The organism is Serratia sp. A07 (genome assembly GCF_058725505.1).
On sequence record NZ_JBZXDO010000017.1, the window covers coordinates 1 to 54,817 of the forward strand.

Consider the following 54,817-nt stretch of genomic DNA (forward strand, 5'->3'; position numbering starts at 1 on the left):
GGGCTCTATGAGTCCGAACTTAGAGCGCCCCTCTGGGGCGTAGTCAAAGCCGCCTTCTATGAAGGCGGATTTTTACTGGCTGCGGGAGAGCGGATCACCAATGATAGCTGATGCCCATATCGAGCTTGTCCGACGCATCGACGCCGGCCGCGTGCTGCGAAAGGTTATTGAATTCATAGTTAATGAACACCTGCATATTGCCGTTGAGCAACCAGGTGACCCCCAACTCCTCATAGTTCAATAAGTCCGTGTTCCGGCCTGCCCGGGCCTGTATCAAGCGGGTATAGCCGATGTTGGGTTGAATATGGTCCGTCAGCCGATATTTGGCGAGCGCTTCATAACTTGACGCCGAGCCGCGGTTAGCGGTTTGTTGCGGGCTGATGGCGTTGTCGCTTTGGGTGAACACGGCCGCAAGATAGATTTTTTTCGACGCATAGAGAACCCCTTCGGCCAGCGTGTCGATGCGCCGGCGATAACCGGCGGCGTGTTGCTGCCGCTGCGTGGTTTGAGACGCCGAGGCGGCGGCGATGAGGCTGAGCGCCGGCGTCAGCGCATAACGGAACGAGGCGCCGAATCCGTTGCCGTTTTGTTTGCCCGGCGCTTGCCGTTCGTCGCCGTCTTTGAACTGGTATTGCAGCGCGAGGGCGGCGCGCCGCTGAAACAGGCTGAAAGTTTGGCGGTAGGTGAGCAGGTTATGCGCCCGGCCGCGCATAAAGTTGTCGATGTAGTTGTAGGCCATCTCTCTAAACAGCGGAGAGCGATCGGTCAGGGCGGTCACATCATAAAGCACGCCCCAGTTGCGGCCGATATCGAGGCTGCCCAGGGCGGCGTTTTGCACGCCGATATAGGCGAGCCGGGTGCTGTTGCGCGTCGCGTCGGCGAAGCTGACGGTATATTCCCAGTGGGCGTAGGCCTGCCAGCGCGGTGCGATCTTTTTTTTGCCTATCAGGCCGAAATAGAGGTAGCTGCGGTCGCCGTCGTCGCGTTCGTTTTGGCCGCTGTAGCGTCTGGCGATAATCGTGCCGTAGAAATTCAGGCTGTTTTGCTGCGATCCCGTCAACGACACGGCGGAGGCGCCGCGCGGCAACAAGGCCAGCAGGGGGAAAAGCATGCCCGCCGAAAAATAACGAGGATTGCGTTTTATCATGATGGCACCGTCCCTGTGCGCGGCAAGCCTGTGAGCTTGCCGCCCCGGCGAAGCTTAAGCGTGCGTTTCGCGTTTAAAGTAGCTGACGATCCCCTGAGCGATCGCCGTGGCAATTTTATTTCTGAAGGCGGGGGTGCCGAGCAGCTTTTCTTCCTCAGGGTTGGTGATGAAAGAGGTTTCCACCAAGACGGAAGGAATATACGGGGACTTTAAGACCACGAAGGCCGCCTGTTCGGTATTTTTGGCATGCAGATGATGGATGGGCGCAATATGTTGAATCAGGTGCGAGCCCAGCGCCAGGCTTTCTTTGATCGTTTCCGTCTGCTCCAAATCAAACAGTATCTTCTGCAAATAGCGGTCTTTCTTGATGACGTTAGGGCCGGCGAGATCGTCCGCCGCGTTTTCACTGTTCGATAAGTATTTCGCCATCGCGCTGCTGGCGCCTCTATTGGAAAGCGCAAAGACCGACGCGCCGCAGGCGCTGGGGCAGGTAAAGCCGTCGGCGTGGATGGACATGAAAAGATCCGCGCCATGCCGGTGCGCGATCTCCACCCGATCGTAAAGCGGAATAAAAACGTCGCTGTCGCGCGTCAGGCGGGCATCGATGCCGTGTCGATCGAGCTGTGCACGCACATTTCTGGCGATCTCCAGAACGACATGTTTTTCCAGCGAACCGGTGTGGCCAATGGCACCGGAGTCGATGCCGCCATGACCGGGATCCAACATCACCAGGAATCTTTTTCGCGCCCCGTGAGGGCCGTTCTGCTTTTTGGGGCGTGGCAGGCCGTGGGCGTGAGCCAGCGGGGAAACGGCGCCGTTCAGCGCCAGGGCCGCCAACCCTGCCAACATCATTCTGCGGCGAGATAACCGGGTGTTCAAAAGGTCCGTCTTAGCCATAAGGGTAACCAGCATAAAAGGAAAGGGTGTTTTTGTTATAACATAACAATTCCATGCGTCGGCGGGGTTGTCTGTTAGCGGCTGTTACTTTTAATGTCATTCCTTAAATTCACTGGCTTTTTATACTGCATTTATTTTGTTTATTGAATGTTCGTATTGCTATTCATTTGTTTTGTATTTGTTAATTCTTATTTTGACACACTATTTAATCTAATATTTCAAATGAGATTTATTCTCCTCTTTAATTGATATGTTATAACGTAATTACTAAAACGGATAAAAAACGGGGTCTTTGCCGCCGGCATGAAGCCACTCACGTTTTTGGAGCGTTAACATGACTTTTAAACACCAGGAAAAAGAGACATTAAATATATTCGCCGTTCTCGCCGTCTCGTTAAGCACGGTTATCGCCATGCTCGACAGTACCATCGCCAATGTGGCACTGCCGGTGATCGCCAAAGATTTCGGCGTTTCCGAATCGGCCTCCATCATGATTATTAATGCCTACCAGTTTGCCGTCGTCGCCTCTTTGATGCCCTTCGCGGCGCTGGGCCGCGCGGTGGGCAATAAAAAGATCTTTATAGCCGGGGTGGTGCTGTTCGCTTTTTCATCCTTGGGCTGCGCGCTTTCCGCGACGCTGTCGATGCTGACGGCATTCCGGGTGATACAGGGCTTCGGTGCGGCGGCGGTGCTCAGCGTCAATGCGGCGCTGATCAAGGAGATATACCCGGAAAGGCTGCTGGGGCGCGGCCTGGGCATAAACGTAATGGTGGTGTCGGTTTCCGCCGCCGCCGGGCCCTCCATCGCCTCGGCGATACTTTCTCAAACGAGCTGGAACTGGCTGTTTACCATCAATGTTCCCATCGCCTGCCTGTCGCTGTTGCTGAGCCTGATCTTCCTGGCCCCCCGCGAGCGGCGCAGCGTTGGATTCGACAGCGGGGGGGCCCTGTTGGTGTTTGTGCTGTTCATCGCTTTCTCGCTCAGCACCATGAGCATGACCACCCACCATCTGCCGGCGGCGGCGCTGAGCTTTGCGGTATTCGCTGGGCTGGCCGGGTTGCTGTATATCAATCAGAAAAGAAAGGCCAACGCCGCGCTGATCCCGATCGCGATGCTGCATAACCCGACGCTGTCATTGTCTTTGCTGATGTCGATGCTGTCCTACAGCACCCAGCTTTTGGCTTTTGTATCGCTGCCTTTCTATTTCCACAATGTCCTGCAAAGAAACGTGGTGGACATCGGTCTGTTGCTGACCGCCTGGCCGCTGGCCACCATGGCGTCTTCGCTGATTTCCGGCGATTTGGCCAAGAAGTACGATCCCAATCTTGTTGCCCTCTCGGGCCTTGCCTGTCTGCTGGCAGGCATGCTGCTGATGGCCAATCTGCCCAGCGATCCGTCGAATGGGGCGATCGTATGGCGCGTGGCGCTGTGCGGCATCGGTTTTGGCCTGTTTCAATCACCGAACAACCTGCTGATCATGACGTCGGTCTCCCATGAAAACAGCAGCATCGCCAGCGGCCTGTTGGGCAGTTCTCGGCTGATTGGGCAAATCGTCGGTTCGGCGTTAGTGGCGATTTTCTTCAATATGCGGGGCGCGCAAGCAACGAATATCAGTTTATTGGCGGGGGCGGCATTCTCGTTCCTTTCTCTGGTCGTGAGCTATATGCGCTTCAAGTCCGCCGTTACGTTAAAAACCAGCAAATAGAAGCACGAGGTTTCCCATGCGATTTATCCCATTAGTGCCGTTGGTTATCGGGATGGCGGCGTTTTCCCTTGCCGGCTGCACGACCTACCACGACGTGGCGTTGCAACAAAAAGAGACGGGGCTCAATAGCCAATATTACCTGCTGCAGCCGCCGGTCTATGTCGGCGACCAGTTGAAATATGGTCTGAAGGACGGCAGCGGCGGCGAGCTGACGGTGGCGAAGGTTGAACCGAAAGACTTGGTTGCCGACAGCGGAAAAATCATTCCTCTGTCGCAGCTCTCTTTCCTGCAACGAAAAGACCTTTCCACAGGAAAAACCGCCGCGTTGGTCGGCGGCGGCGCGGTCGCCACCACGGCAATCGTGTTTGTGGCCGGGATCACCATCATGGCCGCCGGCATCGCCGCGTCGGCCTAAAGCAGCCCATCGACGCACGCCGCCGAGCGTGCGCACAGGAGGCACCATGTGCGTCACAGTGAAATTTATCGCCACCGCTCTGCTGGCAATATTCGCCTTGCCGACGGCGCCTTACGCCACCGCCGGCCAGCCGGCGGCGGCCGAACCGCCACAAAGCGTGGCGGCGCAAACGCTGCCCGGCAGCTATCCGCGGATCGTCATCACCGGCAACTGCCCCTTCGGCGTGATCCTGGCGAACGAGGCGGCCTACCGGCACGTCGTCGGCGTGGGGCCCTGGGCGTTCATGCATGCCGATAGGCATGTATTGGAGGACATGAAGCCTGACATCGGCAGGATCACCTCCGCCTTTATCAATAAGGACTACCGGGTCAACATGGAATCGTTAATGAATCTACGGCCCGACATTATTTATTACTACGGCAAAAGCCAGGACGATCGGCTGGAAAGGGCGGGCGTGATGACCGTCGATCTGGATGCCGGCGGGAAGACAAAATACCAGCCGATGGCCACCCAGGTGTATTGGGAAAACACTTTCGCCGACACGCTCGGCCTGCCGCGCACGCACAAATTCAAAGACGCCTGGGAAAAGACCCTGAAGCAGATCCGCCCCTATGCCGCAGCCATCCATGCGCAGCACGTCAGGGCGTTGTATCTCGAAGAAAGTGACGGCAGGCAGCTGAAGGTGAGTGGCCCGCATACCTACGGCGACACCTACCTGAAAATGGCCGGCATGGACAACGTCGCCGGGGATTTGCCGGTGAAAGGGGATGCCGGCAGGTACATCACCGTTTCGATGGAGCAGATCATGGCCTGGGACCCGGATGTGATTTTCGTGGTGTTCGGCAGCGCCAAAGCGCTGCTGCACGGGGGGATCCCCGGCCAGGCCTGGGAAACGCTCAGGGCGGTAAAAAACGGCAAGGTTTTCTCGACGCCGGTGGGCATTCATAACTGGGGGGGCCTGTCGGCGGAAACATCGCTGCTGCCGCTGTTTATGATCAACCGCTATGCCCCTGAAGACATTAGCGACAAGACGCTGCGGGAGGTGACGCGCCGCTATTATCAGACGATGTTCTCCTATGCGATCCCGGACCGGTTGCTGGATGAGGTGCTGGCACAGCGCTAGTGCCACGGTTGAATAGCATTCATTAATGGGGGGAGCTTGGGGATGCCGGGCAGAGGAAAATATGTGGCGATCCTGGCGGGGCTGTTTTTGGCCTTGTGTGTGGCCGCCGTCGCATCACTGTTTGCCGGCCGCTACGCCTTGTCGGCCCACGATGTGATGCAGATTTTGTGGCAGGGGAACATGCCGGGGGAAAACCCGACCCGCTATTCGGTGATTTTTAACCTGCGTGCGCCGCGGGTGGTGGCGGTGATGCTGGTGGGCGGTGGGTTGGCGGTCGCCGGCGCGACCTTTCAGGCGGTGCTGAAAAACGCGTTAGCCAGCCCGGACGTGCTGGGCACGTCTTCTGCCTCCGCCTTTGGCGCCGCGCTGGGCATTTTATTGAGTCTGCCTTTTGCCCTGAGTGCCATGCTGTCGTTTCTTTTCGGCGTGGTGAGCCTGCTGCTGGTGTTCGGCATCTGCCGCCTGAAACGTCGGCAGGATGCACTGACGACGATCCTGTCCGGCATGATTATCGCGTCGTTGTTTATCGCGTTTGTCTCGGTCATAAAATATGTCGCCGATCCGCAGGATACCTTGCCGGCGATCGTCTTCTGGCTGATGGGCAGCTTCGCTTCGGTGGCGAAAGCGCAGGTCTATTGGCTAATCCCGCTGTTTGCGGCGTGTTACCTGACAATCTATCGGCTCAGGTGGAAAATGAACATTCTCTCGCTGGGGGACGACGAGGCGCGCATTGCCGGCCTGAATCCGACCCGGTTGAAGATCCTGCTGCTGATCGCCGCCTCCCTGCTGGTTTCCGCCTCGGTGAGTTTGGCCGGCGTGGTGGGATGGGTCGGCTTGGTGATCCCGCATCTGGTGAGAAGCGTGCTGGGGTATAACCACGGCCGCCTGATCCCGGTCTCGGCGCTGAGCGGGGCGTTGTTTTTGCTGGTGATAGACAATATCGCCAGAGGCGCCACCTACGCAGAAATCCCGATCGGCATCCTGACCGCGCTGATCGGTGCGCCGCTTTTCGCCACGCTTTTTATTATGGGCAATCGATATGATCACCGCTAGCCGACTATCCTTTGGTTTCAAAGGGCGGGAGCCCATTTTCGACAACGTCAGCTTCGAGCTTAAGCGCGGCGAGATCCTCAGCGTGCTGGGCCCGAACGGCGCCGGCAAAACCACGCTGCTGAGAAATATTGCGGGCCTGTGTCGGCCCAGCGCCGGCTGGTGCGAGATCGGCCGCGTCGATAATCGAGAGGCGCGCCTGGCCTATGTGCCGCAGGCGAAGGCGCCACATTTTTCCTATGGCGTACTCGATTTTGTCACTTTCGGCTGCGTTCGTCAGGCCGGACTGTTTGCCCGGCCGGGAAAGCACGATTTCGCCAGGGCGCAGGCGGTGCTGCAATCCCTGGAAATCGGCCCGTTGGCGCAGAAAAGCATCGATCAGATCAGCGGCGGTGAACTGCAGATGTGTTATTTCGCCAAGGCGCTGATGGCAGATCCTGACGTCATGATCCTTGATGAGCCGGAGTCGAACCTGGATTTTTACAATCAGGCAAAAATGATCGAGATGCTCTGGCGCCTCGCCAAAGAGCGGCAGATGACGATCGTGCTGAATACGCATTTCCTCAATTACGCCGAACGCATCTCCGACAAGTGTTTACTGATGACAAAACGGCAGTCGTTGTTTGGCGTTAAAAGCGCTGTGCTGCGGGAAGATATCCTGGAGCGCTATTTCCGGGTGCCGGTAAGAAAGTGCCACTATCAACACCAGGGCGCCGGCGAAGAAACCTTTATTATCGCTCTGCGCAATCTCGCCTGAGTTTCGGCTGCAAAGATTGCTTGAGGGATATCCCTCATTGCGGCCCCGCCGGCGGTTATTTAAGCTGAAAGGGCAACGTAACGGTGAATATGGAGATAATCATGACTGATTCAGTGTCCAACGATCGTAATCCCACCCCGGATGTGGCGGAAGACAACGCGTTCTTCCCATCGCCTTACTCCCTCAGCCAGTACACCTCGTCCAAAACCGACTTCGCGGGCGCCAGCTACCCGAACGCCTATCGCGGCGGCAAGTGGAAGGTGCTGATGATCGCCTCGCAGGAGCGCTACCTGCTGATGCAAAACGGCAAGTTCTTCTCCACCGGCAACCACCCGGTCGAGATGCTGTTGCCGATGTATCACCTGGATCTGGCCGGTTTCGAGATCGACATCGCCACGCCGTCCGGCGATCCGGTGAAGCTGGAGATGTGGGCGTTCCCGCAGGAAGACGAAGCGGTCAAGGCCACCTATGAGAAGTACCGCAGCCAACTCAAGCAGCCGAAAAAGCTGACGGAGGTGGTGAAGGATCTGGATGGCGGCAACTACCTCGGCGTTTTCATCCCCGGCGGCCACGGCGTGCTGAATGATATTCCGTTCAGCGAAGAGGTGAAAAAGACCCTGCACTGGGCGCACGACAACGATCGCTACGTGATTTCGCTGTGCCACGGGCCGGCGGGCCTGCTGGCGGCGGGCATCGGCGAGCGCAAAGAGGATTTCCTCTATCGCGGCTATGAGATGTGCGTGTTCCCGGACTCGCTCGATACCGGCGCCAACATCGACATCGGCTACATCCCCGGCCCGATGCCCTGGCTGGTGGGCGAACGCCTGCGCGAGCGGGGCGTCAAGATCGTCAACGGCGACATCACCGGCAAGGTGCATAAAGATCGGCGCCTGCTGACCGGCGACAGCCCGCTGGCCTCCAACAACCTCGGCAAGCTGGCGGCGGAGACGCTGTTGGCCGACGTCGCCGCGCGATGAGCGACGAGATCGCGCAGCGCGCTTTCCAGACGGCGCTGGCGATGGACCACGAGCGAACCCTGTCCGCCATTCAGGGGCGAGTTCGCGCCTTTGCCGCGCCGTTCGGCTTCGATCGCTTTGTGCTGTTTTCCGCTTCCGCCGCGGCGGAGGCGGGGATCGAACATATCTATTGGGTCGAGGGCGACTGGTTCGGCGACGGCGAGGCCGTCGATGCGTTGACCTACGTGCGGCACTGCCCGGTGACCCGGCACATGCTGCGGGTCAGCGAGCCGTTTTTCTGGACCAAGACCCGGGCGCAGCAGGGTGAACGCTACCGGATTGTGCGCACGCCGCGCGGCGCGGGCCTGCACGGCGTGCAGATCCCGGTGTTCGGCCCGGCCGGTTTGGAGGGCGCCGTCAGCCTGGGGGGCGAGCGCATCGACGCTTCGCCGCCGGTGCGGCTGGCGCTGTCGCTGGTGGGTACGGCGGCCTTTCAGGCGGCGCGGCGGCTGTTCGCACCGGCGGCCGGCGAGGGAGAGGGCCGGCTGTCGGCGCGCGAGCGCGAGGTGCTGAGCTGGACCGCCATCGGCCGGCGGCAGGCGGATATCGCTGCGATGCTCGGCCTGTCTGAACGCACGGTGGAAAACCACCTGCGCCGCATTCGCCAACGCCTTGGCGCCGCCACCACCGCGCAGGCGATCGGCGTGGCGATCCGCCTGGGGGAGATCGCCCCCGAGCGCCGTTAGCCCGCCGCCATTTGCCGCAGCAACCATTCGCGCAGCGCAATGATATCGGGGCGCTGCGCGGTTTCTTCGGTGGTCACCAGGTAATAGTTGGCGCCGGGTAACGACATCTCGAACGGCGCGGCCAGCACGCCGCGCTGCAACAAATCGCGCGCCAGCAGCCGGCTGGCGATCACCACCCCCTGGCCCGCCACCGCCGCCTGCAGCGCATGCGTCTCGTCGCTGAAGGTCAGCCCGGCTTCCACGTTCAACCCTTCCGGCCCGTAGCGCCGCCGCCAGTTTTCCCAGGTCGGCGCGTCGGCGGGCACCTGCCGATGCTCCACGTGAAACAGCGTCACCCGCTGCAAATCCTCGATGCGCTCCAGCGCCAGCGCCGGGCTGGCCACCACGATAAAGCGATCCTCATGCAGCAGGGTGCAGTGCAGATCGCTTTCCGGCGTTTCGCGGTAGCGAATGGCGACGTCCACGGTGCGCTGGTTGAGATCGACCCGCTCGACGCTGGTGTGCAGACGCAGATCGATGGCGGGAAACTCCGCCTTGAAATCCGCCAGGCGCGGCACCAGCCAGTGGGTGAGAAAATTGGAGGTGGTGGTGACGGTCAGTGCCGGCGGCTGTTGGGCGCGGGTGATTTGGGCGACGGACTGCTCCAGCGCGGCAAAGGCGCGCTGGGTGCCGGCATACAGGATCTCGCCGGTCTCGGTCAGGCTGACGCCCTGCGCGCTGCGCTCGCACACCCGGCATTCCAGCACCGACTCCAGCAGCTTGATCTGGTGGCTGACCGCCGTCGCGCTGACGCCCAGCTCCTCGGCGGCTAGCTTGAAGCTGCGGCAGCCGGCCACGGCGTGGAAGGCGCGCAGCGCGCCCAGCGGCGGCAAACGGGGTTTTCTCATGGCTGAGTTATTCTCATCTAAGGCTGAAAACTATGAGTTTGTCTGACCGATTATACAAGAGATAGGCTACTGACATGTGAACAGGGGAATGAATTAATTTCATCATTTCCATCATGTCGGAGTTAACGATGAGCCTTTATATCAACAACGGCGCCCTGGGCGCCATGGAACACACGGGAACGGCGGCGAGCGGTCTGGCGCTCAGCGTGCCGGTCGCGGCGGGCGCCTTGCTGCTGAAGACCGAAAGCCTGCTGGGCATCGGCGCAACGCTGATGCTGCTAACGGCATTGGCGCTGGCGTTTCTCGGCGGCGCCGCGCTGGCCCGCTGGCAGCCGCTGCGGAAGCGGCCTGCGCTGGCTATGCTCCGCTACGGCTTTTTGCTGGCGGCGGCGGGATGGCTATTGACGCTGCTGATGCTGTTCGGTGGCCATGATTGGCCGGCCCTGCTGGCGGGCATCGCCCTCGGCGGCCTGGGGCAGGGCGTGGCCTACCGCACGGCGGTGGGGGAGAAAGCGGCGTTCGCCGTGGCGTGCCGGCTGGCGACGGTGGTGAGCATCGTGGCCGTGGTGGTTGCCGCGTTGCTGATTCAAACCTACGCCGCGCCGGGCGCGAGAGGAGGCTGTTTCGCGCTGGCGTTGCTGGTCGATCTGGCGCTGTTGGGGGCGTTGATGGCGCGGGTTGCGGAGCGGGATGGGGCCTGAGCCGTCGCGCTGAAGGTAAACAACCCGCCGGTAAACCCGGCGGGCTTCGCTTAGGCGGCCGCGAGCTCTTGCGGTATAACGGTTTGCAAGCCGACGAGCTGAATGGCCGGCTGCTCCAGCGTGATGCCGAAGTCGCCTTGCGCCCAATTGTAGATATTGACGACGTGCTGATTGAGCGCGCTTTCGCCCTGCATGAATATCGACAGATCCTGCGTATGGGTTTGCGCGTTGTAGTTCAGCGAGAAGCTGCTGTTTGAGCCTTCGGCGCCGAAGGCCAGCAGGTGGTTATCGATAGACAGGGAAGAGGCCTGTAAAAAGCCCAGCTCGAAGCTGTCGTCGATGTAGATATTGTGGGTCTGCTTTACGGGAATATTCAGCAGGCTGTTGGGGAAGGGCACATCGTTGGACAGCATGCTCAGGTTCACGCCGAGATAATCCTGCGGCGCGCTCCCACCCGGCGCAGTGGTATAGCCGTGCTCGAAGCGAATCTCGCTGGAGCCTTTGCCCAGGTTGACCTCCAGACCGTTGGCCGGCGTCAGCACCCGATCGTTAAAGGTGACGTTATCCTTAAAGTCCGTCAGCTTCACCGCCTCGATGTTGTACAGCCCGTCCTTAAAGCCATACAGCCCGATGCCGTTTTTCTCGATCACCCCGCGCCCGCCATAGCTGCCCTGGGCGTCAAACTTCAGGTTTACCCCGTGCGACAGGCTGGAATAATCGACCGTATCATGGCCGCTGCCGCCGTCGATGACCGTCCAGCCGTAGTTGCCGGCGTTGTTTTGCCAGCCGCGTGGCACGCTTATGGTGTCGTCGCCGCTACCGGTGTTAACGGCGATATTGCCGAACGCCAGCGTGAAATCGTCGTCATACAGCGTACCGACGCGGTACAGATTCGGCGTGGACAGCACGTCGGCAATGTCGTTGAAAATCGCCGAGCCGATATCCAGCTTGCCGGGAATGAGGCTGCCGCCGCCGGTCACGCTGCTGCCGTAGGATTCGGTGTAGAAATCACGCGCCGCTTCGGCGGCGAGGCGGATGGTCTCGTGGCCAATGCCGAGGGTGGTCAAATAGGTGGGTACTTCGCCCGCCAGCAGCGTTTCAACCACGTAGCTGAGGTTTTTCATCTGCATGGAGACCTGCGCCGCCGCAATCAAATCGTAGGTGCCGCTTTCGACCTTAAAAGGCGAGGTGTCGTTGGTGGCCACCCATTCGGTAAAGAACGAGGTGTCGCCTAAATAAGAGAACAGCGTGGTGCCGGCCCAGGGCGAATAGTTGGGGGCGCCGGTCGAGGAGGCATCGGTGAACACCTCGGACGCCGCCGCTCCCGCGTCGATCAGGCCGACCTCGTGAATGTCCGGCACTTTGGCGCTGGTGGGCGGGGCATCCGGCAGCGGCGCGTTGGGATCGCTGCTCAGATCGACGCCAAACAGCGTCTTGGCGAAGTTCTTGGCGATGTTGTCGGAGGCATTCTGGATGCGCGTTTCCCAGTCATCGGGCACATGCCCGGTGCGCAGCTCATACTGCAGCTTGGTTTGGTCGCGAATGTAATGGGCAAACGCCCCCTGATTCGAGTTCACGCCATAGGCGCCTTTGATCCAGGTATACACCGCGATATCCACGCCCTGAATAGGTTGGTTGGCATGGTTGGGATCGGTGAGCGCATCGACGGATGCGGCATACACGGCCGGCCAGTCGCCGGCTTTGGCGGCCTCCCAAATCGCTTGCAGTTTTTCTCGGTCGGTAATGACGTAAGCCATATAAACACTCCTTGTTGCTGAGAGATTGCTGTGAAATTCAACATGATGAATGGAAGCGCGCGATGGAATAAACCGAAACCCGTACAGCCAGAAACGCGCATGCCGCAAGCCGCAGCGAACGATGGGCGGCAGGCGCCCATACGAAAGGATAGACGCAACTTATCGAGTGCGAATAATTCGCTTATCGATTGTTTTTACATGATTATTGCTGTAAATCTGCGGGTTAACCTGCGTATTGGCGCCAGGGAGGGATTTCCGTCATCTTTGTTAGGAATCTTCTTAGATAAAAGAGTGGGTTTCGCTGGGGGAGGTTGGCTAAGCGTTGGCGTTATGGCAGTGGTTGTGGTTGCCGCTTTGCGGATTTACACCGACGGCAACGCAGGGGGGCGCTCCAACGCTGCTGGGGTGTGGAATGGGGTGAGGAAATGCCGGAGTGGGGACTCTGGCGGTCGGTTTTGTGCCAGGAGCGGACGTATAAACTGCTTGTACTAATTATTAGGTAATAAATTGCAGTCTCTTCCCCGCTTCTACATATTCAGAAAGATCATTCGAAACATCTAGTTGATGTAGATAATTAGTGTTTGAAAGGTGCCAGGAATGACGGAAGAATAGGCCTATATTGCTGAGTTTAAATGGGTTGAGGGGCAAAAAGTGGGCTCGCCTGAAACAGTAAAGAAAATCGTTATGCTGGCCATTTTGGCTAGTCTTACTGCGGGTTGCGCACCGTTACATCCTTCCGGCTGTCATAAGACCACGGCAACGGGTAGTTGCAGTTCAGGACGTTGGGATGATCAGGATGAATGGGGCGTGCAAGCGAGGGCAATCAGGGCGGCAATAAATGCTGAACTTGATGAGCCGCAAAACTGGAAGGGGAAAAAATGCAGGTTGCATATTGAATTTGCTCAGGATGGCACGGCTTTAAACGTATCAACCAGCAATGGCAATATAGCCTATTGCGAAGCGATAAAGTCAGCAGCCCATAAAGCCAAATTTCCAGCCTTCAACAATCCAGAAGTCTATAGAGATTTTCAAAAATCGGGCTTCGATATGCGCGGTTAGCCCGATAATAGCCCTTTCAGTACCCGCTACTCGCTCAAAGCAGGCCCAATGACCACGTAGCCTGTCCGTTGCGTGCCAGAAACGGACATTGATGATGTGAAGATATATAGTGGTAGATTGCCTATCGATAGTTGATATTACCCGAGATTGTCTCCGAAAATTATGATTAACGGATTGCTGATCAGTCGGATCCTAGCAAAAGACTCATATCAAAACCAGTTATCCGAAAACCAAACTCTTTATATAATTTTAAAGCCCTTTGATTGTCCGGTGATACTCTGAGTTCCACCTCATATGCGCCCTGTTGAGTCAGCTCATTCAGGAATGCACGGATATAATCCCGACCCATTCCCTTACCCTGAAATTCTGGGAGAAGCATTATATCTGACAAAAAGGCTGAGTTATCTTCCAGGCTGAACCACAGATATCCCGCAGCCTGACTGTCATGTTCATAAGTTCTAAAATGGTTATTTTGAGTATTGATACCCGCTGGCAAGGCTGCTTTAAATGATTTAGACGCCTCTATCTGGGCTTTTTTACGACTGTACCGATGATTTGCCATCAGGTCTTCAACATAGTCATTTAAAGAGAGGCTCCCCCAGAGGTCAAACTCGTCGTCATGCATGGGCCTATAAATTGATTTGGGGATTTTTGACTGTTTTGTTTTCAATTTACTGTCTCATTCTTAATAGCAACGTAACGCATACTTAGTACTACTCTACCGAATTATCCGCCGATTCAGCATGATAAAATTGTATCATATAGCGTTGTCCACGGAACGTAATTTTGCTGACGCCGAAGTCTGCATTTCGCTCATAGCGGACTATCGTTCGCCTGACTAAATAAGCCTCAGTGCGATGAAACAAATACCGAGGCAGGCTGCGCGGGCGGAATGGCGAAGTGATGCTGCATACGCTTTATCTCCTCTGCCGGTGGCAGGCCAAACAGACGCTTGAATTCGCGGTTAAATTGCGATGGGCTTTCATAGCCAACGGCGTAACTCGCGGCGGCGGCGGTGATTTGTTGGCGCACCATCAGCATCCGTGCCTGGTGCAGGCGTACCGATTTCACATACTGCATTGGTGGCATCTGCGTTATCGCCTTGAAATGGCTATGAAAGGTCGGCACGCTCATGCCGGCCCTCATCGCCAGCTGCGTCAGCGTTAACGGCTCCGCGTAAGCGGCATGGATATGCTGCAACGCTTTACCGATTTTGCCAAACTGGCCCTGCAAGGCCAGCGCGGCACGCATTGCGTTGCCCTGTGCGCCTGTCAGCACGCGAAAATAAAGCTCACGCACCCGCGCCGGGCCGAGGATTGCCGCCTCAAGCGGGTTAGCCAGGACTTCAAGTAAGCGAAGTACGGCCATTTTTACCACGCCGTCCATGGGGCTCGACATCATGCTTTGCGGCGCGACGGGAGGATGCGGGGCGCCATGCTGTTCAATCTGCAGCATCAGTTCCGCGGCAAGCTGAAAATCCAGATGCATATAAATCGCCAGCAGCGGATGTGCTGCCGACGCGTCGGTTTCCATCACAAATGGCACCGGCACCGAAACCGCCAGGTAGTGCTGCTCATCATATAAATAGGTCTGTTGACCGAAATAGCCGCGTTTGCTGCCCTGGCAGACGAACACGATCCCCGGATCGTAAAGCACCGGCGTTCTGGCAAGCGGGCGATCGGAGCGCAAAATTCGCACATCAGGCAGGGCAGTGAGGTTGTATCCCTCTTGCATCGCAAGTCTATTCATCATGGCAATCATGTCGGACATCCCACCACCTCATAAAATCAGGCAAGAAAAAGAGAAGATACGGCCTAAAAATGCGGCAGAACAGAGAATACCATGCAACCTTCTTGGTTCATGGGAGTTCTTTTTATGGCATCTGCAAAAACGATTTTAATCACCGGCGTCAGCAGTGGCTTTGGCCAGGCGCTGGCGCGGGAAGCCCTCGCCGTAGGGCATCGGGTTGTAGGGACGGTGCGCAACAGCGGAGCACTGCAGGCTTTCGGCGCGCTCGATACGCAGCGCGCTTTTGGCTATCTGCTTGATGTCACGGACGTTGAGCGTATTGATGAGGTGGTTGGAAAGATTGAGTCCGCCGTCGGTCCGATAGATGTGCTGGTGAACAATGCCGGTTACGGCCACGAAGGCATTCTGGAAGAGTCCCCGCTTGCAGAGCTGCGCCGCCAGTTTGACGTCAATGTGTTTGGCGCGGTGGCGATGATCAAAGCCGTGCTGCCGGGCATGCGCCAGCGCCGTCGCGGCCACATTATCAATATCACCTCAATGGGCAGCTTCATTACCTTGCCCGGTATCAGCTATTACTGCGGCAGCAAATTTGCACTGGAAGGGATATCAGAAACCTTAAGTAAAGAGCTTGCCCCGTTCAACATAAAGGTGACCGCAGTGGCGCCCGGCTCGTTTCGGACGGACTGGGCCGGGCGTTCAATGGTACGCAGCCCTCGCTGTCTCCCGGACTATGACGCGTTATTTGAACCTGTTCGTCAGGCGCGTCAGGAAAAAAGCGGCAAGCAACTGGGCGATCCCGTGAAGGCGGCTCACGCCATGCTGGCATTGATCGAGAGCCGGAATCCACCCACGCATCTGTTGTTAGGCAGTGACGCATTAAGTTTGGTGCGGCAAAAGCTCGAGGCGTTAGGCAAGGAAATTGAACAGTGGGAGAAACTTACCCGTTCAACGGATGGCTGAACGGTTTCGGGTAGGGAGAGTGCAGGGGATCATCGATGATGACCGCCCAACAGCAAAAAGCCCGCTCAGGTTTCCCTGAGCGGGCTTCTCTAAATATGGCTCCTCTGACTGGACTCGAACCAGTGACATACGGATTAACAGTCCGCCGTTCTACCGACTGAACTACAGAGGAATCGTTTGAACGGGGCGAATAATAGCGAGGCGCCGTCGGCATGTCAAAGGCGGATTACACATTCTGTGACTGTTTGCTTACAGAATGCGCAACCCGTTAAGTTTTTTGGCAGATTTAGCTCTCGGGCGCCCGCTGCAGGCGCAGCTGATAGCGGTAAACGCCGGCGGTGAGCAGGTAATCCCGGTGCACGCTCGGGCTCCAGGAATCGTCGCCGCCCACCCCCATGTGGAAGCCGTCCAGATGCAGCCAGGTGCCTGCTTCCGGCTGCAGCAGATGCTGGTGGCTGCAGGCCATCAGCTGTTGCAGGCCGTAGCGGCTGAGCGAGAAGTGGAAGCGGCCGTCGATGCGCCAGCCGCCGTAGCGCAGGCTGCGGGTGTCGCAGCGCAGGCCGTTCTCGCCGGGGAAAATATACGGCGTGTGCAGATCCTCCAGTGGCAGGCGCCAGCGCCCGTGCTGCGCGGCCAGGCGGCGATCCGGGTAGTTCTCGTGCGGGCCCAGGCCCAGCCATTCCGCCTGCGGTTGCACCGTCGCCAGTTGGCAGTGCAGGCCGATGCGCGCCGGCGGCGGCAGAGTATCGGCCACCTCGACCTCCACGCTCACGTTCACCGCGCCCAGCGCATCGAACAGCCACTGTTTGCGGCTAAGCAGCAAAATCTGTCCGTCCACGCCGAACTGGTGTTCGCTCACCACCCGCACGCCGTTTTGCAGCGCATCGGCCTGCAGCCGCGTGCAGCGTTCCTCCAGCCGGTACAGGCCCGCCAGCTTCCAGCGTTCGGCCCAGGCGTTGGGATCGATATGGTCCGCCTCGCTGACGCCGATGTCGTTATCGATCGGCGCGCGCGCAAAGCCGTCGCGCAGCGGCGTCAGCAGCTGCGGCTGCTCATTCTGCCACCACTGCGTCAGGTGGCCGCTGCTGCGCTCGAAGCGCCAGCGCTGGTCGCTGTGGGTGAGGGTCAGCCCCTGATCGTCTTCAATCAGCGTGGGCGGCACGCCCTGCGGCGGCGGCGGCGCGGGATGTAGCGCGCGCGGCACCCGCCACTGATCCCAGGCGCAGCGGTGGTGCGCTTCGGACCAGTCGGTGGCCTGCGGCTGCACCACCTCCACGTTCAGCCACAGCTCGCCGGGCTGGTGCAGCATCGGCAGGCGATCGAGCAGGGTGAAGCTAGCGCTGCCCTGCGGCGGCAGCGCCAGATCGAAGCTGCCGCTGGCGCGCTCCACGCCGTCCAGCTCCAGCCGCCAGTTGAGCTGCTCGTTGTCGGTGTGGCGGAACAGGTAATCGCTGGTGACGGTCAGCGTCAGCGCGGCGGCGTCGAAGGTGAAGCGGAACAGCTGCTGCGCCCGCTGCGCTTCGAACAGCGCCGGGTGCGGGGTGCGATCCGCGAACACCAGCCCGTTCAGGCAGAACTGGCGATCGTTGGGGGTATCGCCGAAGTCGCCGCCGTAGGCCCAGTACTCTTCGCCCTGGGCGTCGCGCCTGATCAGCGCCTGATCGACCCAGTCCCAGACAAAGCCGCCCTGCAGGCGCGGATAGTGGTGGAACGCGCGCCAGTAACGCTCAAAGCCGCCGAAGCTGTTGCCCATCGCATGGGCGTATTCGCACAGGATCAGCGGCCGCTGTTCCTCCGGCAGGCCGATCCACTTGCCGATCGCCCATTTGGGCACCGCCGGGAACGGCTGATCCTGATCCACTCTGGCATACATCGGGCAGATGATGTCGGTAGCGGCGGTGTCGGCGCCCCCGCCTTCATATTGCACCGGGCGGGTCGGATCCTGGCTTTTCACCCAGCGGTACAGCGCGTCGTGGTTCACGCCGTGGCCGGACTCGTTGCCCAGCGACCAGATAATGATGCAAGGGTGGTTGCGATCGCGCTGCACCATGCGGGTGACGCGCTCGCTCATCGCCGGCAGCCACAGCGGATCGTCAGCCAGGCGGTTCATCGGCTGCATGCCGTGGGTCTCGATATTGGCTTCGTCCACCACGTACAGCCCATAGCGGTCACACAGCCGATACCACAGCGGGTGGTTGGGATAGTGCGAGCAGCGCACCGCGTTGAAGTTGTGCTGCTTCATCAGCAGGATGTCGTGGCGCATCGTCGCCTCGTCCATCACCTGGCCGTGGCGCGGATGATGCTCGTGGCGGTTAACGCCGCGGATCAGCAGCGGCTGCCCGTTGAGCTTCAGCAACCCGCCGCTGATTTCTACCTGGCGGAAGCCGACGTCATAGGCCTCCACCTCGATAATCTCCCCCTCAGGTGAGAGCAGGGCGACGGTGGCGCGATACAGCGCGGGCGTTTCGGCGCTCCACAGCGCCGGGCGTTCTACCGGCAGGCGCAGCGTGACGCGATCGTTATAGGCGCCGCGCTCGTCCACGATCTCGCTGCCGAGCGGCTGGGTGCGTTCGGCCACCCGTGCGCCATCGCGCCACAGCTGAACCTGCACCTGCAGCGGGCCGGGCCGGCTGGCGCGCGCCGTCACCACCAGTTCGCCGCGGGTAAAGCGGTCATGCAGCGGCGTGGTGATGCGCACATCGCTCAGGTGCGCGGCGGGTTTGTGCAGCAGGCTGACGTCGCGGAAGATGCCGCTCATACGCCACATGTCCTGATCTTCGAGATAGCTGCCGTCGCACCAGCGCAGCACCATCACCGCCAGCCGGTTTTCTCCCGGCTGCAGCCACGGGCTGAGATCGAACTCCGCCGGCAGGCGGCTGTCCTGCGAATAGCCCACCCAGTGGCCGTTGCACCACAAATAGAATGCCGAGTTGACGCCGTCGAAGATGACGCGCGTCTGGCCGGCGGCCAGCCAGGCCGGATCGACGCTGAAGGTGCGCGAGTAGCAGCCGGTTGGGTTGTCTTCCGGCACGCGCGGCGGATCGACCGGGAACGGGTAGCGCACGTTGGTATAGATCGGCGCATCGTAGCCGGCGAGCTGCCAGTTGCCCGGCACTGCCAGCGGGGCGGCGTCCGGCAGATCCTGCTGCAGCCAGCCTTCCGGCGCCGCCTCTGGGCGCGGGAAATAGCTGAAGCGCCACTCGCCGTTCAGCGACTTGCGGCTGGCGCTGGGGGCATCGTCGCGCGCGTCTTCCACCGTGCGCCAGCTGGCGAACGGCGGGTGGGCGTCCAGCCGGCGGGAGTGGGTGCAGGCCGGGGTTTGCCAGTCACGGCGGGCGAGGATCTCGGTCAGGGAAGCAAGGGGCGCAGCGGGCATCGGCGATCGTCCAGTCGGCTAGGTGATGTTCACCAAGATGCTGACCGGCGCATAAAAAGTAAAGCGGTTACACGCAACCTTGCAAGGGCGATCAAATAACCGTTAATGCGGTTCGCCGGCGCGGTAGATCCGCTGTGGGCGGCCGACCTTGCCGTAAATGATCTCGGCGCGCAGCTGCTGCGCGGCGGTGCAAAACTCCAGATAACGGCGCGCGGTGGTGCGGCTGAGCCCCATTTTTTGCGCAACGCTTTCAGCGGTGTGGCGCGCGGCGGGTTCGGCAAACAGCGCGCGGACCTTGCCCAGCGTCAGCTCGTCGATGCCGGCGGGCAGCGCCGCCTGCTGTTCGCCGCGGGCGTAGGTGTTGAACATCTCGTCGATGCGGCGCTGGTTGAGGCGCGCTTTGTCCTTCAGCGCTTCGCGGCGCTGGCTGAAGCGCTGCAGGGTCTGGCTCAGCCGGTCATAGGCCAGCGGTTTGATCAGGTAGTCGAACACGCCGTAACGCAACGCCTCGGCCACGGTGGCCATGTCGCTGGCGGCGGTGATGAACACGATGCCGCCGCGATACCCGCTCAGCGTCAGTTCGCGCAGCAGGGTGATGCCCTGGCCGTCGGGCAGAAAGTTGTCCAGCAGGATCAGGTCCGGCTTGAAGCGCTCGGTCATGGCGCGCGCCTGCGCCAGGGTGCCGGCCAGCCAAATCTGGCGGCAGCCGCCGTTCTGGCGGATAAACTCCGCGTGCATTTCCGCCAGCGGCGTTTCGTCTTCAACGATCAGGATGTTCAGCCATTCCATAATGAAACCTACTATTGCAATCAAGATGCTAAATGAATGTAAGTAAATTGCGGCGCTAAATAAAGATTATCTCAATAATAAACACCATAAGATTAATTAAGCAAATAAAGAACATTAAATATCTTATTAACCGGAATCGGTTTGTGAAATAGGTCAATAATCGGCGTTTTTTTTCTGTTTACCATTGATTTATCGAACGCGAGACGGCGTTTATCTTCATGGTTTTTAAGGTTTTAATTACCCTTGTTGATGTTAATTAAAATGCCTTTTTGTATTTAATTTGTTGTTTGCCAGTTAACCCAGAGAGCGTGTTATGTTAGGCGATGCCGTATTTAATCGGGTAAAGCGATCGGATCATAAAGCGATTTCGGAAATAAGCGCCTTCTTGCGCAGTAACGATCTGAATATCGACACCACGGTTGAAATATTTATTACCGTTACCCAGCACGACAAATTGGTCGCCTGCGGCGGCATCGCCGACAATATTATCAAATGCGTCGCCATCAGCCCGCTGATGCGCGGCGAAGGGTTGGCGCTGGCGCTGGCGACCGAGCTGGTGAACCTGGCCTACGAGCGCCACCACACTCAGCTGTTTATCTACACCAAGGTGCAGAACGAGCCGCTGTTCCGCCAATGCGGTTTCTACCCGATCGCCACCGTGCCGGGCATCGTGGTGCTGATGGAAAACAGCCCGTGCCGCCTGAAGCGCTACGCCGCCCAGCTGGCGAGCCAGCGCCGGCCGGGCGACACCATCGGCAGCATCGTGATGAACGCCAACCCCTTCACCCGCGGGCATCAGTATCTGGTGCGTCAGGCGGCCAAACGCTGCGACTGGCTGCACCTGTTTCTGGTGAAGGAAAACACCTCGCGCTTCAGCTATGAAGACCGCCGCCGGCTGGTGCTGGCCGGCACCGCCGATATCCCCAACCTCACGGTACACGAAGGCTCGCAGTACGTGATCTCGCGCGCCACCTTCCCCTGTTACTTCATCAAGGATCAGGGCGTGGCCGACGACTGTTACACCGAAATCGATCTGAAGATCTTCCGCCAGTATCTGGCGCCCGCGCTGGGCATTACCCACCGCTTCGTCGGCAACGAGCCGTTCTGCGCGGTGACCGCGAAATACAACCGCGACATGCGCTACTGGCTGGAAACGCCGGCGCTGCCCAGTCCGCCGATCGCGCTGGTGGAAATCGAGCGTTTGCAATATCAGGGCACGGCGATCTCCGCCTCCTGGGTGCGCAAGCTGCTGGCGGCGGGGGACTTCCACGCCGCCGCGCCGCTGGTGCCGCCGGACACCCTGTACTACCTGCAGGATCTGCAAACGCAGCGCCGGGCCAAGGCGGCCCCGCATCCTTTTGAGTCCGCACAATCAGGTGAATGATGAAAATTATCCGAGAAGCAATGGCCGGCACGCTGGAATCCAGCGATGTCATGGTGCGCATCGCGCCCGCCGAGGGGCCGCAGCACGATCTGTTGATCGCCAGCAGCGTGGAAAAACAGTTCGGCGCGGCGATCCGCCACACCCTGCTGGAGGTGCTGCAGCGCTATGAGGTGGAGCCGGTGCAGGTGATCGTCGACGACAAGGGGGCGCTGGACTGCGTGCTGCGCGCCCGGCTGGAAACCGCGCTGATGCGCGCCTGCGAGGGCGGCCAGCTGCCGTGGGAGGCGAAAGATGAAAACGCTGAATAAAACCCGGCTGCGCCGCAGCATGTTGTTCGTCCCCGGCGCCAACGCGGCGATGGTCAGCAACGCCTTTATCTACCAGGCCGATGCGCTGATGTTCGATCTGGAAGACTCGGTGATCCTGCGTGAAAAAGACGCGGCGCGCCGGCTGGTGTACCACGCGCTGCAGCACCCGCTGTACCAGGAGGTGGAAACCATCGTGCGCGTCAATGCGCTCGACTCCGCCTACGGCCTGGCAGACCTGCAGGCGGTGGTGCGCGGCGGCGCGGACATCGTGCGCCTGCCGAAGACCGACAGCGCGCAGGACGTTGTCGACATGGAGCGCGAGATTGCCGCCATCGAAGCGGCCTGCGGCCGGCCGGTCGGCAGCACCGGGCTGCTGGCGGCAATCGAATCGGCGCAGGGCATCACCAATGCGGTGGCGATCGCGCATGCTTCGCCGCGGCTTATCGGCATCGCGCTGGGGGCGGAAGACTACGTGCGCAACCTGCGCACCGAACGCTCGCCGGAGGGCATCGAGCTGCTGTTCGCTCGTTGTTCGCTGCTGCAGGCGGCGCGCGCCGCCGGCATTCAGGCGTTCGACACCGTCTATTCCGACGCCAATAACGAGGCCGGCTTCCTGCAGGAAGCGGCGCTGATCAAACAGCTCGGCTTCGACGGCAAATCGCTGATCAACCCGCGCCAGATTGAACTGCTGCACAACCTGTACGCGCCGACCGCCAAAGAGGTGGCGCACGCGCAGCGGGTGGTGGACGCCGCCGAAGCGGCGGAGCGGGAAGGGCGCGGCGTGGTGTCGCTCAACGGAAAAATGGTCGACAGCCCGGTGATTGAACGCGCCCGGCTGGTGCTGGAGCGCGCCGCGCTGTCCGGCTTACGGGAAGAACCGGCGCAGCACGGGGAGGAAGCATGATGAACCGCCAACAACGATTGATGACCTTCGCCAACCCGACGGATCTGCCGGGCTATCAGGACGTGTCCAAAGCCAATCTGCAGGCGCGCAAACCGCGCGATCTCAAGCTGTGCGACTCCTTGCAGGAAGCGGTGCGCCGCAGCGGGCTGCAGGACGGCATGACCATTTCCTTCCACCATGCGTTTCGCGGTGGCGATTTGACCCTCAACCAGGTGATGGAGACGCTGGCGGCGATGGGGTTCCGCAACCTGACGCTGGCGTCCAGCTCGCTGACCGACTGCCATGCGCCGCTGGTTGAGCATATCCGCCACGGTGTGGTGAGCCGCATTTACACCTCCGGGCTGCGCGGCCCGCTGGCGGACGCGGTTTCGCGCGGCCTGCTGGCGGAGCCGGTGCAAATTCACTCGCACGGCGGCCGGGTCAACCTGATCGAATCCGGCGAGCTGAAGATAGACGTGGCCTTCCTCGGCGTGCCGGCCTGCGATGAGTTCGGCAACGCCAACGGTTACAGCGGTGAAGCCTGCTGCGGCTCGCTCGGCTATGCGCGGGTGGACGCCGAGGCGGCGGGCACCGTGGTGCTGCTGACCGAGCAGCTGGTGCCGTATCCGCATCATCCCGCCAGCCTGGCACAGGATCGGGTGGATCTGATCGTGCAGCTGGAGCGAGTGGGCGACGCCGACAAGATCGGCGCTGACGCCACGCGCATGACCTCGAACCCGCGCGAGCTGCTGATCGCCCGCCGCGCCGCCGAGGTGATCGCCGGTTCCGGCTACTTCACCGAAGGCTTCTCGCTGCAAACCGGCACCGGCGGCGCTTCGCTGGCGGTGACCCGGTTCCTGGAGGACAAGATGCGCGCCCGCGGCATTCGCGCCGCGTTCGCCCTCGGCGGCATCACCTCGACCATGGTGGATCTGCACGAGAAAGGGCTGATCGGCAAGCTGCTGGACGTGCAGAGCTTTGATCGGGCGGCGGCGACTTCGCTGGCGCGCAACCCGCGCCATATCGAAATCAGCGCTAACCAGTACGCCAACTTCAGCTCCAAGGGCGCCTCTGTTGATCGGCTCGACGTGGTGGTGCTGAGCGCGCTGGAAATCGACACCGGCTTCAACGTTAACGTGCTGACCGGCTCCGACGGCGTGCTGCGCGGCGCGTCCGGTGGCCACTGCGACACCGCCGCCGCCGCGCGGCTGGCGATCATCGTTGCGCCGTTGGTGCGCGGGCGCATCCCGACGCTGGTGGAGCAGGTGACTACCTGCGTCACGCCGGGCTCCAGCATCGACATTCTGGTGACCGACCACGGCATCGCCGTCAACCCGGCGCGGCCGGAGCTGGCGCAGCGTCTGCGGGAGGCCGGCCTCGAGGTGGTGAGCATCGACTGGCTGCGCGCCCGTGCGCTGCAGCTGACCGGCGAACCGCAGCCGATCGCCTTTACCGACAAGGTGGTGGCGGTGGTGCGCTACCGCGACGGCTCGGTGATCGACGTGGTGCATCAGGTGGCGGAGTAAGCGATGGCCGCCGTCGATCCCCAACTGGCCGCCGAACGCGCGGTCAGCCTGCCGGAGTTGCTCACCAGCCGCGAATGCCGCCAGGCGCGGCAGCAGGCGTGGCTGGCGCAGCACGAGTGCACGCTGCTGGTGCTGACGCTGGTGGTGCCCGGCCCCGTGAAGGACAGCGCGCTGACGCGCGGCATCTTCAACCTGGGGTGGGCGGCGCTGCTGCGACTGTGCGCCGAACAGGGTTGGCCCAGCCCGCAGGCCGAGGCGCTGGCGCTCTCCACCGGCTGCGAAGGGTTTGTCGCGCTGCGCGCCGATGCCCAGCGGGTGAAGGACTGCGCCATGCAGCTGGAGGTGAGCCGCCCGATCGGCCGGCTGTGGGATATCGACGTGCTGGATACGCAGGGGCGCATTTTGTCGCGCCGCGACATCGGCCTGCCGGAACGGCGCTGCCTGCTGTGCGGCCAACCGGCCAAGATCTGCGCCCGCCAGCGGCGGCACAGCAGCGAGCAGCTGCTGCATGAAATGGAAAGGATGTTCAACGATGCGATCTCTGCCGATTAACCTGCCCACCCACCGTGCCGAACCGGCCTGCGATTTCGCCCGCGCCGCTTTCCGCGCGCTGCTGGTGGAAGTCAACCTCACGCCCAAGCCGGGGCTGGTGGATCGCCATAACACCGGCGCCCACCGCGACATGGATCTCGGGCACTTCTATCGCAGCGCCCGCGCCATCGGCGTGTGGCTGCCGCGCTTTATCCAACGCGGGCGCGAGGACGCCGCTTTGCCGGCAGAGCAGCAGCTGGCGCGGCTGCGGCCGCTCGGCCTGGCCTGCGAAAACCAGATGTTTCGCGCCACCGGCGGCATTAACACTCACAAGGGCAGCGTGTTCTCGCTCGGATTGCTGTGCACCGCCTTCGGCCGCCTGCAGCAGCAGGGCCGCGCCATCGGCGCCGAAGCGCTGTGCGCCGAGGTGGCGGCGATGTGCCGGGGGCTGGTGGATCGCGAGCTGCGGCGCAACAACGCAGGGCAGACCGCCGGCCAGCGGCTGTTCGCCGCGCACGGGCTGAGCGGCGCACGCGGCGAGGCGGAGGCCGGTTTCCGGCTGGTCATTGACGGCGCGCTGCCGCTGTATCGGCAACGGCTGGCCGCCGATGGCGACGAACAGCGGGCGCTGCTGGACAGCCTGCTGTGGCTGATGGCCCACAACGACGACACCAACGTCGCCTCGCGCGGCGGCCTGCACGGGCTGCGCTGGCTGCGGCGCCGGGCGGCATTGCTGCTGGCGCAGGGCGGCTCGGCGGGGGAGGCGGGTCTGGCGCGCCTGCGGCGCTTCGATGCCGACTGCATCGCCCGCAACCTCAGCCCCGGCGGCAGCGCCGACCTGTTGATAGTGACCTGGCTGCTGGCGCAGCTGGGTGCCCAAGAATAATAACCAAGCCTTCAGGAGAGTCCCTATGTCCCAAACCCAGGAAAAGATCTGGAAAGCGATAGCGCCGCTGGCGGTGCTCGCGATCCTGTTATTGATACCGGTGCCCGACGGCATGCCGCCGCAGGCCTGGCACTACTTCGCCATCTTCGTGGCGATGATCGTCGGCATGATTCTGGAGCCGATCCCGGCCACCGCCATCAGCTTTATCGCAGTGACCGTCAGCGTGCTGAGCGCCAACTGGGTGCTGTTCGGCGCGCAGGAGCTGGCGGAGCCGGGCTTCAAGGCCGGTAAAGAGGCGCTGAAATGGGGGCTGGCGGGCTTCTCCAGCACCACCGTCTGGCTGGTGTTCGGCGCCTTTATCTTCGCGCTGGGCTACGAGGCCACCGGGCTGGGGCGGCGCATCGCGCTGTTCCTGGTGAAGTTCATGGGCAAGCGCACGCTGACGCTGGGCTATGCGGTGGTGATCATCGATATCCTGCTGGCGCCGTTCACGCCGTCCAACACCGCGCGCACCGGCGGCACGGTATTCCCGGTGGTGAAAAACCTGCCGCCGCTGTTCGATTCCTTCCCCAACGATCCCTCTTCACGCCGCATCGGCGGTTACCTGATGTGGATGATGGTGGTCGGTACCAGCATCAGCTCCTCGATGTTCGTCACCGGCGCCGCGCCGAACGTGCTGGGCATCGAGTTCGTCGGCAAGATCGCCGGGGTGCACATCAGCTGGATGCAGTGGTTCCTGGCGTTCCTGCCGGTCGGCCTGCTGCTGTTGATCATCGCGCCGCTGATCTCCTACTACCTGTACAAACCGGGCGTGACCCACAGCAGCGAAGTGGCCGCCTGGGCGGATACCGCGCTGGGGGAAATGGGCAAGCTGACGCGCAAGGAATACACCCTGATCGGCCTGGTGCTGCTTAGCCTGTGCCTGTGGGTGTTCGGCGGCAAAATGCTGGACGCCACCGCGGTGTGTCTGCTGGCGGTGTCGCTGATGCTGGCGCTGCACGTGGTGTCGTGGAAAGAGATCACCAAATATTCCAGCGCCTGGAACACGCTGGTTAACCTGGCGACGCTGGTGGTGATGGCCAACGGCCTGACGCGTTCCGGCTTTATCGACTGGTTCGCCCAGACCATGAGCACCCACCTGGACGGCTTCTCGCCGAACATGACGGTGGTGGCGCTGGTGCTGGTGTTCTACTTCGCCCACTACCTGTTCGCCAGCCTCTCGGCGCACACCGCCACCATGCTGCCGGTGATCCTGGCGGTCGGCAAAGGGCTGCCGGGCGTGCCGATGGAGCAGCTGTCGATGTTGCTGGTGCTGTCGATCGGTATCATGGGCGTGCTGACGCCGTACGCCACCGGCCCGGGGGTGATCATCTACGGCTGTGGCTACGTGAAGTCGAAAGACTACTGGCGGCTGGGCGGTATTCTCGGCGTGGTGTACATCGCCGCGCTGCTGCTGATCGGCTGGCCGATCATGAGCCTGTGGTACTGAGTTGAAGCCACGCGGCCACCGTCCGGTGGCCGCGGTTACGATCCTTTCCCGTGAACCCTGTCACACACTTGTCACACTAACCCCGCCATCATACTCAGGCAAACGCTAACACCTTAAAAATAATCATTTTCCGGGAGCCTCTGCGGATGAGAAAAAAAACCTTATTGCTGTGCCTGCCTTTGTTATTCACCGGGAACGCGCTGGCGGAAGCCGGCGGTTATCAGCTGGAACAGGTGCTGGTCATGAGCCGCCATAACCTGCGCGCGCCGCTGGCCAACAACGGCAGCGTGCTGGCGCAGTCTACGCCGAAGGCCTGGCCGGCCTGGGAAACGCCGGGCGGCCAGCTGACCACCAAGGGCGGGGTGCTGGAAGTGTATATGGGGCACTACTTCAACGCCTGGCTGAAGCAGACCGGCCTGTTGCCGAAAGAGGGTTGCCCGACCGCCGGCAGCGTGTACGTCTACGCCAACAGCCTGCAGCGCACGGTCGCCACCGCGCAGTTCTTCAGCAACGGCGCGTTCCCCGGCTGCGACGTCAGCGTGCACCATCAGGACAAGATGGGCGAGATGGATCCGACCTTCAACCCGATCATCACCGACACCAGCGAGGCCTTCAACCAGCAGGCGCTGGCGGCGATGAACGCCGCGCTGGGCTCGCTGAAGCTGGACGCCTCTTACCAACAGCTGGCGAAGATCATCGACTACAAGGATTCCGCCGCCTGCAAGACCGACAAACACTGTGACCTGACCAAAGAAGCCAGCGTGATGAGCGCGGTGCCGGGCAAAGAGCCGGGCGTCTCCGGCCCGCTGCGGGTGGGCAACTCGCTGGTGGACGCCTTTATGCTGCAGTATTACGAAGGTTTCCCGATGAAAGAGGTGGCCTGGGGCAAAATCGCCACCCCTCACCAGTGGCAGCAGCTGGCGCAGCTGAAAGACGGCTATCAGGACTCGCTGTTCACCTCGCCGGTGGTGGCGCAGAACGTCGCCAAGCCGCTGCTGACCTACATCAACAACGCGCTGCTGGGCGAGCGCAAACCGGACGCGCCGAAGCTGACGGTGCTGGTCGGCCACGATTCCAATATTGCCTCGCTGCTGTCGGCCATGCAGTTCCAGCCGTATCAGCTGCCGCAGCAATACGAGAAAACGCCGATCGGCGGCAAACTGGTGTTCCAGCGCTGGCGCGATGCGCAGAACGACCGTGAACTGCTGAAGATCGAGTACGTCTATCAGTCCACCGAACAGCTGCGCAAGGCGACGCCGCTGACGCTGCAAACCCCGCCGCAGCGGGTAACGCTGGCGCTGAAAGGCTGCCCGATCGACAAAGACGGTTTCTGTGCCTGGAGCGATTTCGAAAAGACCATGAAAGGCATCTTGTAATGCCCAGCCTCTCTCCCGCGCGCGGGGGAGAGGCCTCTCCCCATCCCGGCTAACGCGCCGCCACGCAGGCCTTAACGCCATTTATTTTGCCCAGGGTCATTGTTGCAGGCCGTTTCGGGGGCTAACATCATCAGCCTGCCTGCTTATCATGGATACCGCCGTTGCCCACTTTTATCCGCAATATCGAATTTTTCACGCCGGACGGCTATCCGGGCCAGGTGGCGCGCTGCCATTTTGCGCTGGCGGAGTATCGCGACGAGCGTTTTCCCGAGGCGGGCTTTGCGCTGCCGGATCATCTGGCGCGTGCGGTGCCGAAGCGCCGCGCGGAGTATCTGGCCGGGCGTGTTCTGGCGCGGCAACTGTTGGCGCCGCTCGGTTTTGCCGACTTCACCCTGGCGCGCGGCGAAGATCGCGCGCCGCAGTGGCCACCGGGCATCGCCGGGGCGCTGAGCCATAATTCGGATACCGCGCTGTGCGCCGTGCACCGCGAGAGTGGGCTGGGCGGCGTGGGGCTGGATGTGGAGACGCTGCTCTCCGACGTGCGGGCGGAGGAGCTGTGGGGGGCGATCGTTTCCCCGGCGGAGCGCGAGACGTTGCTGCGCGAGGCGTTGCCGTTCAATGAACTGCTGACGCTGACGTTTTCCGCCAAAGAGAGCCTGTTCAAGGCGCTTTATCCGCAGGTGCGCTGTTACTTCGATTTTCTCGATGCGCGCATGGTCGCCGTGGATATGCAGCGGCAGACGTTTGTATTAGCGCTGCTTAAGACGCTGACGCCAAATTGCCCCGCCGGCCGCCGGTTTAACGGGCGTTTTTGGCGTGAAGGTGACGACGTCACGACTTTTATTTTCTGCTAAAACACAATAATAACAGTGTGTTATTTCTTACTTTGCCGTAACGCGGATTTGCCGCAGCGGGCGGAAAGATTCATTCATCGGAGATTGACCCACGGTGGGGATCCGGTGTAATTTATCCTCCTTTTATGGCTAATGATAATTATTCGCATAAACATTATCATTGGTAAGGCGCAACAAAGGAGTGGTCTAGTGGCGACACTGACGACAGAAAACCAAACCTTCCCCGGGTTTGTGTACGCCGAACAATCGACCTTTTTGTACCGGTCCGAATTCCGTTCCCTCTCCGCCGACGGTGTGTTCGAGCGTATCGAGACGCCGGCGTTCGGCGGTGAGCAGGAAGGCAGCGCGCTGGCGCAGCATATCCGCCAGGCGCTGGCGCGCGCCAAAGCCGCCGGCCAGGAGACGCCGGTGGTGGTGGGCGCCATTCCGTTCGATACGCGCCGGCCTTCCAGCCTGTACGTGCCTGAAAACTGCCAGTTTGTCGCCAACGACAGCTTTACCCGCGCCGCGCGCCCGATGCTGCAACAGCCGCATCGCCTGGCCGCCTGCACCAGCATTCCGGACGAGCCGCGCTTCAAGCACGCGGTGGCGGAAGCGGTCAGCCGCTTTAAACAGGGCAAGCTGGACAAGGCGGTGCTGTCGCGCATCCTCGACATCGAGCTGGAGCAGCCGGTGGCGGGCCACCAGATCCTCAATAACCTGATGGTGCAGAACCCGACCGGTTATCACTTTTCCCTGCCGCTGGCCGATGGCGGCGTGCTGATCGGCGCCAGCCCGGAACTGCTGATCCGCAAGCAGGGCGGCGAGATCCACACCAATCCGCTGGCGGGCTCGGCGCGCCGTCAGGACGATCCGCAGCAGGATCGCCTTGGCAGCGAGCGCCTGATGCGCTCGACCAAAGACAAATACGAACACAAGCTGGTGATCGACGACATTCGCCGCCACCTGGCGCCATTGTGCGCCAGCCTGAGCGTGCCCAGCGGCCCGTCGCTGCTCAGCACCGGCACCATGTGGCACCTGTCCACCCGCATTCGCGGTGAGCTGCTGAACCCGAATCTCAACGTGATGCAGCTGGCCTGCCTGCTGCATCCGACGCCGGCGCTGTGCGGCTTCCCGACCGAGAGCGCCCGCCAACTGATCGCCGATCTGGAACCGCACGATCGCGGCCTGTTCAGCGGCATCGTCGGCTGGTGTGACGCCAACGGCGACGGCGAGTGGGCGATCGTCATCCGCAGCGGCCTGCTGCGCGGCAACCGGGTGAGGCTGTTCGCCGGCGCGGGCATCGTCGCCGCTTCGACACCGCAGTCCGAGTGGATGGAAACCGCCGCCAAACTGGGCACCATGCTCAACGCTTTCGGCCTGAACAGCGGCGCGCTGTAGGCCTCTTTGCGGCGCAGTGCGCGCCGCGTCATACGCTTTCGCAGGAGACAACGATGAACAACAACATGACCCGGCAGCGTGCCCGGATGGCGGTGTGCGCATGAGCATTCAAATGGATTTCACCGGCAAACGCGTGTGGGTGACCGGCGCGGCGCGCGGCATCGGCGAGCAGATCGCCCGGCATTTTTTGACGCAGGGCGCCGAGGTGGTGGGATTTGACCGCGAGTTCGCCAACCCGGATCTGCCTTACCCTTGCGTGACGCTGGACATCAGCCGGCCGGAGCAGGTGGAGGCGGTGTGCCGCCAACAGCTGGCGGAGAACCCGCGACTGGACGTGTTGGTCAACGCCGCCGGCATTCTGCGCATGGGCAATACCGAAGATCTGAGCGTGGATGACTGGCATCAGTGCATCAACGTCAACGCCTCGGGGGCGTTTTACCTGTTCCGCGCCGTGCTGCCGCACTTCAAGGCGCAGCGCAGCGGGGCGATCGTCAGCATCGGCTCCAACGCCGCGCACGTGCCGCGCGCGCAGATGGCGGCCTACTGCGCCTCGAAGGCGGCGCTGACCAGCCTGAACCACTGTGTGGGGTTGGAGATGGCGCCGTTCGGCGTGCGCTGCAATCTGGTGTCGCCGGGCTCGACCGACACGCCGATGCAGCGCGGCATGTGGCAGACCGACGACGCGCAGCAACGCACCATCGCCGGCTTCCCCGAGATGTTCAAGCTGGGGATCCCGCTGGGCAAAATCGCCCGCCCGGATGAGATCGCCAACGCGGTGTTGTTCCTGGCCTCCGATTTGGCCAGCCACATCACCATGCAGGACATCGTGATTGACGGCGGCGCGACGCTGGCCGCCTGAGTCAGACCCGCTGGCGGCGCAGCAGGTGCTGTGCGCCCTCCGCCGCCAGCAGCAGCACCGCCAGCCAGATCGCCAGATAGGTCGGCCATTCGCTTTGGCCGATGCTTTCGCCGAGCAGCAGCGCGACGATCACCAGCAGCACCGGTTCCACATAGCTCAGCAGGCCGAACAGGCTGAACGGCAGCAGGCGGCTGGCGAGGATGTAGCACACCAGCGCCACGGCGCTGATGACGCCGAGCAGCGGAATGCGCCAATACAGCTCGGCATTGATCTGCAGCGCCGCTGCGCCGCCGTCGCCGAAGGCGAACCAGGCCGCCGCCGGCAGCATCAGCGCCAGCTCGCACCACAGCCCGCCGAGATTGTCGGTGCCGAAACGCCGCCGCAAAATAAAGTAGAGCGGATAGCCCAGTGCCACCACCAGCGTCGGCCACGAGACGCCGCCCGCCTGATACAGCTCATTGCCCACCCCCACCATGGCGCACGCCACCGCCAGCTTTTGCAGCAGCGACAGCCGATCGCGGTAGATCAAACGGCCCGCCAGCACCATGGTCAGCGGCAGCAAAAAATAGCCGAGCGACACGTCGAGCGCCTTGCCGTGCAGCGGCGCCCACAGGAACAGCCACAGCTGCACCCCCAACAGCGCCGAGGTGAGCAGCAGGCCCTGCAGGCGCTGCGGCCGTTGGCCGATCCAGGCCAGCGTGTCGCCCACCTTGCGCCAATCGCCGGACAACGCCATAAACAGCGTCAGGAACGGCAGCGTCAGCAGCGTGCGCCAGCCGTAGACCTGCTCGCCGTTCAGCGGGGTGAGGGTAGAGGTGAAGTAATACATCGCGCCGAACAGGATGGAGGCGACGACCGAAAGAGTGATGCCCTTAATCACACGCATTCCTGGTGAGTGATTGATTTTATGGCGGCTACTGTAGAGAAATTTGCCGCCAACGACAATGGCATTGCCGGGCGCTGGACAATCGGCGGCGGCGGGTTACAATGATCACTGTGTATTCATACAGGCTTTGGCGATGACAATCGATCTTTTTGAAGACGCGCTGCCGCCGCCGTGGCGCGAAGAGATCGCCCCCGGCGCGGTGGTGATGCACGGCTTCGTGCGCGATCACGGGCCGGAACTGCTGGCGGCGGTGCAGGGCGTCGTCGCCCAGGTGCCGTGGCGGCATTTGACCACCCCCGGCGGGCACGTGATGTCGGTGGCGATGAGCTGGTGCGGCAACGGCTGGACCAGCGACAGCCGCGGTTACCGCTATTCGGAACGCGACGCGCGCAGCGGTAAACGCTGGCCGGCCATTCCCCCCATCCTGATGGCGCTGGCGGACGAAGCCGCGCAGCAGGCGGGATTCGGCCCCTTCGTGCCGGATTCTTGCCTGATGAACCGTTACGATCCGGGCAGCAAGCTGTCGCTGCATCAGGATAAAGACGAGCACGACTTCGGTGCACCGATCGTCTCGGTGTCACTCGGGCTGCCGGCGGTGTTTCAGTTCGGCGGGCTGCAACGCAGCGACCGGGCGCGGCGCATCCCCTTGGCGCACGGCGACGTGGTGGTGTGGGGCGGCCCGGCGCGGCTCTGTTTTCACGGCATCCTGCCGGTCAAGGAAGGCTACCACTCGCTGGTGGGGTCGCACCGCATCAACATCACGCTACGCAAGGCGCTTTAGCTGTGGCTCCTGCGCCAGGCAGGCGACGAGATAGTCGATAAACACCCGCAGTTTGGGCGGCAGATACTGGTTAGGCGCGTAAAGCAACCACAGGCCGCCGTGATAGCTGCTGAGGAAATCCCATTCCGGCAATACCTGCACGATCTCGCCGTCGTCGAGCGCCTGGCGGGCGGTAAAATACGGCAGGCTGCCGATGCCGATATGCTGTTTCACCGCGTCCAGCCGCACGCCGGTGTGGTTGGCGGCGTAGCGGCCGCGCACGTTGACCGTCACCGTTTTGCCGCTGCGGCGGAACTTCCATTGCGCGTCGCTCGGCGTTTCGCCCAGATAGATGCAGCTGTGCGCCGCCAGATCGTGCGGGTGCTGCGGCGTGCCGTGCTGCACCAGGTAGTGCTGCGTGGCGCACAGCAGATGGTCTATTCTCATCAACTGGCGGCCGATCAACCCGGGCGACGGGCGATCGGTGATGCGCAGCGCCAGATCGACCCGATCGTCGATCAAATCCATGTAGCGATCTTCCAGCCGCAGCCTCACGTCCACCTTCGGGTAGCGGCGCAGGAACTCCGGCATGTGCGGATGCAGCACGAAGCGGCCCACCGCCTTGGGCACGCTGACGCTGACCAGCCCCTCGGGCTCCACGGCGCCGCGCCCGCCGATCGCCATGACCGCGTCGGCCGCCGCCAGCAGGGTGCGGCAGTGCGCAAACGCCTCTTCGCCGCTTTCGCTCAGCCGCAGTTTGCGGGTGGTGCGATGCAGCAGCTGCAGCGCCAGCGCCTGCTCGAGCTTCGCCACGCTGCGGCTGACGGCGGAAGGCGAGGTGCCCAGTTTACGGGCGGCGGCGGAAAAGCTGCCGCTCTCTACCACCTGAACGAAAACGGCCATTTCGGGCAACAGGGCGTAAGAAAGATTTGTGCTCATGACGCAAAGGTCCATTGTGATAGCGGCGGATTATCCCTCGATTATGACATGAATATAATGGCTCTTCGAACCGAGGAGAAAAATGATGACCGAACGACGTTATTACTACAGCGACGATGTACAGGGCCAGGCGCAGGTGTTGAGCTGCGCGCCGGCCGAGGCGGGCGCTTACGCCGTGGTGCTCGACGCCACGCTGTTCCACCCGCAGGGCGGCGTCCAGCCATCCGACGTGGGGACGTTAGGCGGCGTCGCCGTGCTGCGGGTGCAGCAGCAAGGAGATACCGTGCTGCACTTTACCGCCGCGCCGCTGCCGCTCGGGCCGGTGATGATGCAAATCGATGAAGCGCAGCGCCGCTTGCACGCCCGCTGGCACTCCGGCGGGCATCTGATCGGCTGGCTGGGAGAAACCCGAGGCTGGCGGCCGGTCAAGGCGCATCATTGGCCGGGGGAAGGGCGCATCACGTTTACGCCAGGGCCGGATGCGCAGACGGTAGAAGCGGACTTTTTGCAGGCGGAGCTGGCGCGTTTGATCGCCACCGATTTACCCCGCCGCCAACAGGCGGTGGAAGGTATGCGCCAGGTCTGTTTCGGCGAACTGCCCGCCTACGGCTGCGGCGGCACCCATGTCGCCAGGCTGGGCGAGGTGGGGGCGGTGATCGTCACCGGTGTCAAAATGAAGAAAGGGCAGCTGATTGTGCAGTATGAGCTGGGGTGAACACCCTTGATTATCGTACCCCGTACGAGTAGGCTGGAGGGAACGATCGCAGGAGGCGATGATAATGGACTATCTGGAGTTTATCGAAACGACCGTTTTCAGCCGAAAGCGGGCTGAATTGATGAAGGATGATGACTTTCAGGCTTTCCAAAGCTATTTGCTGTTGAACCATCATGAAGGGGATACGATCAGCCACACGGGCGGATGCAAAAAGATACGCTGGGGGCTGGACGGAAAGGGAAAACGCGGCGGCGCAAGAGTGATTTATTATCTGACGGCGCCCAGCGGCCGAGTCTATTTATTGTTGATATACCGTAAAAATGAAAAGGATGATTTATCCGGACAGGAAAAGGCGATATTGAGATCCATCGTTCAACAACTTGATTAACGATGGCGAAATTGCGTGACGAAGGAATTAAAGCATTATGAAAAAAGAACTTTTCGACGATTTGGTCAGCAGTATGAACGAAATGGTGGCGATCGAAAAGGGTAAGATGACGCCAAAATCCGAGCATGTTCACCGTCATGCTATTCCAGACGTCAAGCTGCTGCGCAAATCACGTGGGATGAAGCAGGCGGAGTTTGCCAAGGCTGTGGGGGCCAGCGTGGGACTGGTGCAAAGCTGGGAGCAGGAACGCCGCATACCCTCGGGGTCGGCACTGAAACTTCTGCTGCTGATTGAGCGTAACCCGGCATTGCTCGATGAGTTGCTGGTGATTTAAATCATACTCAGCGCCCGGCCTGCCGCAGCTGGGTGCAGAACGCGCATTGGCATCCCGCTACCGGCACCGCCGCGCAGCTGCCGATGTTCACCGGCTGGGCGTCCATGGCGTGAAAGCCGTAAAACAGATTTTCGATGTTTTGTTCCGCCGCGCGCGCCTGTTCCGGGCGCGGTTCGGGCACTTTTGACTGAAACGCCGCGGCCTTGCCGGCCAGCAGGCTGAGAAACAGCAGCGACAGCTGGATTTTCATCGTCGTCTTCCTTTGGCTGAAGTTGTGATACGTTATAACAAAACCCCATCAATGCCAAGCGGCGGTGCCGCTGTCACTCACGTTATTTTTACGCGCTGCAACAGTTTCTCATTCAATTAACACGTCGACATATCTCTTGTCGATACGCTGACTAATAATTCAAATTACAAAAATTGCCTCATTAAATGAATATTTAGATACTCGCTGTGCGGCCTGGCCAGTGCTGACACGTTTTAAATTCTGAGCATACAGAAAGATGCCTCTGTAGGTATCGTCACGCACTCTGGATAGGACATCGCCACCATGGGCTCTTTTTTTAAGCAGGTCTACCGCTATTCCCACGCGCGCCCTTATCGGCATAACGAAAACCTCTGGCCCTATGTGAAGATCGCGCGCGGCGAAGGCGGTGAAATCGCCGCCTTATGGTACAAGCACCGGCCGGTGCCGATCGTCCCGTTGAGCGAACTGCGCAGCAGCTGCCGGGGGGAGGTGCTGCTGACGGCTACCGGCCCGTCGGTGAAGGCGCTGCGCTTCGAAAATATTCCCGCCATGCCCGCCATCGGGGTCAACGGCGCCTATTTTCTGCATCGGCAGGTGGATTTTCGCTTCTACGTCATCGTGGACATGGGGTTTATCGACAGCCGCCCAGAGATCGTGCGCGACGTCATTCAACGGCCTGAGCTGACGCTGTTCACCACCGTGCACGGCGTGGCGCGCATTCTCGATCGCTTTGGCCCGGCGGCGATCGGTTGCCGATTGGCGATCGTCGAAGACGCGGCCTGCAAGATTTACCGCCCCCGGATCGACAGCGGCGCGCTGTGGGAGCACTACTGCCGGGAAAACGGCGTGGTTTTTGCCGCCGAGAGCCGCATGCTCGGCTTTAGCCAGGATATCCGCTGCGGCATTTTCGATGCCGGCACCGTGGCCTATTGGGCGCTGCAAATCATCGCCTATCTCGGCTTCAAGCAGCTGTTTATCGCCGGGCTGGACATGAACAACTTCCACCAGCCGCGCTTTTACGAAACGGAACAGGATCGGTTGCCCACGTTCCTAGCGGACAAGGTGGAGTCGCTGGTGATCCCCGCTTTTCGACACGCCGGCGCGATCATGAAAAAGCAGCAGATCGCGATATAAAACCTCTCCCTGCACAGCGCTATCGGCAGCGATATCTTCGAGAAGGTGGACGGCAATGTTTACTTTCAGCAAGCCTGAGCGGTGTTATCGCTTCGGCAGCGCGCTGTTTTTAGCCTTCGCGTTTTTCAGCGCGATCTTTTGCGGGCAGACCCGCGTCAACAACCTGTTTCATTTGGCGGCGCTGCTATGGCTGGCCGCCGTATTCACCTGGCCGCCGCTGCGGCGGCAGCTGTGGGCCAATCGTCAGGCGCGCCGGGGCGGCGGGCTGGCGCTGATGTTTTTGCTTTATTATTCCCTCAGCGCGCTGTGGGGCGAGACGCCAGGCGACATGCCGTCGGCCCTGACCCACAGCGCCTATATCCTGCTCTACCTCGCCTGGCTGGTGACGCTGCTCGACGGTGAGCGGCGTCACCAACTGCAGTGGGCGATGCTGGCCGGCATGACGGCGCTGTGCCTGTATCTGACGCTGGTCGACGCCCCGTCGATTTATCATCTGCGAGAAACCACCGCCCGCAATCCGGGGCCGAGCAACGTGATCGATCTGGCCGGTTACGCCGCCATCGCCATTTTGTTGAGCCTGATGATTTTCCGCGATACCGGGCAAAAAGCGGCGCTGTGCTTTATCCCGCCGCTGCTGGCATTCATGGTGCTGACGCAAAGCCGCGGCCCGCTGATCGCACTGGCGCTCGCGGTGGTAGTGGCGATGCCTTATCGACACCGGCCGGGACGGTGGCTGTGGTTTCTGTTGCCCGGCGCGCTGGCTGTGGTTCTTGCCGTCGTTTACAGCGCGATCGGCGAAATGTTGCTGACGCGTTTTGGCGAGCTGTATCAACAGAGCTTTGTTCGCATCAGCATTTGGCGCCACAGCCTGGCGCTGATCGAACAGGCGCCGTTCTTCGGCTACGGTTTTGATAAGCAGCTTAACTTTCTCAATTACACCGGCGAGCTGAACCACACCACGCACAGCCTGTACCTCGGCGCGTTGCTGAAGGGCGGCTGCGTGGGTTTCCTGTTGCTGCTGGCGCTGCTGGGATATGGCGCGCGGCTCGCCATCGCACACTGGCGCGCAGGGCGGCGCTGGGAGGCGGGTCTGTTTCTGTTTATGCTGGTGTTCTACAGTTCGCAGGGCATGTTTGTGATCGCCAATCCGGCGGAGTTTTGGTACCTGTTTTGGCTGCCGCTGGCGCTGCTGCTGTCGCAGCCTAAACGGCGGCCGATCGGGACTGTGCAGACGACAGCGCCGCCAGCGTCTTCTCCCACACCTGTTCCGCCGCGATAATACTAAGCGGCTGGCGGCGCTCAGCGGCACTCAGCGCGGCGCTGTCAACCGGCACGTGCATCACCTGATGCCGTTCGCTGTCCTGATAGGGGCCGGTATGCCGCGGGTTAGCGGTGACGAACAGGCTGACGGTGGCGGTTTTCAACGCCACGGCGAGGTGAAGCGGCCCGGTATCGCCGGTCACCAGCACCTGCAGATTGGCGATCGTCGCCAGCAGTTGCGGTAACGTGGTCGCGCCGATATGGCTTACCACCCGCTGTTGCTGTTCCTCGCTCAAACCTGCCATAAATTCCCGTTCGAGGCTGCGCTCCGCCTTGCTGCCAATCAACGCGATCTGACAGTCGGGTGAGTGCGCCAGCAGCCGTTGCGCCAGCTCAACAAAGCGATCGACCGGCCAGCGGCGCAGCGTTTCGGAGGCGCCCATCTGAAAGCCGATCAGGATCTTGCCCGCCGGTTTCGCCAGCGTGGGAAAAGCGACCGGGATGAACATGTCAGGATTGTCGGTACGGCACCCCAATTGCCCCACCATATCCAGCTTGCGCTGAATCAAATGGCCGTCGCTGCTGTGGCTGACGCCGGTCAGCCAGCGCTCCATGCCGCTCGGTTTGTTGCCGTAAACGTCTTTGAACAGGTATTGGCAACCGGCGGCGATGGCGACCAGCACGTCGTAAGGCGCCTTCGAGTGCAGGATGACCGCCAGCTGTGGCCGGTTTTTTCGCAGGCGCCGGATAACGGCCAACATGTCTTTGGCCTTGTGGTCCCAGTAAATCACGTCATGAAAGCAGGGGCTGCCTTCGACCAGCTGCCGGTTTTTATGGCTGGAGACCAGCGTGATTTGCGCGCCGGGATAGCGTTCGCACAGTGCGCGGATGGCGGGCGTATTGAACATCAGATCGCCGAGGGCGCTGGTGGAGAAAATCACGATGCGTTCAAAGGATTGCTGCGGATCGAAGCTCGCTGCGGGCCGGAAATTGCCCGCGATGCGGGTATAGAGACGTAAACCGGCGTTGGCCGCCGCTATTTTCCACTGTTTAGACATTGCAGTTCGCTTCCGCTTGAGATCGGCGGCCACCGTCTGGCGCCGCGTCGTATCATACAAGCGCGGCAACGGTGGGCCAATGGCCCGCAACAGATTGCGACAGATGCTAACGTTATGTTTGCAATTGCCGCCGCGCGCCGCGCTTACTCCTCCCAGACCTGCGTACTGCGCGGGCTGTCCATCTGATAATCCGAGTAGGGGCGAGTGAAGAACTCACGCCCCAGTTCGCGGGCGGCCTGCAGCGGATTGCGCGGATCGCGGGCGATCTCGCCGCGCTGGTTGCCGGCGCCGTGCACCATGCCGACGAACGCGGAATGGGTGTAGCGGCTGAATTCCTGGAGCTGATGCACGATGCCCAGCGCCGCGCCGGGGTAGGTCTCTTCCGACGCTACCGCCAGCCCGATACGCTTGCCGCTCATGCGCTGGTGCACCTGTTCCGCCTGAGGGTAGGCGTTGGAATAGAAGCTGAACGAGCGATCGAAAAAGGCTTTGGTTTGCGCCGACATGCCGTACCAGTAAATCGGCGTGCAGAATACCGCGCCATCGGCCGGCAGGAAGTGCTCCAGGAACAGCTCGGCGTAGCGATCGGCCGGCGGCGGCGTGTGGCGTTCATCGCTCAGAAAACCGCTCAGGTAATCATCGAGAAAATGCAGGCTGGCGGACGTGCCGGCTTCGGCGGCGCCCGCCAGGATCGCCTGCGCCAACGTGGCGCTGTTGCCGTCGCGGCGCGGGCTGCCGACCAGCACCACCAGACGTTTGGATTGATGAGTTGTATTCATGTCATGTTCCTCGGTATGAAGTGGATTCAGCCCTACTCTAGAAACAAGTGCCGGCGGGCGACAAATGACCGCTTTTCTGCCAGGATGATTTCAACTCATCTCAAGAGGCTTCGCCATGTTTGCCACGCTGCCCGTCAACGCATTACGCACCTTTGAATCCGCCGCTCGCCTGCGCAGCTTCAAGCTGGCGGCGGCCGAGCTGGCGGTGACGCCGACGGCGATTTCGCACCAGATCAAAGCGCTGGAACAGCAGTTGGGGTTTGCGCTGTTCGAGCGGGTGCCGCGCGGCGTGCGGCTGACGCCGAAAGGCGAAACGCTGTTTGCCGGGGTGCACGGCGCGCTGCTGGACATCGCCGCCACGCTCGAGGGCCTGCGGCCGCAGCCCAGCACCGGGTCGCTGTGCGTCTCGGTCACGCACTCTTTCGCGGCGCTGTGGCTGGTGCCGCGCCTGGGGCGTTTCTATCAGGCGTACCCGCACTATCTGGTGCGCCTGGAGGCCTGCGCCGAGGTGATCGATCTGCAGCAGGACGCCAGCGTGGACGTGGCGGTGCGTTACAGCCGCGCGCAGTATCCTGCGCTGCATCAGACGGCGCGGCTGGAGGAAAGCTTTGGCGTCTACGCCGCACCGGGGCTGGCCGCCGCCGAGCCGGAAAATCCGGTGCTGATCACCGTCAAGTGGGGGGATTCGGCGCTGTACGACAGCGGTTGGCGCGACTGGTGCCGGGCTGCCGGCGTAGACTGGTGGCAGCGCCATGCGGCGATGCGCAGCTATCACGAGGAGCATTACGCCCTGCAGGCAGCGGTGGCCGGGCAGGGGCTGGTGCTCGCCAGTTCGGTGATGGTGTCCGATATGGTGGACAACGGTCTGTTGGTGGCGTACCGGCCGGAGGTGCGCGTACCGGGCGCCGCCTATAGCGTGCTGTGCGCGCCGGGGCGCGAGCGGCATCCGCCGGTCAGGGCGTTTCTCGCCTGGCTGCAGCAGGAGCTGCCGCAGGGCAATGGCACGAAATAAAAGTTTTATCGTTCTAAGCTGTGGGAATATCAGCGAACTTTTGTTTTTACTTCACTGCGAGAACCTATCATGAGCCAGCCAAGAACCTCCGATTACCCGATTGATGCGCAATTTATCGAGCGCTGGTCGCCGCGCGCGATGGCCAACGACGCCATCGACGATCAAACGCTGCTGAGCTTTTTTGAAGCGGCGCGCTGGTCGCCATCGGCCTACAACATTCAGCCGTGGCGCTTTGCCTACAGTAAGCACGGTTCCGACAGCTGGGAGAACTACCTGGAATTCCTGATCGACTTCAACCGCGGCTGGGCGCAGCACGCTTCGGCGCTGGTGGTGATCGTCTCCAAAACCACCAGCCTGAACGGCGAACGGCTGGTGGACAACCCGACCCACGCGTTCGACACCGGCGCCGCCTGGGCCAGCCTGGCGCATCAGGCGCACCTGAAAGGCTGGTTGACCCACTGCATGAGCGGCATTCACCACGACAAGATTAAGGCGGCGCTGCAGCTGCCGGACGACTATGCGGTGCACGCCATGGTGGCGATCGGTAAACCGGGCGACAAGGCCCGCCTGCCGGATTTCCTGCAGGAAAAAGAGGCGCCGTCGGGCCGCCTGCCGCTGGGCAAGACCGTCAGCGAAGGGCTGAATTTCACGCTGTGATTTCCCGCTTTCCCTCAGGCCCGCTTGGCGGGCCTTTTTTATGCGGTGAGTAAAACTTAGGGAGTATGTTCTCGTTCGCTTGTTCGCTGTATATTTTGTTATATAGCGATTGCGTAATGAGGAGGAAACCGTGGGTGACCATTTTGGCAAAGGGCTGTTGGCGGGGCTAAAGGCGGAGAACCTGAAGCCGGAGACGGAGCTGTCGCGCTTTTGCTCCGACTACAAGCGCGGCTTTGTGCTCGGCTATGCGCATCATTTGGCGCAGCGCTGCGGCGACGAAAACCGGGCGGCGTTCGAAGCCGGGCAGCTGAGCCGCGCCTATGGCCTCGGCAGTGAGCCGATGAGCGAGTTCTTTTCCGGCGGCGACAGCCGGCTGGCGGAGAAGTTGTTCCGCGCCGGCTATAACCGGCCGACGCAGGGCTAGCGCGGGCGGGGCGTCAGGCGGCGCTCAGCACCGCCACCATATACACGCACGGTTGGTCGCTCTGGTTTTCAAAGCGGCAGTCCGCCGGCGGGCCGAGCTCCAGGCAGTCTCCCTCGGCCATGTCATGGCGCGCGTCACCTTCCACAAAGACCAACTCGCCGGATAAGACCCAGATCAGCTGGCGCTTGAAGGCATACACCGAAGCCGGCATCGGGATCGTCGCGCCGGCCGGCAGTTCGATACGCACCAGATCGAGCGGCAGATCGGTGCGCGGCGAAACGTGGCGCCGCACGTAGCCGCTCTCCGGATCGACCCAGATCGGTTGATCTTCCCGGCGCAGCAGCCGGCCTTCCTGCGTTTCCGCCCGGGCGATCAGCTTGGACATGCTGAGGCCGAACGCCCCCGCCAGCCTGCCCAGCAGCATCGCCGTCGGGCTGCTCTCGCCGCGCTCGATCTTATGAACCATCGCCCGTGAAACGCCCGCCTGCTCAGCCAGATCGGACAGCGACCAGTGGCGCGCCTCGCGTTCAATGCGAATGCGTGCGCCGATCAGCTGATTTAGATTGTCTAATTTAATATTCATATCGTAGTATTATAGTGGACAATTGGCCGGGGTAAACCATGATTATACGAAATGCGACGCTCAACGATAGCGCGGCGATTGCCGCCATCTATAACGACGCGGTGTTGAACAGCACCGCCATCTGGAATGAACAAACGGTGGATGCGGCCAATCGCGCGGCGTGGATCGGCGAACGGCAGGCGGCGGGCTACCCGGTGCTGGTGCTGGTGGCGGTGAACGGCGCGGACGAGGCGATCGGCTACGCGTCGTTCGGCGACTGGCGCGCCTGGGACGGCTATCGCCATACCGTAGAACACTCGGTGTATGTCCATCAGGCGCATCGTGGTGAAGGGATTGGCAAAGCGCTGTTGATCGCCCTGATCGCACGGGCGCGGGAGATCGGCAAGCACGTGATGGTGGCCGGCATCGAATCCGGTAATCAGGCCTCCATTCAGCTGCATCTGGCGCTCGGGTTCCGCGAGGTGGGGCGCATGGAGCAGGTGGGTGCCAAATTCGGCCAATGGCTGGATCTGACCTTCCTGCAGCTGACGCTCGACGAGCGGGTCACGCCGCCCGCACGCTGATCCCGGGAGACAGAGCGATGAATATGCTGTTGCTGCTGGTGGCGGCGGGAATGGGGCTGGTGGTGCAGAATCTGCTGATGGTGCGCATTACCGAAAGCGTCTCGACCATCCTTATCACGCTGGTAATCAACTCCAGCGTCGGTTTGCTGCTGCTGGTGGGGTTGCTGCTGGCCAAAAACGGCCTCGACGCGGTGGCGGAAGTGACCGGCGCCGCCAGGTGGTGGATGCTGCTGCCGGGGCTGCTGGGATCGCTGTTCGTGTTTGCCGGTATCCTTGGCTACCAAAAACTGGGGGCGGCGGCCACCATCTCGATCCTGGTCGCCAGCCAGCTGTGCATGGGGCTGCTGGTGGACGTCTACCGCGCCGGCCCGGCGGCGCTGCGCGAGAATCTGCCGGCGCTGTTCGGCGCCCTGCTGTTGGTGGCGGGCGCCTATCTGGTGGCGAAACGCAGCTTTTGACGGCGGCTGAAATGCAAAAAGCCCGCTCGGGTTTCCCTGAGCGGGCTTCTCTAAATATGGCTCCTCTGACTGGACTCGAACCAGTGACATACGGATTAACAGTCCGCCGTTCTACCGACTGAACTACAGAGGAATCGTGTGAACGGGGCGAATAATAGCGGGGCGGTTGCGGCTTGTAAAGCGTGAAAGCGCCCGATGCGTTCGTTTGCTGCAAGATTGCCCAACCTGCTGCTTTTTCTCGCTTTTGTCGCTTATCCCGCGCGCAGCGCCGCCGAATTGCCCTCTGGTCGGCGCCGTTGCTTGCCTGTGGTGCAACGTCTGCCCTGCGCGGTGGCGCTCGCCGCCCGACGAACGGCCGTCGGCCGCCGTGTATCCCGCTTCCATGGCCGTTTACCGACTCTGGCCCGGATCTTGCTGCGGTGCCTGACCGGATTTCGGCATTCTCAATTTAGCGGCTCGCTGGAGGCACTATGAATTTCAGACGTCTGAAGTACTTCGTGAAAATCGTTGATATCGGCAGCCTGACCCAGGCGGCGGAGGTGTTGCATATCGCCCAGCCGGCGCTCAGCCAGCAGCTGGCGACGCTGGAGGGGGAGCTGAAGCAACAGCTGCTGATCCGCACCAAGCGCGGCGTACAGCCGACCGAGGCCGGCAATATTCTCTATGCCCACGCGCAGACCATTCTGCGCCAGTGCGAGCAGGCGCAGAGCGCGGTTAACAGCGCCGGGCAGGCGATGAGCGGCCAGGTGTCTCTCGGGTTGGCGTCGGGCAGCACCGCGGCGCAGCTGGCGCTGCCGCTGCTGCAGAGCCTGCGCGATCAGCAGCCGGGTATCCTGCTCAGCCTGCATGAGAACAGCGGCGCGGCGCTGGCCGGGCAGGTGGCCAATCAGACGCTGGACATGGCGATGGTCTACGGCGCCAAGATGCCCGCCGGGCTGCACGCCATCGCACTGATGCGCGAAGATCTCTATCTGGTGGCGACGCGCGCGGTGCCGCATCCCGGCAACAGCGTCGAGCTGCTGGACGTGGCGCGGCTGAACCTGTTCCTGCCGCGCGAGGGCGATGCGGTGCGCAACCTGCTGGAAGAGGCGATGGCGTTGCGCAAGCTGGCTGTCAACGTGGTGGGGGAGATCGAATCCTCGGGCGCGCTGAGCGCCGCGATCGCCGGCGGGCTGGGGGCGACCGTGCTGCCGGAATCGGTGGCACGCGCGATGATCGGCCCGGCCAAGGCCTGGATGGCGCGCATCAATGCGCCGACGATGTCGGTGCCGCTGGCGCTGTGCATGTCGGGCCAACAGGCGCTGTCCGCCCCGGCGCTGCTGGTCAAAGACATGCTGCTGTCGATCGCCGGCGGCCGCAGCCAGGAGAAACGCGCGCTGGCGCTGGTGCGTTGAGGAAAAAACGGCCCGCCGCAGCGGGCCTGATAACCGTTATCGGAACGGCGGTTCGTTGAAGGTGCGCAGCTTGCGCGAGTGCAGGCGGTCGCCCTCGGCGCGCAGCAGATCGATGGCGCAGATGCCGATCTGCAGGTGCTCGGAGATCGCCCCTTCATAGAAGCGGTTGGCCTGGCCCGGCAGTTTTATTTCGCCGTGCAGCGGTTTGTCGGAGACGCACAGCAGCGTGCCGTACGGCACCCGGAAGCGGTAACCCTGAGCGGCGATGGTTGCGCTCTCCATGTCGACCGCCACCGCGCGGCTGAGGTTGAAGCGCCGCGCCGAAGCGGAATAGCGCAGCTCCCAGTTGCGGTCGTCGGTGGTGACCACGGTGCCGGTGCGCAGGCGCTGTTTGACCTCTTCGCCGGGCATGCCGCTGACCATCTTGGTGGCGTCGTACAGGGCGCGCTGCACCTCGGCGATGCTCGGGATCGGAATATCCGGCGGCAGCACCGCATCCAGCACGTGATCGTCGCGCAGATAGGCGTGGGCCAGCACATAGTCGCCGATCGACTGGCTTTCGCGCAGGCCGCCGCAGTGGCCGATCATCAGCCAGGCGCTCGGGCGCAGCACCGCCAGGTGATCGCAGATGGTTTTGGCGTTGGACGGGCCGACGCCGATGTTGATCAGCGTGATGCCCTGGCCGGTGCGCGAAATCAGGTGATAGGCCGGCATCTGGTGGTTTTTCCACGCCAGATCGGACACCGCCTGCTCCGGGGCGCTGGTTTCCGGCGTGATATAGGTGCCGCCGGCGCTGGAGAGCGCGATGTACGGGCTGGCCGGATCGGCGATCTGGGCGCAGGCCCAGCGCACGAACTCATCCACATAGCGGGTGTAGTTGGTGAACAGCACGAACGGCTGGAAGTGCTCCACCGGCGTGCCGGTGTAGTGCCGCAGCCGCGCCAGCGAGAAATCCGCGCGCAGCGCATCGAAATGCGACAGCGGGAAATGGTTGTCGGTGGTGTGGTACAGGCCGTCGGCGGTTTCGTCACCGATCTGCGCCAGCTCGGTGGTGGGGAAATGCTGCGCGATGCCGGCGCTCATCGAGCGATCGAGCGCCAGGCTGGAGCCGTCGATCACGTAAGGGAACGGGATCTCCTGCTGCGACGGCGCCACTTCGATATGGGCGGCGTAATCGTGCTCCAGCATCGCCAGCTGTTCGGCCAGATAGTGGCGGAACAGCTGCGGCCGGGTCACGGTGGTGCTGTAGCTGCCGGGATGGGTGAAGCGGCCGAAGGCGCGGGTTTTGCTCGGGCCGGATTGCTGCCCGTCCCAGCTGACGCGCAGTTCGGGATACACGAACAGCCCGGCGGCGCGCGCCTGCGCATCCGGCAGCGTGCCGTGGCTGATAAAGTCGCCGACCGCCTGACGCAGCGCGTCTACCGCGGCGTCATACAGGGCTTCCAGTTGATCGAGTGCCTGATCGGCGCTGAGGCCGCTGCGAGGTGGGGCATAGCTCATACTTTCTCCTTGGATGTCCCGGCTCTGTGGCGGGGTTGCGGCGTTTTACCGTCACAGGTTAGCCGAAGAAGGGCGTAAAAGCTTGGTCGAAATGACGGGCGCGGCAAAGGAAATACCGCGCCCGTGAAGGCGCGGGGATCAGGAGGCGGGGTCGGCCGCCTCGACCTTCAACGACACCAGGCCGATGCCCAGCTTCTTCGGCGTAAAGCCGCCGCTGGCGCTCTCTTTCGGCTCGGTGGGGGCCGGCGGGGTAATGCTGATCTTCTGCGCGCCGCGCGGGTTGTCGAAGCGCAGGGTGACGGTGCTGTCCTGTTCGCCGAGCGACACGAAGCGCTCTTCGTCGCCGACGCGCACCGAAATCGGTTCGCCGACGTTATTGCCGTAGGCGCGGGCGCGCAGCACCAGATCGAAGCGCTTCGGCAGCGGATCGACGTAATCGATGTCGACCGCCGGCGCCAGGTTGGCATCGGACCAGCGGCCCCACTCCTCGACGCCGGAAACGCCGGTGATGGCTTTCACCTGCTCCGGCAGGCCGGGCAGCATGAACTCGATGCTGTCCGCCCGGTACTTCATCGCCGCGTCGTCCACCTGCAGGCGAGCAACGGCGTTTTGATAATCGGCGACGCTGTCCGCCGCCGGGGCGGTAAAGCTCACCTTGCTGCGGAAGCGTTCGCCGCTGGCCTGCACGATCTGCGGCGGTGAGGCCAGGGTGCCGGAGGCCACGCAGATGTCGGTGCTTAGCGCCAGCTGCGGCGCCCAGACCCGGCCGATCTCATAGCATTTATCGACCCAGACGAATTTTTCCCCCGCGCCCAGCCCGGCCAGCTGTTTGCGCAGCGGGGTGGAAAGGTAGACGTTGAACATCGGTTCGATGCGGTTATCGCCTACCCGCAGAATGAACGGCACCTTGTAGGTGACGCCGGAGAAGCTGAAGCTGCGCTGGCGCGTATCGACGCTGTAGTCGCTGATGCGGTTCGGCAGGCCCCACTGGTTGATCACCGCCGGTTTCCAGCCGTTGATCTTCTCTTCGATGTTCAGGAACACCGTAGACAGCGACGGCGCCGACAGGCTGCTGCGGCCGAGGCCGATGTAGTTGTCGCCGCCCATCACGTCCAGCACCGTGGCGCCGTTGTCCAGCGTGCTGCGCTTCTCGTTGCGCTGTTCCGCCAGCGGCCGGGTGCCGTCGATGATGAAGAACAGGTTGCGGCGCTTCTGTTTGGTCAGGATATCGTAGGCGGTGTTGTTCATCGCCAGATGATCGGAGGACACCACGATCACGGTGTTGCTGAAATAGGGCGAGCGTTTGATCTTGTCGATCAGCGCGGCGATGTGTTGCTGGCTGCAGGCCACCGCGCTCAGCGAGCGGTTTTCCTTGTTTTGCCAGGCGTAACTCTTTTTGCTGCAGCCGGCGGAGATAAAGCCGTCCGGGTGATGGGTGTCGACGGTCAGGGTGAACAGCGAGAAGGGTTGGCGCTGCTTGGACAGCTCGACGAACTTGCCGTACACCACGTCCAGCACGCTGTCGTCGTACCAGCCCCAGTCGTTTTTGTAGCTCGGATCGGCGATCTGTTCGCGCAGCTCTTTGAAGCCGTAAACGTGGTCGAAACCGTGGGATTTCAGGAAGGTGTCTTTACCGGCGAACGCCAGCTCTGCGCCCTGATAGAAATAGTTGCTGTAGCCGGCGGCCTTCAGCACGTCGCCCAGGCAGACGTTTTCCGGATAGAAGGTGGAGACCGCGCTGGAGGCGTTGCCGTCGAAAGGTGCGAACAGCGGAATGCCGCACTGCGAGGCGACCATGCCGGCGATGGTGTAACCAGTGCCCGGCAGCTGCTGGGTGTTGCTGAAATCGATGCTGTCCGTGCGCAGGGCGTTCAGCTCGTCGGCCAGGCCGGGAAACAGCTCGGTATCGAAGTAGGTGCGCTCCAGACTCTCGGCATAGATGTACACCAGGTTCGGCCGCTTGCCCTGTACGGTCTTTTTCGGCGCCTTGTAGTAGGTGGTGAAATCGGCGGTATCGCCGACGATCTGGCTCTTGACCAGCAGCGAGATGTCCTGAAACGCCGGGGTGGTGCCGACCGAGAACAGCGCCAGCAGCACGGCGACGACGCTGTAGGCCACGCTGCTGCCTTTGGCCTTGCGGCGCAGCAAGCTGCGGGCCAGCACCGCGAAGATAAGCCCCAACGCCGCCAGCAGGCCGATAAACGGCAGCACGTATTTGCTGATGCCCGCGCCTTTGAGGCTGCTGGTGACGGTGTAAATCACCGCGTCGGTGATGCCGTCGCCGGTGAAGTAGTTGCTGGCGATCAGGATGACGTTCAGCACCAGATAGCTGCCGAGCAGCGTCAGCAGAATGGCGAACCACCAGCGGTTGGCGGCGGCCCGGGTGCGATAAATCAAAATCGACGCCAAAAAGAGAACAAACGAAACGACTGCTAAAACCATCCGCCAAACCTTGTCTGATTGAAATAAAACCGTTGCTGCCCTGGTTTGCGCCGCCGAGCGTGCCGCGGCGCGAAAAGTGAAGGGTATAGCCTATTGCCGGCGGCGGAACAACGCGCGATCTCCCGCTACGGCCGACGAGCGGCGGCTATTGTACATTTTTATGACAATAGTGTGACGTTAATCACGCCGACGGCGGCCTCGGCGGCGAAAGCTTGCTGGTCGGAGGTTTCGCTCTACGCTTAATGAGCGCCACGACGGTGCGCCCATCAGCCATTCAGGAGGAAGTATGCAGACGATTCCCGCCGCGGTACTCGACGATCTGGCCCCGCAAGGCGTGTTGCGCGCGGCGATCAACTACGGCAATCCGGTGCTGGCACAGGCCGGGGCCGGTGGCAAACCGCAAGGCGCTTCGGTGGAGCTGGCCGCCGCGCTGGCCCAGGAACTGGGCGTGGCGCTCGAACTGGTCACCTATGACGCGGCGGGCAAGGTGTTCGCCGACCTGGACAGCGGCGCCTGGAACCTGGCGTTTATGGCCATCGAGCCGGTGCGCGCGGCGCAGATCGCCTTCAGCGAGCCCTACGTGATCATCGAGGGAACCTATCTGGTGGCGAACGACGCGCCTTACTTTGAGGTGGCGCAGCTCGACAGGCCGGAGGTGCGCATCGCGGTCGGCCAGGGGGCGGCGTACGATCTGTTTTTATCGCGCACGCTGCAGCAGGCGCAGCTGGTGCGGGCGGCAACCTCCGCCGAGGCGATCGCGCTGTTTTTCGAACGGGGGCTGGAGGCGGCGGCCGGCGTGCGCCAGCCGCTGTTGGCCGCTGCGGCCGCCCATCCCGGCTACCGGGTGCTGGAGGGGCACTTCACCGCCATCCGGCAGGCGATGGCGGTGCCGCGGCAAAAAACTCAGGGCGCCGCCTACGTGAACGATTTTATCGAGCGCTGCAAGGCCAACGGGTTGGTGAAGGCGGCCTTGCAGCGCAGCGGCCAGGGCGAGGTGACGGTGGCGCCACCGGCCGCCTCGGCGTGATCAGTCCAGCTCCACCGCGTACTGTTCCACCGGCGTGATTTTCTTGATCAGCTTGTTGTCGAACAGGAACTGTTCGTAAGCCTGGTAGCGTGCCCGATCCAGCTTGGCCGGATCGCGGGCGAACAGCGGCAGGCTGGCTTGCCACGCCTGTTTGTTCAGCTCGGTATTCAGCTCCGGGTGCGCCTTGGCGAACGCCAGCCAGGTGTCCTGCGGGTGCGCATGCAGGTAGTCGCTGCCTTGCTTCAACGCGGCGAGGAACTTGCGGATTTTCGGCTCGTTCACCGCATCGCGGTGGGCGACGATGATCAGCTCGTCGTAGGCCGGCACGCCGTAATCTTCGACGTTGAACACCACCGGCGTCTTGCCCTGCAGCTTCAGCTCCAGCGCTTCGATGTTGCGGTAGCCGCCGATCACCGCATCGACCTGGCCCGCCAGCAGGGCGCTGGTCAGCTGGAAGTTGACGTTGATGAGCTTGATGTCCTGCGGCCTGAGGTGCTCGTGTTCGACCATGGTGGCCAGCGTCGCCTGTTCTATGCCGCTGACCGAGTAACCCACCGTTTTGCCCTTGAGATCCGCCGGCGACGTAATGTTTTTATCCAGCGCGATCACCGTATTCAGCGGCGTGTTGATCAGCGTGCCGACGCGCATCAGCGGCAGGCCCTGATCGGCGAAGAAATGCAGCTGCGGCTGATAGGTGATGGCGAGGTCGGCCTGTTTGGCGGCCACCAGCCGCGGCGGCAGCGCCGGATCGGACGGCGGCACGATCTTGACGTCCAGCCCTTCGGCCTTGAAGGCACCGATCTGCTCGGCCACCATAATCGGCGCGTGATCGGGGTTGATATACCAGTCGAGCACCAGCGTCAGCTTTTCGGCCGCGCCGGCCTGGCCGGTGATGGCGGCGCCGAGCAGCAGCCCGCAAACGGGTTGTTTGATCATGGTCGTTCCTTTATCCCTGGTTATGGTTGCAATCATCAGTCGTTTTCCGGCGCCCAGGCGATCAGGCGCCGCAGCAGCGCATCCACCGCAGCCCACAGCAGCACGGTCATCAGCACCAAAATAAACAGCGCGGCGAAGCAGACGTCGGTCTGCATGCGCGCGTTGGCGTTCAGCATCACGTAGCCCAGCCCTTCGGCCGAGCCGACCCATTCGCCGATGATGGCGCCGATCGGCGCGACGGCGGCGGCCATGCGCAGGCCGGAGCCGAAGGCCGGCAGCGCCGCCATCAGCCGTACGTGCCGCAGCTGCGCCCAGCGCGAAGCGCGCATCGTGCGCGCCAGATCGAGATAGTCGTTGTTGACCCGGCGCAGCCCGTCGAAAAAGGCCGACACCACCGGGAAGAAAATGACCAGCACCGCCATCGCCACCTTGGCGCTCATGCCGAAGCCGAACCACAGCACCAGCAGCGGCGCCAGGGCGAACACCGGTATCGCCTGGCTGGTAAGCACCAGCGGCATCAGCCAGCGTTGCAGGCGCGGCGAGAAGATCATGCACAGCGCCAGCGCCGCGCCGAGCAGCACGCCCAGCGCCAGCCCGCTGACGATCTCCGAAGCGGTGACCAGCGTGTGCCAGGCGAGGTAGCCGCGCCCGTCCCACAGCGCCTGCGCCACCGCGCTCGGCGTGGGTAGCAGAAAGGCCGGAATGCCGCTTTGCGCCGCCAGCCACCACAGCAGCAGCAGGCCGGCAAACACCGTCAGCCCACGCCGCAGGCGGGTAAGCCCACGCTCTTTGGCAATATTCATTGCGCGGCCCTCACCAGCTGTTGCAGCAGTTCGGCCTGGCTTTTCAGCAGGTCGGCGTCATCCGGCGCGCGCGGCGGTTGCCCGCTGATGCGGTGGCTATCGTCGAGGCCCAGCGGCCAGGGCGACAGCACCAGCAGGCGGTGGCTCAGGCGGCAGGCCTCCATCGGATCGTGGGTGATCAGCAGCACGGTGTTTTGCGCCAGCAGTTCGGCGGCCAGGCTCTGGATCTCGGCGCGGGTAATGGCGTCCAGCGCGGAAAAGGGTTCGTCCATCAGCACGATCGGCTGGCGTTCGTAGAGCGGGCGGGCGATGGCGGCACGCTGGCGCATGCCGCCGGACAGCGCGGCGGGCAGGCTGCGGCCATGCGCGGCCAGGCCCACGCGCTCCAGCAGGTGCGCCGCCCACGCCCGGTCCGGCGTTTCGCCGCGCAGCCGCGAGCCGAGGGCGACGTTCTCCTCGACGGTCAGCCACGGGTAGAGCAGGTCTTTTTGCCCCATGTAGGCGATGCGCCCGGCGATCGGCAAACCGTCGCTGCCGGTCACCGTACCCGAACTGGCCTGCGCCAGGCCGGCGATGATCTTCAGCAGGCTGGTTTTGCCGGCGCCGCTGGCGCCGAGCAGGGCGACGAAGCTGCCACCGGCGATGTCGAAGCTCAGCCGGTCGAAGACGATTTGCTGACCGAAACGCAGGCTGAGATCCCGCACCTGGATGCCGGGCGGGAGAAGCGGGGAGGTCATGAGGCGTTCAGCCCCATCTGCCAAAATGCCGATTCCAGCTGGGTGGCGGTGGTGAAAATCTGCGCCAGCTCGGTGAGGCGGCCCTGTGCGCCGCGCTGGTGGCCGACGGTTTCCAGCAGCTCGATGGCGGCACGTACGCCGGCCAGATAGCCCTCGTCGCCGTAGTTGCGGATCCAGGAGGCGTAAGGATTGCCCTCCATTTTGGTGGCGGGGTCGTGCAGCAGCCGCAGGCCGATTTCGGCATAGCCGGCCACGCAGGGCAGCAGGCCGGCCAGCAGGTCGAGGGCGTCGCCGGCATGGCCGATATCCAGCACGTAACGGGTGTAGTTCATGGTCTCCGCCGCTTCCGGCTGGGCGGCGATCTGCGCTTCGCTCAGCCCCCATTCGGCGCAATAGGCCACGTGCAGCGGCAGTTCGGCGACGATGCCGTTGAGCGACGCCGTGGCGGCGCGCATTTCCGGCAGGGTGCGTAGCTTGCTGACCAGCAGCGCGTAGGCGCGGGCGAAGTGCAGCAGGAACAGGTAGTCCTGGGTCAGGTAGCGGCGAAAAGCGCGTTCGGGCAAGGTGCCGGCGGCCAGCTGCTGCAGAAACGGGTGATCGACGTAATCTTGCCAGTGGCTGCCGGCATGTTGGCGCAGCCGGCCGTAAAGGCCGCTTTCGAACAGGGTGGTGATGGACATGGGACCTCCTTGAGTCAGTGGAGATCCGGGCACGCTGGGGTATGAACAGGCAACGGGTGAGAGCGTTGTTGCCTAACCGTCCCTTCGCTGGCATGACCCAGATCAGGTTCAAAGGGTTCGGCTTGCGCCATCTCAGCCCGTAACAGGACACCCCTCGGAGCTGCTTGTTATACGACATTTGTTTTTTGATTACAATCGCCGGGCGGCGCGGCGGCAATCGGTTCGTTTAGTGCGATCGGGGGCGATTTTGCTGGCGCAGAGCGCGCGATTTTTGTCACTGTAGGCCGATGATTTTGCCTTTGAGGACGATTCCCGATGAAAAAGATTGGGTTTCTCTCGTTTGGCCACTGGTCGCCTTCCGCCCAGTCCGGCACCCGTTCCGCGGCGGATGCGCTGCTGCAGTCCATCGATCTGGCGGTTGCCGCCGAAGATCTGGGGGCGGACGGCGCCTATTTTCGCGTACACCACTTTGCACGCCAGCTGGGGTCGCCGTTCCCGCTGCTGGCCGCCATCGGCGCCAAAACCCAACGCATCGAGATCGGCACCGGCGTGATCGACATGCGTTATGAAAACCCGCTGTACATGGTGGAAGACGCCGGCGCGGCGGATCTGATCGCCGGCGGGCGGCTGCAGCTCGGCATCAGCCGCGGCTCGCCGGAGCAGGTGATCGACGGCTGGCGCTATTTCGGCTATGCCCCGGCCGACGGCGAGACCGACGCGGACATGGCCCGTCGCCATACCGAAGTGTTCCTGGAAGCGCTGCGCGGCGAAGGGTTCGCCGAGCCCAATCCACAGCCAATGTTCCCGAATCCGCCCGGGCTGCTGCGGCCGGAGCCGTTTTCCGCCGGGCTGCGCGATCGCATCTGGTGGGGCGCCGGTTCGAACGCCACCGCCGTTTGGGCGGCGAAGCTCGGCATGCACCTGCAAAGCTCGACGCTCAAGAACGACGAGACCGGCGAACCCTTCCACATCCAGCAGGCCAAGCAGATCCGCGCCTACCGCGCCGCCTGGCAAGAGGCCGGCCACGCGCATGAGCCGCGGGTTTCCGTGAGCCGCAGCATCTTCGCGCTGGTGGATCAGCGGGATCGCAACTACTTCGGCGGCGGTGGCAAGGAGGGCGATCAGCTCGGATATATCGACGCGCAGACCCGGGCGATCTTCGGCCGCAGCTATGCCGCCGAGCCGGACGTGTTGATCGAGCAGCTGGCGCAGGACGAGGCCATCGCCGAAGCGGATACGCTGCTGCTGACCGTGCCTAACCAGCTGGGCGTGGATTACAACGCCCACGTGATCGAATCGATTTTAACCCATGTCGCGCCGGCGCTCGGCTGGCGCTAAACGGAGGAGTGACATGTCACGCATTTTCATTACCGGTTCGGTAGACGGGCTGGGCCGCGCCGCCGCGCAAACGCTGTTGGACGAAGGGCATCAGGTGATTTTGCATGCGCGTGAGCCCGGCCGTTTGGACGCGGTGCGGGATCTGCTGGATCGCGGTGCGCAGGCGGCGATCGGCGATCTGTCCGATGTGCAGCAGATCCGGCAGCTTGC

The 54,817-nt window shown here is 62.2% G+C and carries 55 protein-coding genes, 2 tRNA genes, 1 pseudogene and 1 riboswitch (1 of these 59 cut by a window edge); of the genes and pseudogenes, 36 read left to right on the plus strand and 22 right to left on the minus strand.

Translation table 11 applies throughout. The features are described from left to right. Positions 1-94: 94 nt before the first annotated feature. A complete protein-coding gene (locus AC4PR2_RS16825; RefSeq protein WP_330112912.1) occupies positions 95-1,147 on the minus strand; it encodes a porin in 1,053 nt (350 codons plus the stop codon). 54 nt (positions 1,148-1,201) lie between these two features. Next, on the minus strand, positions 1,202-2,044 hold the full coding sequence (gene amiA / locus AC4PR2_RS16830; protein WP_089186880.1) for an N-acetylmuramoyl-L-alanine amidase AmiA: 843 nt from the start codon (positions 2,042-2,044) through the stop codon (positions 1,202-1,204). A 334-nt stretch (positions 2,045-2,378) separates the two neighbouring features. Between amiA and AC4PR2_RS16835 the strand changes: the two genes are divergently transcribed. From AC4PR2_RS16835 to AC4PR2_RS16865, 7 genes are all read left to right on the plus strand, one after another. Continuing rightward, positions 2,379-3,749: an MFS transporter gene (locus AC4PR2_RS16835; RefSeq protein WP_197803096.1), complete on the plus strand. Its 1,371-nt coding sequence runs from the start codon at positions 2,379-2,381 to the stop codon at positions 3,747-3,749. 16 nt (positions 3,750-3,765) lie between these two features. After that, positions 3,766-4,164, plus strand: coding sequence for a hypothetical protein (locus tag AC4PR2_RS16840; protein WP_223182167.1), 399 nt, complete (start codon positions 3,766-3,768; stop codon positions 4,162-4,164). A gap of 46 nt (positions 4,165-4,210) precedes the next feature. Continuing rightward, on the plus strand, positions 4,211-5,287 hold the full coding sequence (locus AC4PR2_RS16845) for an ABC transporter substrate-binding protein (RefSeq protein WP_330112911.1): 1,077 nt from the start codon (positions 4,211-4,213) through the stop codon (positions 5,285-5,287). A gap of 42 nt (positions 5,288-5,329) precedes the next feature. Beyond that, positions 5,330-6,340, plus strand: a complete 1,011-nt coding sequence (locus tag AC4PR2_RS16850) for a FecCD family ABC transporter permease (protein WP_492175301.1) — start codon at positions 5,330-5,332, stop codon at positions 6,338-6,340. Further along, positions 6,327-7,094, plus strand: a complete 768-nt coding sequence (locus AC4PR2_RS16855) for an ABC transporter ATP-binding protein (protein WP_060439512.1) — start codon at positions 6,327-6,329, stop codon at positions 7,092-7,094. Before AC4PR2_RS16850 ends, AC4PR2_RS16855 begins: the two co-directional genes overlap by 14 nt. 101 nt (positions 7,095-7,195) lie before the next feature. Beyond that, positions 7,196-8,071, plus strand: a complete 876-nt coding sequence (gene hchA, locus AC4PR2_RS16860) for a glyoxalase III HchA (protein ID WP_063919640.1) — start codon at positions 7,196-7,198, stop codon at positions 8,069-8,071. After that, entirely contained in the window at positions 8,068-8,796 is a 729-nt protein-coding gene (locus AC4PR2_RS16865; RefSeq protein WP_089186172.1) for a PA1136 family autoinducer-binding transcriptional regulator, read from the plus strand. The genes hchA and AC4PR2_RS16865 overlap by 4 nt, the downstream gene beginning before the upstream one ends. On the opposite strand, the gene AC4PR2_RS16870 is transcribed toward AC4PR2_RS16865, so the two are convergent. After that, positions 8,793-9,683 carry a LysR substrate-binding domain-containing protein gene (locus tag AC4PR2_RS16870; protein ID WP_142110195.1) on the minus strand — a complete coding sequence of 297 codons (891 nt, stop codon included), beginning with the start codon at positions 9,681-9,683 and terminating at the stop codon, positions 8,793-8,795. The two genes, AC4PR2_RS16865 and AC4PR2_RS16870, sit on opposite strands and share 4 nt — an antisense overlap. Before the next feature lie 128 nt (positions 9,684-9,811). Between AC4PR2_RS16870 and AC4PR2_RS16875 the strand changes: the two genes are divergently transcribed. Next, the gene (locus AC4PR2_RS16875) at positions 9,812-10,384 is read left to right on the plus strand and encodes a hypothetical protein (protein WP_197785728.1); all 573 of its coding nucleotides are present in this window, start codon (positions 9,812-9,814) and stop codon (positions 10,382-10,384) included. Positions 10,385-10,434: 50 nt separating this feature from the next. On the opposite strand, the gene AC4PR2_RS16880 is transcribed toward AC4PR2_RS16875, so the two are convergent. After that, entirely contained in the window at positions 10,435-12,141 is a 1,707-nt protein-coding gene (locus AC4PR2_RS16880; RefSeq protein WP_197785730.1) for a hemolysin, read from the minus strand. Positions 12,142-12,825: 684 nt separating this feature from the next. Here AC4PR2_RS16880 and AC4PR2_RS16885 point away from each other — a divergent pair. Next, the gene (locus AC4PR2_RS16885) at positions 12,826-13,200 is read left to right on the plus strand and encodes a cell envelope integrity TolA C-terminal domain-containing protein (RefSeq protein ID WP_492175302.1); all 375 of its coding nucleotides are present in this window, start codon (positions 12,826-12,828) and stop codon (positions 13,198-13,200) included. Between the two features lie 181 nt (positions 13,201-13,381). Here AC4PR2_RS16885 and AC4PR2_RS16890 read toward each other — a convergent pair whose 3' ends face one another. Together AC4PR2_RS16890 and AC4PR2_RS16895 are read right to left on the minus strand one after the other, a co-directional pair. Further along, positions 13,382-13,870, minus strand: a complete 489-nt coding sequence (locus tag AC4PR2_RS16890; RefSeq protein ID WP_492175303.1) for a GNAT family N-acetyltransferase — start codon at positions 13,868-13,870, stop codon at positions 13,382-13,384. 179 nt (positions 13,871-14,049) lie between these two features. Further along, positions 14,050-14,970: an AraC family transcriptional regulator gene (locus tag AC4PR2_RS16895; protein ID WP_492175304.1), complete on the minus strand. Its 921-nt coding sequence runs from the start codon at positions 14,968-14,970 to the stop codon at positions 14,050-14,052. Between the two features lie 105 nt (positions 14,971-15,075). Here AC4PR2_RS16895 and AC4PR2_RS16900 point away from each other — a divergent pair, with 105 nt between their 5' ends. Then, positions 15,076-15,909, plus strand: coding sequence for an oxidoreductase (locus AC4PR2_RS16900; RefSeq protein ID WP_197803232.1), 834 nt, complete (start codon positions 15,076-15,078; stop codon positions 15,907-15,909). A gap of 96 nt (positions 15,910-16,005) precedes the next feature. Here the strand turns inward: AC4PR2_RS16900 and AC4PR2_RS16905 are convergent. The 3 genes from AC4PR2_RS16905 to dpiA all read right to left on the minus strand — a co-directional run bounded on the left by AC4PR2_RS16905 (position 16,006) and on the right by dpiA (position 20,074). Beyond that, positions 16,006-16,081: transfer RNA gene (locus AC4PR2_RS16905), tRNA-Asn, on the minus strand. Between the two features lie 114 nt (positions 16,082-16,195). Continuing rightward, positions 16,196-19,285: a beta-galactosidase gene (locus AC4PR2_RS16910; RefSeq protein ID WP_443014628.1), complete on the minus strand. Its 3,090-nt coding sequence runs from the start codon at positions 19,283-19,285 to the stop codon at positions 16,196-16,198. A gap of 102 nt (positions 19,286-19,387) precedes the next feature. Next, the gene (gene dpiA / locus AC4PR2_RS16915) at positions 19,388-20,074 is read right to left on the minus strand and encodes a two-component response regulator DpiA (protein WP_021505854.1); all 687 of its coding nucleotides are present in this window, start codon (positions 20,072-20,074) and stop codon (positions 19,388-19,390) included. Positions 20,075-20,387: 313 nt separating this feature from the next. Here dpiA and citC point away from each other — a divergent pair, with 313 nt between their 5' ends. From citC to dhbA, 11 genes are all read left to right on the plus strand, one after another. Beyond that, positions 20,388-21,458 carry a [citrate (pro-3S)-lyase] ligase gene (gene citC / locus AC4PR2_RS16920; protein ID WP_004940809.1) on the plus strand — a complete coding sequence of 357 codons (1,071 nt, stop codon included), beginning with the start codon at positions 20,388-20,390 and terminating at the stop codon, positions 21,456-21,458. Then, positions 21,458-21,766 (plus strand): citrate lyase acyl carrier protein, encoded by a 309-nt coding sequence (gene citD / locus AC4PR2_RS16925; RefSeq protein WP_019452464.1) that lies wholly within the window; start codon positions 21,458-21,460, stop codon positions 21,764-21,766. The genes citC and citD overlap by 1 nt, the downstream gene beginning before the upstream one ends. Beyond that, complete coding sequence (gene citE, locus AC4PR2_RS16930; RefSeq protein ID WP_016927085.1) at positions 21,750-22,670, plus strand: citrate (pro-3S)-lyase subunit beta; 921 nt, start codon at positions 21,750-21,752, stop codon at positions 22,668-22,670. Before citD ends, citE begins: the two co-directional genes overlap by 17 nt. After that, complete coding sequence (gene citF / locus AC4PR2_RS16935) at positions 22,670-24,175, plus strand: citrate lyase subunit alpha (protein WP_033643714.1); 1,506 nt, start codon at positions 22,670-22,672, stop codon at positions 24,173-24,175. The genes citE and citF overlap by 1 nt, the downstream gene beginning before the upstream one ends. A 3-nt stretch (positions 24,176-24,178) precedes the next feature. Further along, positions 24,179-24,727, plus strand: a complete 549-nt coding sequence (gene citX / locus AC4PR2_RS16940) for a citrate lyase holo-[acyl-carrier protein] synthase (RefSeq protein ID WP_033654921.1) — start codon at positions 24,179-24,181, stop codon at positions 24,725-24,727. Then, on the plus strand, positions 24,708-25,592 hold the full coding sequence (gene citG, locus AC4PR2_RS16945; protein ID WP_197757093.1) for a triphosphoribosyl-dephospho-CoA synthase CitG: 885 nt from the start codon (positions 24,708-24,710) through the stop codon (positions 25,590-25,592). Before citX ends, citG begins: the two co-directional genes overlap by 20 nt. Positions 25,593-25,617: 25 nt before the next feature. After that, entirely contained in the window at positions 25,618-27,081 is a 1,464-nt protein-coding gene (locus AC4PR2_RS16950; RefSeq protein WP_004940821.1) for an anion permease, read from the plus strand. A 146-nt stretch (positions 27,082-27,227) separates the two neighbouring features. After that, positions 27,228-28,457 (plus strand): bifunctional glucose-1-phosphatase/inositol phosphatase, encoded by a 1,230-nt coding sequence (gene agp, locus AC4PR2_RS16955; protein ID WP_043147658.1) that lies wholly within the window; start codon positions 27,228-27,230, stop codon positions 28,455-28,457. Positions 28,458-28,618: 161 nt separating this feature from the next. Continuing rightward, a complete protein-coding gene (locus AC4PR2_RS16960; RefSeq protein WP_337046635.1) occupies positions 28,619-29,311 on the plus strand; it encodes a 4'-phosphopantetheinyl transferase family protein in 693 nt (230 codons plus the stop codon). A 189-nt stretch (positions 29,312-29,500) separates the two neighbouring features. Further along, positions 29,501-30,691 (plus strand): isochorismate synthase, encoded by a 1,191-nt coding sequence (locus AC4PR2_RS16965; RefSeq protein WP_043147656.1) that lies wholly within the window; start codon positions 29,501-29,503, stop codon positions 30,689-30,691. Between the two features lie 100 nt (positions 30,692-30,791). Continuing rightward, complete coding sequence (dhbA, locus tag AC4PR2_RS16970) at positions 30,792-31,550, plus strand: 2,3-dihydro-2,3-dihydroxybenzoate dehydrogenase (RefSeq protein WP_039565253.1); 759 nt, start codon at positions 30,792-30,794, stop codon at positions 31,548-31,550. A 1-nt stretch (position 31,551) separates the two neighbouring features. On the opposite strand, the gene rarD is transcribed toward dhbA, so the two are convergent. Then, a complete protein-coding gene (gene rarD / locus AC4PR2_RS16975) occupies positions 31,552-32,430 on the minus strand; it encodes an EamA family transporter RarD (protein ID WP_308343541.1) in 879 nt (292 codons plus the stop codon). A gap of 139 nt (positions 32,431-32,569) precedes the next feature. Here rarD and alkB point away from each other — a divergent pair, with 139 nt between their 5' ends. Beyond that, the gene (alkB, locus tag AC4PR2_RS16980) at positions 32,570-33,217 is read left to right on the plus strand and encodes a DNA oxidative demethylase AlkB (RefSeq protein WP_197803115.1); all 648 of its coding nucleotides are present in this window, start codon (positions 32,570-32,572) and stop codon (positions 33,215-33,217) included. Here alkB and AC4PR2_RS16985 read toward each other — a convergent pair. Continuing rightward, positions 33,200-34,135: a LysR family transcriptional regulator gene (locus tag AC4PR2_RS16985; RefSeq protein WP_049212009.1), complete on the minus strand. Its 936-nt coding sequence runs from the start codon at positions 34,133-34,135 to the stop codon at positions 33,200-33,202. The genes alkB and AC4PR2_RS16985 overlap by 18 nt on opposite strands. A gap of 85 nt (positions 34,136-34,220) precedes the next feature. Between AC4PR2_RS16985 and AC4PR2_RS16990 the strand changes: the two genes are divergently transcribed. From AC4PR2_RS16990 to nadS, 3 genes are all read left to right on the plus strand, one after another. Beyond that, complete coding sequence (locus AC4PR2_RS16990; protein ID WP_492175311.1) at positions 34,221-34,850, plus strand: alanyl-tRNA editing protein; 630 nt, start codon at positions 34,221-34,223, stop codon at positions 34,848-34,850. A 64-nt stretch (positions 34,851-34,914) separates the two neighbouring features. Then, a complete protein-coding gene (locus tag AC4PR2_RS16995; RefSeq protein WP_197803116.1) occupies positions 34,915-35,238 on the plus strand; it encodes a type II toxin-antitoxin system RelE/ParE family toxin in 324 nt (107 codons plus the stop codon). Between the two features lie 37 nt (positions 35,239-35,275). Further along, entirely contained in the window at positions 35,276-35,572 is a 297-nt protein-coding gene (gene nadS, locus AC4PR2_RS17000) for a NadS family protein (RefSeq protein ID WP_060420390.1), read from the plus strand. A 7-nt stretch (positions 35,573-35,579) separates the two neighbouring features. Here nadS and AC4PR2_RS17005 read toward each other — a convergent pair whose 3' ends face one another. Further along, positions 35,580-35,822 carry a hypothetical protein gene (locus tag AC4PR2_RS17005; RefSeq protein ID WP_025303447.1) on the minus strand — a complete coding sequence of 81 codons (243 nt, stop codon included), beginning with the start codon at positions 35,820-35,822 and terminating at the stop codon, positions 35,580-35,582. A gap of 303 nt (positions 35,823-36,125) precedes the next feature. On the opposite strand from AC4PR2_RS17005, the pseudogene AC4PR2_RS17010 reads away from it, so the two are divergent. Beyond that, positions 36,126-37,034, plus strand: a pseudogene (locus AC4PR2_RS17010) (WaaZ-like lipopolysaccharide core biosynthesis protein). After that, complete coding sequence (locus AC4PR2_RS17015) at positions 37,012-38,235, plus strand: O-antigen ligase family protein (RefSeq protein ID WP_337046634.1); 1,224 nt, start codon at positions 37,012-37,014, stop codon at positions 38,233-38,235. The pseudogene AC4PR2_RS17010 and the gene AC4PR2_RS17015 overlap by 23 nt, the downstream one beginning before the upstream one ends. On the opposite strand, the gene AC4PR2_RS17020 is transcribed toward AC4PR2_RS17015, so the two are convergent. Beyond that, complete coding sequence (locus tag AC4PR2_RS17020; protein ID WP_060420396.1) at positions 38,159-39,274, minus strand: glycosyltransferase family 9 protein; 1,116 nt, start codon at positions 39,272-39,274, stop codon at positions 38,159-38,161. The genes AC4PR2_RS17015 and AC4PR2_RS17020 overlap by 77 nt on opposite strands. A gap of 143 nt (positions 39,275-39,417) precedes the next feature. After that, on the minus strand, positions 39,418-40,053 hold the full coding sequence (locus AC4PR2_RS17025) for an NAD(P)H-dependent oxidoreductase (RefSeq protein ID WP_197803120.1): 636 nt from the start codon (positions 40,051-40,053) through the stop codon (positions 39,418-39,420). A 115-nt stretch (positions 40,054-40,168) separates the two neighbouring features. Here AC4PR2_RS17025 and AC4PR2_RS17030 point away from each other — a divergent pair, with 115 nt between their 5' ends. The 3 genes from AC4PR2_RS17030 (at position 40,169) to AC4PR2_RS17040 (ending at position 42,146) form a co-directional block, all read left to right on the plus strand. Next, entirely contained in the window at positions 40,169-41,065 is an 897-nt protein-coding gene (locus tag AC4PR2_RS17030; protein ID WP_060443061.1) for a LysR substrate-binding domain-containing protein, read from the plus strand. Between the two features lie 69 nt (positions 41,066-41,134). Then, positions 41,135-41,722 carry a nitroreductase family protein gene (locus AC4PR2_RS17035; protein ID WP_033635168.1) on the plus strand — a complete coding sequence of 196 codons (588 nt, stop codon included), beginning with the start codon at positions 41,135-41,137 and terminating at the stop codon, positions 41,720-41,722. 130 nt (positions 41,723-41,852) lie between these two features. Next, complete coding sequence (locus tag AC4PR2_RS17040) at positions 41,853-42,146, plus strand: DUF2623 family protein (RefSeq protein ID WP_492175305.1); 294 nt, start codon at positions 41,853-41,855, stop codon at positions 42,144-42,146. 13 nt (positions 42,147-42,159) lie between these two features. On the opposite strand, the gene AC4PR2_RS17045 is transcribed toward AC4PR2_RS17040, so the two are convergent. After that, positions 42,160-42,729, minus strand: a complete 570-nt coding sequence (locus AC4PR2_RS17045) for a helix-turn-helix domain-containing protein (protein WP_060420404.1) — start codon at positions 42,727-42,729, stop codon at positions 42,160-42,162. Between the two features lie 38 nt (positions 42,730-42,767). Here AC4PR2_RS17045 and AC4PR2_RS17050 point away from each other — a divergent pair, with 38 nt between their 5' ends. Together AC4PR2_RS17050 and AC4PR2_RS17055 are read left to right on the plus strand one after the other, a co-directional pair. Beyond that, positions 42,768-43,292, plus strand: a complete 525-nt coding sequence (locus AC4PR2_RS17050) for a GNAT family N-acetyltransferase (protein WP_197803126.1) — start codon at positions 42,768-42,770, stop codon at positions 43,290-43,292. 17 nt (positions 43,293-43,309) lie between these two features. Then, on the plus strand, positions 43,310-43,750 hold the full coding sequence (locus tag AC4PR2_RS17055; protein WP_060420408.1) for a DMT family transporter: 441 nt from the start codon (positions 43,310-43,312) through the stop codon (positions 43,748-43,750). 57 nt (positions 43,751-43,807) lie between these two features. Here AC4PR2_RS17055 and AC4PR2_RS17060 read toward each other — a convergent pair. Continuing rightward, a tRNA-Asn gene (locus AC4PR2_RS17060) sits at positions 43,808-43,883 on the minus strand. A 337-nt stretch (positions 43,884-44,220) separates the two neighbouring features. Here AC4PR2_RS17060 and nac point away from each other — a divergent pair. Then, positions 44,221-45,144: a nitrogen assimilation transcriptional regulator NAC gene (nac, locus tag AC4PR2_RS17065; protein WP_084827455.1), complete on the plus strand. Its 924-nt coding sequence runs from the start codon at positions 44,221-44,223 to the stop codon at positions 45,142-45,144. A gap of 36 nt (positions 45,145-45,180) precedes the next feature. Here the strand turns inward: nac and AC4PR2_RS17070 are convergent, their stop codons facing one another. Next, a complete protein-coding gene (locus AC4PR2_RS17070; RefSeq protein ID WP_049198706.1) occupies positions 45,181-46,644 on the minus strand; it encodes an AMP nucleosidase in 1,464 nt (487 codons plus the stop codon). A gap of 138 nt (positions 46,645-46,782) precedes the next feature. Next, positions 46,783-49,086 carry a phosphatidylglycerol--membrane-oligosaccharide glycerophosphotransferase gene (opgB, locus tag AC4PR2_RS17075; RefSeq protein WP_197803131.1) on the minus strand — a complete coding sequence of 768 codons (2,304 nt, stop codon included), beginning with the start codon at positions 49,084-49,086 and terminating at the stop codon, positions 46,783-46,785. A gap of 286 nt (positions 49,087-49,372) precedes the next feature. Between opgB and AC4PR2_RS17080 the strand changes: the two genes are divergently transcribed. Further along, entirely contained in the window at positions 49,373-50,113 is a 741-nt protein-coding gene (locus AC4PR2_RS17080) for a transporter substrate-binding domain-containing protein (RefSeq protein WP_049198701.1), read from the plus strand. Here AC4PR2_RS17080 and AC4PR2_RS17085 read toward each other — a convergent pair whose 3' ends face one another. The 4 genes from AC4PR2_RS17085 to tenA are packed head-to-tail and all read right to left on the minus strand — an operon-like array spanning position 50,114 to position 53,269. Continuing rightward, positions 50,114-51,049, minus strand: coding sequence for an ABC transporter substrate-binding protein (locus AC4PR2_RS17085; protein ID WP_492175306.1), 936 nt, complete (start codon positions 51,047-51,049; stop codon positions 50,114-50,116). Positions 51,050-51,084: 35 nt separating this feature from the next. Further along, positions 51,085-51,852, minus strand: coding sequence for an ABC transporter permease (locus AC4PR2_RS17090; protein ID WP_060437754.1), 768 nt, complete (start codon positions 51,850-51,852; stop codon positions 51,085-51,087). Next, positions 51,849-52,589, minus strand: a complete 741-nt coding sequence (locus AC4PR2_RS17095; RefSeq protein WP_492175307.1) for an ABC transporter ATP-binding protein — start codon at positions 52,587-52,589, stop codon at positions 51,849-51,851. The genes AC4PR2_RS17090 and AC4PR2_RS17095 overlap by 4 nt, the downstream gene beginning before the upstream one ends. Beyond that, positions 52,586-53,269, minus strand: a complete 684-nt coding sequence (gene tenA, locus AC4PR2_RS17100; protein ID WP_126180700.1) for a thiaminase II — start codon at positions 53,267-53,269, stop codon at positions 52,586-52,588. The genes AC4PR2_RS17095 and tenA overlap by 4 nt, the downstream gene beginning before the upstream one ends. Before the next feature lie 62 nt (positions 53,270-53,331). Then, a riboswitch (TPP riboswitch) is annotated at positions 53,332-53,434 on the minus strand. Between the two features lie 150 nt (positions 53,435-53,584). On the opposite strand from tenA, the gene AC4PR2_RS17105 reads away from it, so the two are divergent. Beyond that, the gene (locus AC4PR2_RS17105; RefSeq protein ID WP_060420422.1) at positions 53,585-54,607 is read left to right on the plus strand and encodes an LLM class flavin-dependent oxidoreductase; all 1,023 of its coding nucleotides are present in this window, start codon (positions 53,585-53,587) and stop codon (positions 54,605-54,607) included. Between the two features lie 13 nt (positions 54,608-54,620). Beyond that, a protein-coding gene (locus tag AC4PR2_RS17110; protein WP_197782569.1) for an SDR family NAD(P)-dependent oxidoreductase crosses the window boundary here: on the plus strand, positions 54,621-54,817 show its start. The gene runs 538 nt beyond the window's last position; the window shows 197 of its 735 coding nt (coding positions 1-197); the start codon lies at positions 54,621-54,623; its stop codon lies beyond the right edge, outside the window.

Excerpts from the sequence above, each read along its gene's own strand:
- AC4PR2_RS16850 (WP_492175301.1), top strand. The coding sequence starts at position 5,330 with ATGCCGGGCAGAGGAAAATATGTGGCGATCCTGGCGGGGCTGTTTTTG.
- AC4PR2_RS17025 (WP_197803120.1), bottom strand. The coding sequence starts at position 40,053 with ATGAATACAACTCATCAATCCAAACGTCTGGTGGTGCTGGTCGGCAGC.
- AC4PR2_RS16995 (WP_197803116.1), top strand. The coding sequence starts at position 34,915 with ATGGACTATCTGGAGTTTATCGAAACGACCGTTTTCAGCCGAAAGCGG.
- AC4PR2_RS17005 (WP_025303447.1), bottom strand. The coding sequence starts at position 35,822 with ATGAAAATCCAGCTGTCGCTGCTGTTTCTCAGCCTGCTGGCCGGCAAG.
- opgB (WP_197803131.1), bottom strand. The coding sequence starts at position 49,086 with ATGGTTTTAGCAGTCGTTTCGTTTGTTCTCTTTTTGGCGTCGATTTTG.
- AC4PR2_RS17050 (WP_197803126.1), top strand. The coding sequence starts at position 42,768 with ATGATTATACGAAATGCGACGCTCAACGATAGCGCGGCGATTGCCGCC.
- AC4PR2_RS17020 (WP_060420396.1), bottom strand. The coding sequence starts at position 39,274 with ATGTCTAAACAGTGGAAAATAGCGGCGGCCAACGCCGGTTTACGTCTC.
- AC4PR2_RS16825 (WP_330112912.1), bottom strand. The coding sequence starts at position 1,147 with ATGATAAAACGCAATCCTCGTTATTTTTCGGCGGGCATGCTTTTCCCC.
- nadS (WP_060420390.1), top strand. The coding sequence starts at position 35,276 with ATGAAAAAAGAACTTTTCGACGATTTGGTCAGCAGTATGAACGAAATG.
- citC (WP_004940809.1), top strand. The coding sequence starts at position 20,388 with ATGTTAGGCGATGCCGTATTTAATCGGGTAAAGCGATCGGATCATAAA.
- AC4PR2_RS17085 (WP_492175306.1), bottom strand. The coding sequence starts at position 51,049 with ATGATCAAACAACCCGTTTGCGGGCTGCTGCTCGGCGCCGCCATCACC.
- dhbA (WP_039565253.1), top strand. The coding sequence starts at position 30,792 with ATGAGCATTCAAATGGATTTCACCGGCAAACGCGTGTGGGTGACCGGC.
- AC4PR2_RS16900 (WP_197803232.1), top strand. The coding sequence starts at position 15,076 with ATGGCATCTGCAAAAACGATTTTAATCACCGGCGTCAGCAGTGGCTTT.
- AC4PR2_RS16910 (WP_443014628.1), bottom strand. The coding sequence starts at position 19,285 with ATGCCCGCTGCGCCCCTTGCTTCCCTGACCGAGATCCTCGCCCGCCGT.
- AC4PR2_RS16985 (WP_049212009.1), bottom strand. The coding sequence starts at position 34,135 with ATGAGCACAAATCTTTCTTACGCCCTGTTGCCCGAAATGGCCGTTTTC.
- alkB (WP_197803115.1), top strand. The coding sequence starts at position 32,570 with ATGACAATCGATCTTTTTGAAGACGCGCTGCCGCCGCCGTGGCGCGAA.
- AC4PR2_RS17045 (WP_060420404.1), bottom strand. The coding sequence starts at position 42,729 with ATGAATATTAAATTAGACAATCTAAATCAGCTGATCGGCGCACGCATT.
- AC4PR2_RS16855 (WP_060439512.1), top strand. The coding sequence starts at position 6,327 with ATGATCACCGCTAGCCGACTATCCTTTGGTTTCAAAGGGCGGGAGCCC.
- AC4PR2_RS17105 (WP_060420422.1), top strand. The coding sequence starts at position 53,585 with ATGAAAAAGATTGGGTTTCTCTCGTTTGGCCACTGGTCGCCTTCCGCC.
- nac (WP_084827455.1), top strand. The coding sequence starts at position 44,221 with ATGAATTTCAGACGTCTGAAGTACTTCGTGAAAATCGTTGATATCGGC.
- AC4PR2_RS16840 (WP_223182167.1), top strand. The coding sequence starts at position 3,766 with ATGCGATTTATCCCATTAGTGCCGTTGGTTATCGGGATGGCGGCGTTT.
- AC4PR2_RS16885 (WP_492175302.1), top strand. The coding sequence starts at position 12,826 with ATGCTGGCCATTTTGGCTAGTCTTACTGCGGGTTGCGCACCGTTACAT.
- AC4PR2_RS17095 (WP_492175307.1), bottom strand. The coding sequence starts at position 52,589 with ATGACCTCCCCGCTTCTCCCGCCCGGCATCCAGGTGCGGGATCTCAGC.
- AC4PR2_RS16875 (WP_197785728.1), top strand. The coding sequence starts at position 9,812 with ATGAGCCTTTATATCAACAACGGCGCCCTGGGCGCCATGGAACACACG.
- AC4PR2_RS17090 (WP_060437754.1), bottom strand. The coding sequence starts at position 51,852 with ATGAATATTGCCAAAGAGCGTGGGCTTACCCGCCTGCGGCGTGGGCTG.
- agp (WP_043147658.1), top strand. The coding sequence starts at position 27,228 with ATGAGAAAAAAAACCTTATTGCTGTGCCTGCCTTTGTTATTCACCGGG.
- hchA (WP_063919640.1), top strand. The coding sequence starts at position 7,196 with ATGACTGATTCAGTGTCCAACGATCGTAATCCCACCCCGGATGTGGCG.
- AC4PR2_RS16870 (WP_142110195.1), bottom strand. The coding sequence starts at position 9,683 with ATGAGAAAACCCCGTTTGCCGCCGCTGGGCGCGCTGCGCGCCTTCCAC.
- citX (WP_033654921.1), top strand. The coding sequence starts at position 24,179 with ATGGCCGCCGTCGATCCCCAACTGGCCGCCGAACGCGCGGTCAGCCTG.
- amiA (WP_089186880.1), bottom strand. The coding sequence starts at position 2,044 with ATGGCTAAGACGGACCTTTTGAACACCCGGTTATCTCGCCGCAGAATG.
- AC4PR2_RS17080 (WP_049198701.1), top strand. The coding sequence starts at position 49,373 with ATGCAGACGATTCCCGCCGCGGTACTCGACGATCTGGCCCCGCAAGGC.
- AC4PR2_RS16990 (WP_492175311.1), top strand. The coding sequence starts at position 34,221 with ATGACCGAACGACGTTATTACTACAGCGACGATGTACAGGGCCAGGCG.
- citE (WP_016927085.1), top strand. The coding sequence starts at position 21,750 with ATGAAAACGCTGAATAAAACCCGGCTGCGCCGCAGCATGTTGTTCGTC.
- tenA (WP_126180700.1), bottom strand. The coding sequence starts at position 53,269 with ATGTCCATCACCACCCTGTTCGAAAGCGGCCTTTACGGCCGGCTGCGC.
- AC4PR2_RS17035 (WP_033635168.1), top strand. The coding sequence starts at position 41,135 with ATGAGCCAGCCAAGAACCTCCGATTACCCGATTGATGCGCAATTTATC.
- AC4PR2_RS17070 (WP_049198706.1), bottom strand. The coding sequence starts at position 46,644 with ATGAGCTATGCCCCACCTCGCAGCGGCCTCAGCGCCGATCAGGCACTC.
- citF (WP_033643714.1), top strand. The coding sequence starts at position 22,670 with ATGAACCGCCAACAACGATTGATGACCTTCGCCAACCCGACGGATCTG.
- AC4PR2_RS17030 (WP_060443061.1), top strand. The coding sequence starts at position 40,169 with ATGTTTGCCACGCTGCCCGTCAACGCATTACGCACCTTTGAATCCGCC.
- AC4PR2_RS16865 (WP_089186172.1), top strand. The coding sequence starts at position 8,068 with ATGAGCGACGAGATCGCGCAGCGCGCTTTCCAGACGGCGCTGGCGATG.
- AC4PR2_RS16950 (WP_004940821.1), top strand. The coding sequence starts at position 25,618 with ATGTCCCAAACCCAGGAAAAGATCTGGAAAGCGATAGCGCCGCTGGCG.
- AC4PR2_RS17055 (WP_060420408.1), top strand. The coding sequence starts at position 43,310 with ATGAATATGCTGTTGCTGCTGGTGGCGGCGGGAATGGGGCTGGTGGTG.
- AC4PR2_RS16895 (WP_492175304.1), bottom strand. The coding sequence starts at position 14,970 with ATGTCCGACATGATTGCCATGATGAATAGACTTGCGATGCAAGAGGGA.
- AC4PR2_RS16835 (WP_197803096.1), top strand. The coding sequence starts at position 2,379 with ATGACTTTTAAACACCAGGAAAAAGAGACATTAAATATATTCGCCGTT.
- AC4PR2_RS16845 (WP_330112911.1), top strand. The coding sequence starts at position 4,211 with ATGTGCGTCACAGTGAAATTTATCGCCACCGCTCTGCTGGCAATATTC.
- AC4PR2_RS17015 (WP_337046634.1), top strand. The coding sequence starts at position 37,012 with ATGTTTACTTTCAGCAAGCCTGAGCGGTGTTATCGCTTCGGCAGCGCG.
- dpiA (WP_021505854.1), bottom strand. The coding sequence starts at position 20,074 with ATGGAATGGCTGAACATCCTGATCGTTGAAGACGAAACGCCGCTGGCG.
- citD (WP_019452464.1), top strand. The coding sequence starts at position 21,458 with ATGAAAATTATCCGAGAAGCAATGGCCGGCACGCTGGAATCCAGCGAT.
- citG (WP_197757093.1), top strand. The coding sequence starts at position 24,708 with ATGCGATCTCTGCCGATTAACCTGCCCACCCACCGTGCCGAACCGGCC.
- AC4PR2_RS16880 (WP_197785730.1), bottom strand. The coding sequence starts at position 12,141 with ATGGCTTACGTCATTACCGACCGAGAAAAACTGCAAGCGATTTGGGAG.